Origin of the sequence: Lapidilactobacillus mulanensis, assembly GCF_003946215.1 — a bacterium.
Lineage (GTDB): Bacteria > Bacillota > Bacilli > Lactobacillales > Lactobacillaceae > Lapidilactobacillus > Lapidilactobacillus mulanensis.
Window position 1 is genome coordinate 1 of sequence record NZ_RHOW01000011.1, and the last position, 56,833, is coordinate 56,833.

The following is a 56,833-nucleotide window of genomic DNA, read 5'->3' on the forward strand; positions in this document are numbered from 1 at the left end:
ATGCCGTTCAAGAATGTGCATAAACACTTTAATTATTTGATTGTCCTCTTGACAGGAGCCGAGCCATTGAACCTCTTTTTGTGTGTTTGATTATATGGCTGTTGTTTGAATCGACGAGGTAAAATAGGAATAGCTGATTTTTCTAAAATTTAAAAGTAAAATCCGCAAAAAACGGGTATTTAAAAGGGTGAGCACAAATTCATGTGCTCACCCTTTAAGGCATCTCAAAAGTTATGTTCTTTTTTTGTTGGTCAGTGCTGTCTTACGAAACGGTTGAACTATTCTTTGTTATCTTTGATGATCTTTTCAGTGGTTGTTTGGAGAGCAGTCAATGATTTCTTAACGGGTTCATTCTTCGTTAACATGGCATCGACAGTCTCTAACAACTTAGTCCGATATTCAGAGAAACCAAGGAAGGCGTTTGATTGGAAACCATCATCGAGTGAATCAACCGCAGCCTGGTTGTACGTGTTCTTCTTGAGGTAATTCTTGAAACTAGTTGTGCTCGTTGCAGATTTACGTAAAGGCACGTAACCTGTTGCCTGAGCCCACTTAGCAGTTTCTTTGGTAGACATTAAGTATTTCATGAATGCCCAAGCACCTTTTTTCTGTTCAGAGCTAGCACTCTTGAACATGACAATGTCGTTACCGGCAATTTCAGTGGCTTTTTTGCCATTGTAACTTGGTAGAGGCATTGTTCCCCAGTTAAGGGTCTTAGGAGCTTGTGCGACCATTTGAGTGACACCAGCAGATGAACCAGAGTAGAAGGCTGACTTGCCTTGCGTGAATGCTTGCGTCCAGTAGAAATCTTCACCGGCAGTTTTAGCAGTTTTATCATTGATCATATCCATGATGAAATTAGCAGCTTCCAGTGTGTCAGCAGTATCTAAGTTAGCTTTACCAGAAGTTGTGATCAATGGATTACCCGCTTGACGAGCTAAGCCTTCGAATTCCATATCCCAAGATTTATCGAAGCCCATTGAATAGATACCATGTGCTTTGAGGACTTCGCCATCCTTGGCGATATCTTGCCAGGTCGTTGGTTTTTTCAAGTTATATTTGTCCAAGATATCTTGGTTATAGTATAAAACACGAACCGATTTACTGAATGGGATCGAATAATACTTACCTTGATATTTCGAACTGCTGAGGAATGAAGGATAAATATCTTTTAAATCAGCGCTCGATAATTTGTTGCTGCCTTTGAGCATGTAATTGTCCAAAGGTTCGATCAGATTATTTTTGCTATAGTCGGGAACAGTGGTATAAGTTGTCTGTGCGATTACAGGGAGGCTGTCAGATTTGGCAGCTGCCATGATTTTTTGTTGTAAAGCTGTGTAATCGCCTTGTGCAGTACTGACAACCTTATATTTTGATTGTGAACTGTTGAAATCATTGATAATTTTCTTCAAGGCTTTTTGGTAAGGACCATTCATACCATTCCAAAAACTGATTTTAACAGGTTCGTCTGACTTTGCTTTCGAAGCACTTGAGGAATTTCCACAAGCTGCTAATGTCAGGGCCAAACCTAATGAAACAACTGTTAACAATGCCCGTTGCCAACTTCTTTTTTTCATTATTCTATCTATCCTTTCAATCCTGTTTTTGAGATGCCTGCAATAATGTACTTTTGAAGGAACACGTACAGAACTACCATGGGAATAATAACGAACGTCGATGCTGCCATGAGCAGAGCGTAATTGGTACCGGCATCAGAGGTGAATGCTTGCAGTCCAACTGGCAATGTCCGGAGGTTTTCAGTATTAGTCACGATCAATGGCCACATGAAGGCGTTCCATGAACCGATGACTTGTAATACTGTGACAGCTGTAATGGTTGATTTAGAGATGGGAACTAGGACGTGCCATAAGTAATGCCAGTCACTAGCCCCATCAATTTTAGCCGCATAATAAATTTGGTCGGGGACAGATTGGAAAGTTTGTCGCAGCGTGAAGACTGTGAAGAAACTGGCCAACCAGGGAATGATCAATGCACCGTATGTGTTCACTAAGTGCAGTTGAGATAAGGTCACGAAGTTAGGAATGATCAGCATTTCGCCGGGAACCATCATCGTCCCTAGAAAAATAACAAACAAAATGTTTTTGCCATAGAAATTCAAGCGAGAGAATGCAAAGGCTGCTAAGATACTCGTGAATAATTGGCCGACGGTGGTCAGAGATGTGACCACAACACTGTTGATGAAGTACCGGAAGAAGGGTGCTTCTTTGAGTGCGTCCACATAGTTGCTGAACATTAAGTGCTTAGGAATCCAAATTGGGGGAATCTTAACCGTTTCGGGTTGTGTTTTTAACGAGGTTGAAATCATCCATAGGAAAGGCATCAACATAATGATCGCGCCCAGAATCAAGATGACATAACGTAGGATTATGGCTGTTTTTCGTTTCATTATTTGACACCTCCTAATAATGAACATGACGTTTGCTGTACCAAAGTTGGAACATGGTAACGAGCAAGATCATGAAGAACAGCACGACGCCACTTGCAGCAGCAATGCCGTATTTCCATTCCGTATAGAATTTTTGGTACAAATAGTAAACGATCGTCAACGCCGATTTACTTGGACCAGGCGTCCCATTAAAGAGGGCAAAAATTTCATCGAAGACTTTGAAACTACCAATGACCCCATTAACACTGACTAGAAAAGTGATCGGTGAAAGTAGTGGAACCGTGACATTAGTGAATTGATGCCAAGAATTAGCACCGTCGATTTTTGCCGCTTGATAATAGCGTTCATTAATATTATTGAGGCCAACGAGAAAGAGGACGATGTTAAAACCGAGATTTTTCCAGACACTCATGATGATCAATGCCAACATGGCGTAACGAGGACTTTCTAACCAAGAGATGGCATTAACACCGAAGAAGCCTAAGAAATAGTTTAATAAACCATAATCACTGTTATAGATCCAGTGCCAGACTTGCGCAATCGCGACGGTACTCGTGACGAAAGGCAAGAAGTAAACGGTCCGGAAGAGTCCAGACAACCAAGTGATTCGATTCAATAGTAAGGCAACTGCCAGTGAAATGATGACGGTCAATGGCACTACACCGACAACGAAAATCAAGGTGTTTTTAACGGCGATATGAAAATCTGGATCTGAGAATAGAAACTTGAAGTTATCGAAACCATATTGCGAGACGATATCCCGAAAGAAGTCGTATTTTGTGTAGAAACTCATGATGAACGATTTAATGATCGGATAAATATTGAAGGTGATGGTAATGACCAACATGGGCAATAAGTAGAGTAGGGCTTTACCCGTTGACTTCAGCGTGGGCTTCTCATTAAGCATCTTGATCACCACCGAATATACGCGTGCCATCTTGGTCGAACAAATAAAAACCAGATTTTTGCAAGTACAGTGGTAACTCCTGACCTTCGGCAATTTCGGCTTCGATTTCGGTGGTTAATAATCGTTTGCCGTTGAAGTCAAGCAGGGCATTTTTTTCGCGACCGAATTTTTCAAAGGTTTTGACCTTGGTTGTGATCGTTGCCAGCGTTTCAGCACCAGTATCGTGATCTTGAAGTGCTTCTGGACGGATCCCGACTTTTTGCGTGCGTTTCAGCAATTCGGTATCGATCTGTCCCTTAAGTTCATCGCCAAAGTCGGCGATATCTAAGGTGTTGATCACAGGTTCGCCGATGAATTGAGCGACGAATAAATTGCTAGGGTTATCATAGAGTGTTTCGGCAGAACTGAATTGTTGAATCTGGCCACTGTTTAAAACCATGATATGGTCAGAAATATGCAGGGCTTCATCTTGGTCATGAGTGACAAAAATCGTGGTCACGCCAGTTTCCTGTTGGATCCGGCGAATTTCCTGACGCATTTCAATTCGTAAGCGCGCATCCAAGTTTGATAAAGGTTCATCCAGTAAGAGCAAACTAGGTTCCTTAGCGAGCGCCCGAGCAATGGCGACCCGTTGTTGTTGACCGCCAGATAATGAGCCGGGTTTTTTGTCGAGCTGATCTTCAATGTGAACCAGCTTTGCTAACTCAATTGCCTTTTTCTTGCGCTCAGGTTTAGGCACCTTTGCCATTTTCAACGGGAACATGATGTTGTCCAACACATTTAAGTGCGGATAGAGGGCATAGTTTTGGAAAACCATCCCAACTTTTCTTTGCAGTGCATCTTGTTTAGTGACATCTTCATCGCCGAAGAAAATTTGACCTGAAGTTGGTGCAAGTAAACCAGAAATCATCATCAATGTTGTAGATTTACCACAGCCACTCGGTCCTAAAATTGAAACTAAAGTTCCTTCAGGAATGGTAAAATTCAAATGATGCAAAATCTCACGCGAACCATCGTAGGATAGTGAGACATCTTTGAAAGTAACTTCCAACAGTTTCGCCCCTTTTATCTGTTTTCGACCACAATATAACTGATTAGTCTAGAAATATCATACAACATTTTGTGGTTGTTGTCTTGACTGTTTTTAAACTGAAAGCGATTTTTCAAATAGATATTTTTTCTTATCGTTTAATTAATTTTGAAAATATTAATGTTCAAACTTTAAAAATTCCGAGATAATGCGAGCTTGAATGATTTTTTTATGTGGAAATATATTCAGATCATTTTCGCTGATCATGAAGATTATTTGACGAAATATTTAGTTGCTATTGCGAAAAGACAATCAATAAATTGTCAAATCCAGATAAAGTTCGTATTTAACTGATAAAACTTCAATTAATTGACTGAATGTCTTTTAATATACACCAATTTACATTTATTGGCAAAAGCTGCGAGATGTTTGTTAATATTTACAGATTTTTATCCAAAATCACTCATTTGTCGTAATTTTGCACAAAAGATTAGCTTTGTGGGTTGTGTTTTTCAGAAGCAATCATATGATTAAGATGTCGATGTCTGCGCTTTCAAATGATGGAGATGGGCAGTCTGGGCTGAATTTGACTCAAGCGACTCATCGATGTTGAAAACTAACTTAATTGTTGGGCGATTTTTGACTAAGTTTGCTACAATGGAGTTAAATCTATATTTGGAGGTTGATAGAATGATTCGTCCTGCAAAAAAAGAGGATGCGCAAGATGCTGTCCCAATTTTAATGCAGATTTTAAACGACATGGAATTGAAGGCAATCAAAGATTTAGGTGCGGATCAAATTGAAGATCTGTTAGTTGCTGCATTTGCCAGCAAGACTTATCGCTATGGTTATCCGCAAACTTTAGTCTATGTAGATGATCAAACCAATCGTGCACGGGGCATTTGTGTGGGTTATCCGGCAGTTGCTGAGGCGACAATCGATGATGGGTTGACCCCTTATCTAGTTGCTCAGCATTTGCCTGACCAAACACAATTATTTGGTGATCAAGAAGCTTGGCCTAATGAATGGTATTTGGATTCATTGGCAGTAGCTCCTGATGCTCAAGGACACGGGATCGGTGGTCAGTTGTTAGATTTCCTGCCGAATTATTTGCAACAGAAGGGCGAAACTAAAATTAGTTTAAACGTTGATTTTGGCAATCCCAAGGCCAAACAATTGTATGTGCATCATGGGTTTAAGCATGCTGGTGAGATTATGATCGGCAGTCATCGCTATGAGCACTTGATTCGCCCACTTTAAAACTGGTCGAATTTTACGCCAAAAAGAGCCATGTCCATTCCGACTTTAGGATAAGTCAGGGAATGGACATGGCTCTTTTAGTTTGAGCTGTGGCTGCTAAAACTAATTTGGCACCACGTTAGCAAAAGGATTAAAACGATAAGCTGCTTTTTTCTGGGCGTTGATTGCCCATTGATTCAAAGTTGCCGCTACCAAAATACAGGACAATTTCTCGTCATCATCGCGAATCGATAATTTGAATCCATCTAAATTCTTCTTGACCAACGTCGGTTCAGCACTGAAAACGGTATGCACACCATGAGTGGCTTGATAGGTGTTTGTCGTCAGTGAGCCCATCACCGTCCAGTTTAATGTGGAGACAAAGGCGAACTGATGCCAAACGCCAGAAAGCTTGCGCATTTGACCGATGGCTTGATGGTTCAGTTCTAGCTGAAAAACTTTGCCGAAATTATTTTTAGTTTGGGCAATACTGCCTAAGTAATCGCCATCGATCGTTAATAAGTTCATGCTGCCTTGACCGAATCCGAATTGTCCCGTCAAGAGAAATAGGGGATGGTACTGTTCGTCGAAAATAAATTGGCTATTGATACCACTTTGATTCTGATTCAACAGATAATAGACTGTCATTTGATCCGTTCACCCCAATTAATCAACGTTGGGTGAGTGCCCACTGAATCGCTTGGGCGACACCATCATTTAAATTTGTTGCGGTTGTAAATGTGGCGACTTCTTTGATGGCAGGGATCGCATTGCCCATGGCCACACCAACGCCAGCAGCCGTGATCATCGAGAAGTCATTAAGATTGTCACCGATTGCCATGACTTCTTCTTTAGGAACACCTTTTTGGGCGGCGTAGTCTAAGAGCGCTAACCCTTTTTGGGCGTGAATACTGTTAATCTCAATATTATTAGGTGAAGAAGACGTAATCACGATTTCCTCACTTGACTGATATTTTTCACGGATCGACATAAACGCATCGGGGCCATGTTGTGAGAAGACTAGGATCTTCATGACGCGATAATCGGGATCTTTTAGAATGTTGTCGTAATTATCGATATAATTAATATTCATGATTTCCAACCGTGCAGCTGCAAGTGCCACGGCGATTTTGTAAGTGGTGTCTGGATTCAAGTTGACTAAAAGATCGGCGACGTGTTGGATCCGACGCACCTTGCTCTCGGAAAATACACCTTTATCCGAAACCAATTCGAAATAAAAATCGGCTTCGCGTAATTCGGCGACTAAATGATTGGCTGTTGTTCTTGCCAAAGGCTCATTGACGACTGATTCGCCCGCAAGATTGAAGACCTGCGCGCCATTTAAAGTGATATAAGCAGGATTGAGTCCGGCTTTTTTAAGAATAGGTTGCGCCTCACTGAGCCCACGTCCGGTTGCCACCATAAATTCGATCCCAGCTTCTTGCGCCTTTTGAATCGCGGCGACATTTTTCGGAGAAATCGACATTTTGTCATTCAATAATGTTCCGTCCATATCTGATGCAATAATTGAAATCAAAAAATCACCTTCTTTAATAGTTAATTTTAGTGTAGCATATAGGCAGAGAATATTGTAAAAAAAGGTGTGGAGAATAATGAAAGAACTAATACATAATGATTGGGAAGAAGTGCTGACGCCCATCTTTGCCTCCGAGCAATATGGTCAGTTACATCAATTTCTGCGCAATGAGTATGCTAATCAAACCATTTATCCAGAAATGCACCATATTTTTCAAGCCTTCGAGTGGACTAGCTTTGCCAATACGAAAGTCGTGATCCTGGGTCAGGATCCTTATCATGAGCCACATCAAGCACATGGTTTAAGCTTTTCGGTTTTGCCGGGGAATGTGCTACCACCATCTTTGCGTAATATTTATAAAGAATTGCAAACGGATGTCGGCGCTACACCTGTAAAACACGGTTATCTAAAATCTTGGGCGGATCAGGGCGTCTTGTTGTTGAACTCTGTTTTGACCGTTCGTGCACATCAAGCCTACTCACATCGTGGTAAAGGCTGGGAACAATTGACGGATGCGGCTATTAAGGCACTTGCCGAACGTGGTGGGGTCGTCTTTATTCTGTGGGGTAATGCAGCCAAGGCCAAGCGAGAATTCATCAATGAAACTAAAAATGCAGTGATCACCTCAGTTCATCCCAGTCCACTTTCGGCATCGCGGGGCTTTTTTGGCTCTCGACCATTTTCGCAAGCGAACGAAGCGTTGTTAAAATTTGGCGAGCAGCCGATCAACTGGCAACTGCCAAGTGAACCGGAAAATGCCGAATAGTTTTAGTTTGATTTATTGAGTTGAATTGGATAGAATAAAATCTTCAACGATACAGTCTTACCAAACTGTTATCAAGAAAATATAAATAACACTGGTACAATCTGAGCAAACGCGCTAGAATGATATAAAAAGCGCTTTCGTCTGGAGGAACAGAAATGGATTTATTTGAAAGTTTGAAAGAAAAGATCGATGGTAAAAATATTAAGATTGTTTTCCCTGAAGGGGTGGAGCCCAGAATTATTGGGGCGGCCGTTCGTTTAAAAGCCGATCAAGTTTTAGAACCAGTTTTATTAGGTGCACCTGAAGAGGTTGAAGAAGTCGCGAAGAAGAACGGCTTTCACGTTGAGAGTTTGCAAGTGATCGACCCAGAAACATATGAGACTGCCGCCTTTGATGAAATGGTTGCGGCTTTTGTGGAACGTCGCAAGGGTAAAGCAACCGAAGAACAGGCGCGCCAAATTCTGAAAGATCCAAATTATTTTGGAACGATGCTCGTTTATTTAGGACTCGTTGACGGAATGGTTTCGGGTATCATCCATTCAACTGGCGAGACCGTTCGGCCAGCACTGCAGATCATTAAGACTAAGCCTGGCGTTTCGCGGACCTCTGGTGCTTTTATCATGCAACGTGGTCATGGTAGCGAACGCTATCTGTTTTCAGACTGTGCAATCAACATTGATCCAAGTGCGCAAGAGTTGGCCGAAATCGCGGTTGAATCTGCCAAGACTGCCGAGCTATTCGACATCGAACCAAGAGTGGCAATGTTGAGTTTCTCAACGAAGGGTTCAGCAAAGTCCCCACAAGTTGATAAAGTCGCTGAGGCAACCAAGATTGCCCAAGAGTTGGCGCCAGAATATGCAATTGATGGTGAATTGCAGTTTGACGCGTCCTATGTGCCTTCAGTCGGCGCGCAAAAAGCACCAGATTCTAAAGTTGCCGGTAAAGCAACGGTTTATGTGTTCCCAGAACTTCAATCAGGCAACATTGGTTATAAAATTGCCCAACGTTTCGGTAATTTTGAAGCCATCGGTCCGATTTTGCAAGGTTTAAACAAACCCGTGTCAGATTTATCGCGCGGTGCAAACGAGGAAGATGTTTATAAATTAGCGATGATTACGGCGGCACAATCTTTATTGTAAGCAAGAGGCGATCATTTGGAATTTCAAACGAACAATGCAGAAGCAACTGAATTAGTCGGGCAGCAATTAGCACCTCTATTGCAATCAGGCGACTTGATTTTATTAGAAGGTGACTTAGGCGCCGGCAAAACAACCTTTACCCGTGGATTGGCGCAGGCTTTAGGCGTCAAGCGTGCAATCAAGAGCCCAACGTTTACGATCATTCGTGAATATCGTGACGGTCGCTTACCTTTATTTCACATGGACTTGTATCGGTTAGAAAATAGTCCCGCGGAAGACTTAGGCTTAGAAGAATATTTCGAAGGCAATGGCGTCTGCGTGGTGGAGTGGCCTGAATTTGGTGAGGATGTATTGCCAAAGGATCATTTACAGATCGAGATCAAGCAAATCGATGGGTTCGATGATCAACGTCTGTTTAGAATTGTGGCAGAAGGTGAGCGGCCCGGCGCTTTATTAGCTGCATTTAAGGAGCTTCGTGCTAATGAGTCATAGTGAAGTTGAAGTGACGATCCGTGCCGCGATTACCGAAGATGCAGCTTCACTGTTGGAATTCTGGCGAGCTGAAGTTATTCCCTGCGACTTTTTGGTTTCGGATGAGTTTGATGCTCAGATTTCACCACAGATTTTGGCGGACGAGTTAGCCAATATTTATGAATCTGACAATAACTTGTTATTACTTGCCTTTGAAAATGAAACCCTGATCGGCTACTTAAGAATTGAAGCCGATGAGAGTTATCAACGTGGTCATGTTGGCGAGCTCGGCATTATTGTCTCGCAACAATTTCGGCATCAAGGCTTAGGTTACGCGCTGATGGCTGATAGCTTGGATTGGGTCGCACACGAGTCGCAGTTGCGCCGGATCGAGCTCTATGTTCAAAAACGCAATCAAGTTGCCCAACGACTATATCGCCAGTTTGATTTTGAATTGGAGGGTGAGTCGCCGGCTAGCTTCCGCACTAAGGAAGGCGACTTGATCACGACCTTATTAATGGCGCGTTTATTTTAAAAGTGCGCGATAAAAAAGTTCGAATGAGTAATCATCATTCGAACTTTTTTGCCGTCTGGAAAAATATTGAGTTAAACGAGTGTCACTAGTTTCTTGATCGTGTCTGGACCGAATTGTTGTTCTTGCGTGAGCAAAATATTCGCACAGGCATATGTGTCAGCCAAAGCATTATGATGATTATTCAGCTCAATTTGTAAATATTTTGAAACGGTGTCTAATTTATGATTAGGTAATTGTGGATAAAGTTTGCGACTAGTTTTAACTGTGTCGATCGTTAGAAAATGAGGCGGTTCAATTTGATATCTTTGTAGGGTGCTCTGTAAAACCCTAATATCAAATTTTGCATTATGGGCAGCCACCAGTTGATCGGTCGAAAAAAGGGCTGCAATATGAGGCCAAACTTGTGCAAAGGTCGGCGCAGTCGCCACCATTGTGCTGGTGATGCCGTTAATTCTGGTGTTCCAATAATTGAACTCACTTTGTGGATCAATCAACGTATAAAAGTTGTTCACAATTTTGTCGTTACGCACCGCGACAATTGCCAACGAACAAGCACTATCAGGTTGGCGATTAGCAGTTTCGAAATCCATCGCGATAAAATTCATGTTAAGCTTCAGCTCCTAAATCTGGGATGACTAATTCGACGGGACAATGATCTGATCCGTAAATATCTGTGAGGATGTTGGCAGTGGTGATCCGATTCTTTAGGTCGTTGCTAACAATGAAATAATCGATTCGCCAACCGGCATTGTGATCGCGGGCGTGGAAACGATAACTCCACCAAGAATAAATATCGGTTTGGTCGGGATGCAGATAACGGAATGAGTCGGTAAAGCCGTTATTGAGTAAGGTAGTAAAACTTTGACGTTCTTCATCGGAGAAACCGGCGTTGTGATGATTCGTCTTGGGATTCTTCAAATCGATTTCTTCGTGAGCCACGTTGAGATCGCCACAAAAAATAACGGATTTTTGCGCAGCAAGTTGACTGACATAATCGCGAAAGGCTTGATCCCATTCTAGACGATAAGGTAATCTTTTCAGTTCACCTTGCGAATTGGGCGTGTAACAAGTCACTAAGTAAAATTCGGGATATTCCAGGGTGATGGCGCGGCCCTCGTGATCGTGTTCCGCGACACCAAGGCCATAACTCACGCTTAAAGGTTGGTGTTTAGCAAAAATGGCCGTACCAGAATAGCCTTTGCGTTCCGCGTAATCGAAATATTGGTGGTAACCCGGCAGATCGATTTCGACTTGACCTGCCTGCATTTTAGTTTCCTGAATGCAAAAAAAATCGGCATCGAGTTCCGTAAAAGTGGCTAAAAAATCTTTCTTGAGGATCGCCCGCAATCCATTTACATTCCAAGAAATAAATTTCATTATCTTCGCTCCGTTCTATCTGAATATGCTATTGTCATTGTAACAAATTTTGACAACAATGTATAAGTCACCGGGTCGTCATTAGTTTTATCAGTAAATAAATGGAAAAATTGGACGGTTTGAGTGCGCACATTCTTTAAAGTTATTTGATAGTTATTTACGCGTTTTTTTGGTAGACTAGTTTTAGAAGTTTTGTTACTGAGGTTACTTTGAGAAGGAAGATTACATGTCGATTTTTACGGATTTAAATATTCCCATACTTGAAAATACATCAATGAGTCACTACACCTTTACGCGAACTGGTGGACCGGCCGATTATTTAGCGTTTCCCGAAACCAATGCAGAAGTTGCGCAGTTGATCAAGCGCGCTCACAGTCATCATCTCCCGATTACGGTGATCGGAAATGCCAGCAACATGATTATTCGTGATGGCGGTATTAGTGGCTTAGTGATTTTGCTGACGCGGATCGAAGATATTACCCAAGATGGCCTTCAATTAGTCGTGAGTGCAGGAACACCATTGATGACCGTTTCTGAAGCAGCTTATCAGTTTGGGCTTGCCGGGCTAGAATTTGCAGCCGGAATTCCTGGCAGTGTCGGCGGCGCCGTATTTATGAATGCAGGTGCTTATGGTGGTGAAGTCAGTGACGTGATCACACAAGTTACCGTGTTGGATGAACTCGGTGAACTTCACGAGCTCAAGGGTGAGGAGATCCATTTTCGTTATCGACACAGTGTTGTTCAAGAAGCGCCGTTGACTGTGCTTTCCGCAACGTTTCAGTTACAGCCCGGTGACCCGGAAAAGATCCGTAAGACGATGGATGCCTATAATCAAGCGCGTGCGGCCAAACAGCCGTTGGATCTGCCATCTTGCGGTAGTGTCTTTAAACGTCCGACCGGTTATTATACGGGGCCGCTGATTCAGCAGGCAGGCTTACAAGGGAAGATTCTTGGTGGCGCCCAGGTTTCAACGAAACATGCCGGATTTATCGTAAATATCGATCACGCGACGGCGACAGACTACTTGAACTTGATTGCTTTGATTGAAAAAACCATTCAAGAGAAATTTGGTGTGACCCTAGAACCCGAAGTTAGAATCATCGGTCGCGAGAAAGATGAAACGAAGTAATTTGACAATACTGATAAATAACTTAATCGTACGAAATCAAAAAAGTCTGAATTCATAGAATTCAGACTTTTTTAGTATCCATTTTTATTTAAAGCGCGGGCTGCGACTACGAAACTTTACAATCGTTCGGCCGAGGTGTGCGGAAGTTGGGAAGGCAATTAATGCAGGGATCAATTGGTCGAAACCAATTTCATTTATCGGCAATAATTGATCAGCTGAGGGCCAGAAGTGATCGGCAAATAATTGCCAAATTTCTTCACGATCCGAAAGCGGATAATGAACCGATTCAACACCATGAAGGGTGATTCCACGCAGTATAAAGGGCAGGATCGTGGTAGTTAACTTGAGACCACCGGCATTGCCACTGACGACCAATTGACCGTCTTGCTGAATTTGTGGAATCAAATTTTCGAGCATTTCACCACCTACATTATCGAAAACGACGGCGTATTTTTGCTTGGCGAGTGGTTTGAGTGGGGTCAGTTGAACTTGTTTGGGAGTTAGAATTTCGGTAGCGCCCATTTGCTTAAGCTGTTCACTGACATCGGTTTGGCGCGTGACGACAGAAAGGTTGTGATAGCCTAATTTGGCCAGAATACTCAATTGCCAACCACCGACACCACCAGTCACGCCTGTGATCAAGATCGGTGTGGCTTGATCTGACATGGCGGTGCTGGCCAGCACTTTGGTGATACCGATTGCGGCAGTGAGACCAGCAGTCCCAATCATCATCGTTTCTTTGAGGGTTCGTGGTTCAACTAAATGTTGGAGAAATTTTCCAGGGACATCAATGATTTCTTGGTAGCCACCGTCAATGTTGACGCCAATATCCCAGCCAGTTGCCATCACTTGGTCGCCAGCGTGAAAGTGTGGATCATTTGACGCCAAGACCCAACCGCTGAAATCAACACCGGGAACGCGGGGAAATTGGCGAATGACGCCACTGTTTTTCTTCAATGTCAGCGCGTCTTTATAGTTGATGTCACTATAGGCCACTTGAACCCGAACGCCATCTGGCTGCAAGTCGACGATTTTTTGATTCATGATTTGAGCAACAGGTTGCTCAGCCACTAAAGCAACAACTAACGATTTTTTTTGCATATTTTTCACCTACAGAAATTAGTTTACGCTTTCATTATATCGGTATTGCTTGCTAAAACCAAGCTTTGATTTAAGCGTATGAGGCATGGCGTGATATTTGCAATCTGATTTCACTAAAATGGACTGCAGCCTTTTGTGGAGTCACAAATCTCTGTGTTACAGTTTAAAAATTTTGGTTATTTTCACTTGGCAGTTTCTTGTGGATGAGTTATACTGAAAATCGACTGTAGTAAACAAGAAGTTAACTAACAAAAAGTTTAATGAACTTTGAGGTGCATCAATGGAATTCGGACAAAAATTACGATCGCTACGAATTTTAAAAAATTTAACCCAAGAAGAATTGGGCGAGCGTACTGATTTAACCAAGGGCTATATTTCGCAACTAGAAAACAATCAATCGTCGCCAACAGTGGAAACGCTCGAAGATATTTTGACCGTTCTCGGCGTGTCATTGACCGACTTTTTCTCTGATCATCAACCTGAACACCAAGTTTTATTTAAAGTGGATGATCAAGTTAAATATGATGATCCGGATTTAGGCTATCACTTGAATTGGTTGGTGACTGAATCTAATGAGCACGAAATGGAGCCGGTTTTATTGACTATTGAGCCTAATGGTAAGTTCAAAACTTTTGCGCCGTCACCCTCAGAGAGCTTTATTTATGTCTTGAAGGGCAGTGTGAAGTTATCTTGGGGAGATCAAGAAGAGACGGCACGTATTCACGAGAGTCTTTATTTTCCGGCCACGCAGCCGCATCAATTGAGCAACCCGTTTGCCAAGCCGGTGACATTATTATTAGTTGCGACTGAGTCCTATTTGTAATTTTCGGAGGTTATTATGGAAAAACCAATTATCGAATTAAAGCAGATCACGAAGCGTTATGATGATGGCTTCACCGCCTTAGAAAATATTAATATGACGATCGAACCAGGCAAATTTTACTCGCTGTTGGGGCCTTCTGGATCTGGGAAAACGACGATTCTGAGAATTATCGCCGGATTCACGGATGCGAGTGAAGGCGAAGTGTGGTTTGAAGGCAAAAAGATCAACGCATTGCCAGCCAATCAACGTAAAGTCAATACGGTGTTCCAGAATTACGCCTTGTTTCCTCACATGGATGTGTTCGACAACGTGGCGTTTGGTCTGACCTTGAAAAAAATGCCGAAAAAAGAAATTCGCGAACGCGTCGTGAACGCCTTAAAAGTCGTGCAGTTACCTGGTTACGCTAATCGTGAAATCAGCGAGCTTTCTGGGGGTCAACAACAGCGGGTCGCGATTGCACGCGCCATTGTCAATGAGCCGAAAGTTTTGTTGTTAGATGAACCCTTATCTGCGCTGGACATGAAATTAAGAAAAGACATGCAGTATGAATTGCGAGAATTGCAGCAACGTTTAAAAATCACGTTTATTTTTGTTACCCATGATCAAGAAGAAGCGTTGGCCATGAGCGATGAAATCTTCGTGATGAACGATGGCAAAGTGTTGCAGAGTGGCACACCTGTCGATATTTATGATGAGCCGATCAATCACTTTGTCGCTAATTTCATTGGTGAAAGTAATATTTTGCCTGGGAAAATGGTGCAAGATTTTGAAGTCCAATTCGTGGGCAAATCGTTTGAATGTGCCGATGCCGGAATGCGGCCGAATGAAAAGGTCGAAGTGGTGCTGCGCCCAGAAGACTTGGATATTACCACGCCGGAACAAGGTAAATTAGTCGTGAAAGTCGACACGCAACTTTTCCGTGGCGACCATTTTGAAATCGTTGCCTATGACGATGATGAAAATGAATGGCTGATCCATTCGACGAATCCAGTTAAAGATGGGAAGCAAATCGGATTGACGTTTGAGCCAGAAGACATTCACGTCATGCGTTTCGGCGAGAAGGAAACTGATTTTGATGCGCGTCTCGAACAATATGAGGAGGAGTAAGGATTGAAAAAAACACGATCTTTCTTTATGGTTCCTTATCTGGTTTGGATTGCGCTATTTGTCATCGCACCCTTGATTTTGATTTTATATCAATCACTGACTAATAATCAGGGCCAGTTTACCTTGCAGAATTATGTCACCTATGGCACTAGCTGGACTTACTTAAAAATGACTATCAATTCTTTTTGGTACGCTTTATTGATCACCGCAGTTACCTTGCTGATCAGTTATCCGACTGCTTATTTTTTGAGTAAAACTAAACGCCAACAGTTGTGGTTGTTATTGATTATTTTACCAACTTGGATCAATTTGCTGCTTAAAGCTTATGCATTTATTGGCTTGCTTAGCCGCAGTGGAACCGTCAATCAATTTCTGACTTTTATTGGGGTGGGTCCCAAACAATTATTGTTTACTGATTTTAGCTTTTTATTAGTGGCAAGTTACATCGAAATTCCTTTCATGATCTTGCCCATTTATAATGCCATTGTGCAGTTGGATCCGGCCTTGATCAACGCCAGTCGCGATTTAGGCGCGACGAATCTGCAAACTTTTACCAAGGTCGTCTTTCCGTTAACGATTAGTGGCGTTAAGGCTGGGATTCAGGCCGTCTTCATTCCGTCACTGTCACTCTTCATGATCACCCGTCTGATCGGTGGTAATCGCGTGATCACATTGGGGACTGCCATTGAAGAGCATTTCTTGACGACGATGAATTGGGGCATGGGTTCGACGATCGGCGTTGTCTTGATTGTGATGATGTTTATCATGATGGCATTGACCAATGATCGCAAGAAGAAACGGCAGGAGGTGTTACCTAATGAAAAAAGTGAAGGTTAGTTCAATTTATTTAATTTTGGTGTTTGTCTTGTTATACGCACCCATTTTTTACTTGATTTTTTTCTCGTTTAATCAAGGCGGGGACATGAATCAATTCACGGGTTTCACTTGGGAACACTACGCCACATTGTTTGCGGATCAACGCATGATCCAAATCGTGTTGAACACGTTATTATTGGCACTGTTGTCGTCGTTGGTTGCCACACTTGTTGGGACATTCGGCGCGTTAGGAATTGCGGCTCGCAAGCAAAAGCGACTACGTTCAACTTTCTTAACGCTTAATAATGTACTCATGGTCTCACCCGATGTCATCATTGGTGCCAGTTTCCTAATTTTATTCACGTCATTGGGGATCAGCCTGGGATTTGGTTCGGTTTTGATCAGCCACATTGCTTTTTCAATTCCGATCGTGGTGCTATTGGTGCTTCCAAAAGTTAACGAATTGGACCCAGCGTTGTTAAATGCTGCTCAGGATTTAGGAGCTACGCGTTGGCAAACTTTTTCTCGCGTGATCGTACCGTTCATCACGCCTGGGATTTTTTCGGGATTTTTCATGGCCTTTACCTATTCGTTGGATGATTTTGCGGTAACATTTTTTGTGACCGGGAATGGGTTCGCAACGTTGGCGGTCGAAATTTATTCTCGCGCCCGCCAAGGTATTAGTCTTGAAATCAACGCCTTATCTGCGGTGATGTTTGTCTTTGCACTCGTGTTGGTCGTTGGTTATTATTTCATCGATCAGTATTCACGCACACGGCGGCAGAAACGTAAGAATCATCAGAAAGCAGGGGTCATGATACCATGAAAAAAGTATTCTCCCTTGCACTGGGGATCCTAGCGGTTTGTGGCATTTTGTGGTTTGGCGTCTATCATCTTTCGCAGAGTCAGGGACCCGTGACCACAAAAAACACATTGAATTTATATAATTGGGGAGATTATATCGATCCTCAATTGATCACCAAGTTTGAAAAGCAAACCGGTTATCACGTTCAATATGAAACTTTCGACAGTAACGAAGCCATGTTCACGAAAATCAAACAAGGTGGAACGCCTTACGATCTGGCTGTGCCCAGCGATTATATGATCGAGAAAATGCGTAAAGCAAACTTGCTATTGCCGATCGATCGGAAAAAGTTAACTAACTTCAAATATTTGTCTGCTGATTTTTTAAATAAAAGCTTCGATCCGAAAAATCGTTACTCGATTCCTTATTTCTGGGGAACCTTGGGGATTATTTACAATGATCAGCAGGTCAAGGCTTCTGAAGTGCAACATTGGAATGACTTATGGAATCCGAAGTGGAAGGGGCAATTGATGTTAGTTGACTCGGCTCGCGATATTATGGGGCTGACGTTGATTTCTCAAGGTCATTCGGTCAACACCACGAATTTAGCAGAGATGGAAGCTGCCCAACGCAAATTGGATCAACTTTCTGGTAATGTTAAAGCTATTGTCGCCGATGAAATTAAGTTATACATGATCCAAAATGAAGCACCGATCGCCGTGACTTGGTCAGGTGAAGCTAGCGAAATGTTGGCAGCAAATTCTCACCTGCACTATGTTGTCCCTAGTGAGGGTAGCAATCTTTGGTTTGACAACATGGTGATTCCTAAGACTGCCAAAAATAAAAAGGCGGCTTATGCGTTCATGAATTTTATGTTGGAGCCTGAAAATGCGGCGAAAAACGCTGAATATGTGGGTTATGCAACACCGAATGAAGCGGCAGTTAAACTATTGCCGGCTGCGGTTCGGAATGACAAACAGTTTTATCCAGCAAACAGCACGATCGATAAATTGGAAGTCTATCAGGATCTCGGTCAAACTAAGGTTGAACAATATAATGATTTGTTTTTAAAGTTTAAGATGTTTCGTCAGTAGTTTTGGGCTACTCGTCTTAAAATTGGCTCAAACAAAAAAGGCCGCGATAATTTCGCGGCCTTTTTGAATTGCTTAAAGAACATCATTAAACGGTTAAACTATCGGGATCTGTTGTGCGCCCAGCGACGCCATCCAGTGAATCGATAATTTCGATCTCATCTGGGGTTAGCTTGAAGTCGAAAATATCGGCGTTTTCTCGCATTCTGGCTTCATCTTTGGATTTGGGAATCGGAATGAAGTTATGAACCAACGACCAACGTAAGGCGACTTGAGCGATTGTTTTGCCGTGGTTATCGGCAATTTTTTTGAGTTCTTTAACTTTGAATACTTTTCCGGCACCAAGTGGGCTATAGGCTTCCGGAATAATGTTATGATCGCGGCAATAAGCGACCACATCTTCCTGCAATTCACCTGGAGCTAGGAATAATTGGTTGATCATTGGCGCAACCAGTTGCGTTTTAGCCAACGCCTCTAAATGGGGAATATGAAAGTTGGAGACACCGATCGATTTGATGCGGCCTTGGTGATAGAGATCTTCCAGCGCGCGCCAAGAATCTGCGTTGGCCTTCTCCCAATTGTTACGGAAAGCAACGGGTTTTGGCCAGTGGATGAGATAAAGATCCAGATAATCACATTGCAAGTTTTTAATGCTTTGATCGACCGCTGCGACAGTATCATCATAGCCACGCACGTCGTTACTTAATTTCGAAGTGATAAAAATTTCATCACGAGAAAGTCCAGCGCTAAGAACGCCACGACCAACACCGACTTCATTGTGATAGTCGGCGGCCGTATCGATCAAACGATAGCCAATTTTGATGGCGGTCTCCACGGATTTAGCAGCAATTTCATCGCTCATTCCGGAAGTGCCTAGACCCATGACTGGAATTCTGAGCCCGTTTTCGAGCGTATAAGTATCAAATAAAGTTGACATAAAGTGCTCCTTTCCTGATTAAGGGTACGTTTTTATCTTAGCATGCTCCGAAAACGGATACATGTTTTACGCTTATCGAAATTGCTGACCATACTGAAAATGACATGATTTTGCGATCAAGGTTTCATTTATGTCAATATTTAATATAAAACAACTCAATTTTTGACGGGAAAAGGGCGAATTATTTGGCATAATAAGGTATGATTAAGTAAAAAAAGGGTGAATTGCAGATATGGTCATGAGGGGTTTTGAAGTTGTTTCAAAGTATGAGGGGCAAGATATCGTATTGCCACAACGGCAAACAAAAAATGCCGCCGGTTACGATTTTTCCGCTGCGGCAGATTTTGTGCTACCATCGATTTGGAAATTGAATTTCGTTAAATTGTTTCGTAAAATTAATAATGAACATGAACTCATGAGCCGTGATTTTCTGAAGGCCGAGTCGGCGATCAGACCGTTACTTGTACCGACCGGTATCAAGGCCAAGATGGCGTCTGACGAAGTCTTGATGCTGATGAATCGTTCTAGCAGTCCACTCAAACGTTTCTTGGTTTTGCCTAATGGGGTTGGCGTGGTTGACGCGGATTATTACAACAATGACAGCAACGAGGGCGAGATTTTCTTCCAACTCGTTAATCTGGGACCCAAAGATCAGTTGATCAAAAAAGGCGAACGGATCGGTCAGGGCATCTTCATGAAATATTTGGTCACAGACGCCGATCAACCCGCGGATCAAACGCGTCAAGGTGGTTTCGGTTCATCAGGTAAATAAGAACGTATCGTTTTTTTAAAAGGGAGTTTTTTCGTGGCTAAAGTCAAAACACAGTATGTCTGCCAGAATTGTGGATACAGCTCGCCGACGCATTTCGGGCGTTGTCCCAATTGTGGTGCTTGGAATCAAATGATCGAAGAAATTGTGGCGCAGGAACGGCCGACGAGTAGTAAGGCAACACCAAGTCGACGTCAGGATGGTCAAAAACACGCACCGGAATTGTTGAGTGAAGTCGACCTTAAACCAGAGCCACGTGTAAAAACCAAGCTGGATGAGCTCAATCGTGTCTTGGGTGGTGGAATTGTTCCGGGTTCGTTGATTTTGATCGGTGGGGATCCTGGTATCGGGAAATCAACGCTGCTTTTACAAGTTTCTGGACAGTTGCAAGATACCGATGAAAAAGTCCTATATATTTCTGGTGAAGAAAGCGCCTCACAAATTAAACTGAGAGCGTCGCGTTTAGGCGTGAAAGGTGCTAAGCTATACTTATATCCAGAAACAAACATGGCAACGATCCGTGAAACAATTACCGACTTAGATCCTAAATACATTATTATCGATTCCGTTCAAACGATGAACGAGCCAGAATTGAACTCGGTTGTCGGCAGTGTTTCCCAAATCCGCGAAGTGACCGCCGAACTGATGAAAATTGCCAAAAACGAACAACGGACGATTTTCTTGGTGGGGCATGTGACCAAAGACGGTGCCATCGCCGGGCCCAAAATGCTCGAACACATGGTGGACACGGTGCTTTATTTTGAAGGTGACACAAATCACAGCTATCGTATTTTGCGTTCAGTCAAGAATCGATTCGGTTCCACCAACGAAATTGGGATTTTCGAAATGAAAGTCGACGGTTTACACGAAGTGGCGAATCCTTCGGAAATATTTCTCGAGGAACGTCTAGCTGGTGCCACGGGTTCCGCAGTTGTGGTTTCGATGGAAGGCACGCGTCCGATTTTAGTCGAAATCCAAGCCTTACTGGCACCCAGCATGTTCGGAAATGCTAAGCGAACGTCCACCGGAATCGATCACAACAAAGTGGCCTTATTAATGGCAGTCTTGGAAAAAAGAGCGAATTTAATGTTGCAAAATCAGGACGCTTATCTTAAAGCGACCGGTGGTGTAAAATTAAATGAGCCCGCGATCGATTTAGCAACGGCGTTGGCGATTGCCTCTAGTTATCGCGATCACGAAATTGCACCGGAAGATTGTTTCATCGGTGAAATTGGGTTAACCGGTGAAATCCGCAGAGTGAATCGGATCGAGCAGCGGTTAGGTGAGGCGGCTAAATTAGGCTTTAAACGTGCTTTTATTCCCAAGAATAATATGACCGGCTTGAAAGTACCGAAGGGTTTAACTGTGATCGGTCTCACGACGATCGGCGAAGCAATTCAGCGTGTCTTTAAGAAGACCGAGTAGTTCAATAACCTGTTCTATGCAGAATAATCATTGAAGGGAGGTGAAAAAATGAAACTTAAACGTAAATTAATTGGGCAAATTTTGTTTGTGATCACGGGTCTAGCGGTTGGCTATTCAGTTTTTCCGTATCTTTGGGAACTTTTCCGGCTTGACCAGATCACGTGGCTGAATCAAGGAATTACGAACGCAGTCATTGGCGCATTGATTTTTTATCTGCTCTCATTCATTTTCTTAGATCCAATTCTTGCATTTATTCGAAAAACTGAGAAACAACTCTTGACGATCAACCCCTCCAAAGTGTTATTTGGGTCGTTGTTCCTATTGATTGGTCTCGTTTTAGCCAATGTTATCGCGATTCCACTTTATCGAATCAACTTTTTCTTGATCAGCACTATTTTACCGGTTGTGTTAATGATTGTTCTGGGCTATTTAGGCTTTAGAATTGGGATCACACAAACCGATGATTGGAAGAAGTTATTCAAGAGTCGCCGTGGAAATGACTTAGAAAATCTGATTTATGATCAGAAACCCGATGATAATTTTCATAAGTATAAGATTTTGGATACTAGTGTGATCATCGATGGTCGAATTCACGATATTGTTAAGACTGGATTTGTTGAAGGCGTCTTGTTGGTCCCTGTTTTCGTCGTGCATGAATTGCAATTGATCTCTGATTCTGCTGATAGTTTGAAACGTGCGCGTGGCCGCCGTGGCTTGGATATTCTCAATGAGATGAAGAATGATCCCGAAGTGAATATCGAAAACTATGATGGTGACTTTGATGATCTAACTGAGGTCGATGGGAAATTGATCAAGCTGGCGAAGCTGATCGATGGTATCGTCGTGACCAATGATTATAATTTGAACAAGGTGTCAGAATTTCAGAACGTGCCTGTGCTGAACATTAATGAATTGGCTAACTCAATGAAGCCTGCCGTTTTACCAGGTGAAAACATGGAAGTCACGGTCGTAAAGACTGGTACAGAGCGACAACAAGGCGTTGCTTATTTAGCTGACGGAACCATGGTGGTCGTTGAAGATGGTCAATATTATTTGAACCAGACGATCAAGGTTGTCATCACCAGTGCGTTGCAAACGGCCGCAGGTAGAATGATTTTTGCCAAGGCGCAACATGCACAGCACGGTATCAGTGGTAGTGCGGCCACTAAGTCTAAGAAATAATCAAATGTGCTCAGACAGCAGAATGATTTCTGTTCACTAAATGTTTTCCAAGGGTCGCCCCTTGTTTTATAGCGGTAAAATCGTTACACTAGTATTTGATATTTTTTATAAATAAGGGAGTTTTTGTAACATGGCAAATGAAGAAATTCGTGTTCGTTATGCACCAAGTCCAACAGGTCATCTCCATATTGGTAACGCGCGGACGGCGTTATTTAACTATTTGTTCGCACGTCACAACAAGGGTAAGTTTATTATTCGGATCGAGGATACGGATACTAAGCGTAATATCGAGGGTGGCGAACAAAGTCAGCTCGAAAACCTGAAATGGTTAGGCATGGATTGGGATGAAGGTCCTGATATCGGTGGCGATTATGGTCCCTACCGTCAATCAGAACGGATGTCGATTTATGCACCATTAATTCAACAATTAATTGATGAAGGCAAGGCTTATGAATCTTTCAAAACCGAAGATGAGCTAGAAGCTGAACGCGAGAAACAACGTGCAAACAGCGAAATGCCTCACTATGTTTACGAATATGCTGGTTTGACTGATGCACAGAAGGCTGAGAAGATCGCGGATGCGAAGGCCCAAGGTTTGGAGCCGGTCATTCGTTTCCATGTTCCAGAAAATCACACTTATAAATTCAAAGACTTAGTTAAAGGTCAAATTAGTTTTGATTCGGAAAGTGTCGGTGGCGACTTTGTTATTCGTAAACGCGATGGCATGCCAACCTATAATTTTGCCGTTGTCATTGATGATCACATGATGAAAATCAGCCACGTTTTGCGTGGGGATGATCATATTGCCAACACACCAAAACAATTGATGATCTACGAAGCATTCGGTTGGACACCACCCGTGTTCGGCCATATGACTTTGATCATCAACACAGAAACGGGTAAGAAATTAAGCAAACGTGATGAGAGTGTTCTCCAGTTCATCGAACAATATCGAGAATTAGGATACTTGCCTGATGCCATGTTTAACTTCATTGCCTTATTAGGTTGGTCACCAGTTGGCACCAACGAAATCTTTACTCGCAAAGAATTGATCAAGGAATTCGATGAGAAACGTTTAAGTAAATCACCTGCGTCATTTGATGGCAAGAAGCTGGAATGGGTCAACAACCAGTATGTCAAAAAATCAGACAGTGAATTGATTACTGATTTAAGTCTTTACGAATTGATCAAGGCTGGCAAAATTCCTGAAAACCCAGAGCCCAATCAGGTTGAATGGGCACGTCAGTTGATTGCTTTATATAAAGATCAGATGAGTTTTGCTGCACAAATTGTTGAGCTTTCTGATATTTTCTTCAAAGAGCCAGATCAATTAGACGAAACGGCTATGAAAGAACTAGCCGATGACGATGCTTTGCCAGTGCTTGATGCATTCCGTGCTGGTATTAGTGAGTTACCACAATTCACTTCCGTTCAGATCATGAAGGTTGTTAAACAAGTCCAACACGATACTGGTGTTAAAGGTCGTAAGTTGTATATGCCGATCCGAATTGCGACGACACGTTCAATGCATGGTCCTCAATTAGGGGAGTCCGTCGAATTGCTTGGATTGAAGAAGACGCTCCATCATATTGATGAAACATTAGCACAAATGAAAGCATAATTTATGATACAATAGGCTCAAGAACGGCGAGAAGCTCAGTTCTTGAGCTTTTTTATCGCTGGTAATGGAGGGGAACCAATTGTTACGTGTTTATAACACCATGACTCGACAAAAAGAAACATTCAAATCGTTGACCCCAAACGTGGTTAAGATGTATGTCTGTGGTCCGACCGTTTATAATTACATTCATATCGGTAATGCGCGCAGTGCGGTGGCGTTTGACACGATTAGACGTTACCTAGAATTTCGTGGTTATCGCGTTGATTATATTTCTAATTTTACCGATATTGGTGAGAAATTAGCACGCACCGCCGAAACTGAAAACATCAGTGTGGCAGCAGTTGCGGCTAAATATATTGCCAAATTCAACGAAGATACGAATGCCTTAAATATTGAACCCGCGACTTATCATCCGCGTGCGACTGAAAACATTCAAGAAATCATCGATTTTATTCAGGATCTGATTGCTAAAGACGATGCTTATGAAGTTGAGGGTGACGTTTATTTCCGTGCGCGAAAATTCACCGATTACGGTGAACTCTCACATCAATCATTAGATCGGTTAGAAGTCGGTGCGAGTCAGCGAACCGCTGACGAAGAAACGGCACGCAAGGAAGATCCCGTTGATTTTGCGCTCTGGAAAGCCCAGAAGCCTAATGAAGTGGCATGGGAATCACCTTGGGGTCCTGGATCTCCAGGTTGGCATATTGAATGTTCCGTAATGGCAAGCAAGTATTTAGGCGAAACCATTGATATTCATGGTGGAGGCGAGGATCTTGCATTCCCACATCACGAGAACGAAATTGCCCAGAGTGAAAGCCATACGGGTAAAAAATTCGTCAATTATTGGCTGCATAATGGTTTTGTGACCATCGGTAGTGATGATGAAAAGATGAGTAAGTCACTAGGAAATTTCGTGACCGCACACGAAGTCTTGGCTAAATATGATCATCAATCTGTTCGCTTCTTCATGTCGGCGACCCATTATCGTCGCCCAATTCGTTACACTGAAGATGGCATTGAAGACGCGCTGAGTGAAGTCCAACGGTTTAAAATCGCCCGGGCAAACTTGTTGTATCGCCGTCAAGATGCAACGGCCGGAACGGATGAGGCGATTGCGGCTGCTATTGCCGAATATCGCGCGCAATTTATCGAAGCGATGGATGATGATTTCAACGTTCAAAACGGGTTGGTCGTCATTCATGATTTCCTACGTGAAATGAATAATTATGCTGCCGCGAATACTGTTAAATTGGACAGCATCGTTGATTTAGTCGGCCAACTCGAGCAATTTTTGGCAATTTTTGGCCTAAATTTGGCTCAAGAAGATAATCTTAAGAGCGATATTGCGGCGTTGATCGTTAAACGCAATGCGGCTCGAGCTGCCAAAGACTACGCGACTAGCGACCAAATTCGTGATGAGCTTGCTGAACAGGGGATCATTCTCGAAGACACACCTCAAGGAAGCCGGTGGCGCCAACAATGAGTCAACAATTAGCCAATGAACTTAACGGCATTGCCTTAGCTTACTTAGGTGATGGCGTTTATGAAGTTTTCGTCCGGATTCATTTACTTGAAAAGGGCGTTACCCGGCCTAACCAATTACAAAAGCAAGCGGTCAAATTTGTTTCTGCGAAAGCACAGGCACGCCTGATCGATCAATTACAACAAGAATCGTTGTTGTCAGACGCTGAAATTGGTGTCTATCATCGTGGACGCAATGCAAAAAGTTATACCAAGGCCAAACACACTGATGTGATCACCTATAGAATGTCGACCGGATTTGAAGCACTCTTTGGTTACTTGAAGCTGACCGATCAGGATGAGCGGATCGCGCAACTGGCAACTTGGTGTATCGATCAGGTTGAAAAGGAGTTAGCAAATAATGAGTAATCGTCAATTTCCATCGTCAAAAAAGCCAGTCGATTCGAATCGACGTGGCAAAAGTACCGGTAAGCCCAAAAGAAGTTTCGAGAAACCGACACGACGTGAAGAACCAACAGCTAAAAATCAAGATGAGAACGATGAACCCGAGGCCGATTTTATCTACGGGAAGCATGCAGCCTTAGAATTTATTCACTCGGGTGATCCCAAAACAGTCAATAAAATATTTCTACAAAAAGGATTGCACGGCGATATTGCTACTGAAGCGCAGAAATTTGCCCGCGAGCAAAAACTGGTGTTGCAAGAAGTACCTAAAGCCAAACTCGACGATCTGACCGACCGCGCCAATCATCAAGGGATTTTGTTGACGCTATCACCTTATCAATACCATACCGTTCAAGACATTTTGGCAAAAGCTAAAGCTGCCGATGAACCACCACTGTTATTGATTTTAGATAATCTAAACGACCCGCATAATCTTGGTTCGATTTTACGGACAGCAGATGCGATCGGTGCTCATGGTGTCATCATTCCTAAACGCCGAGCGGTAGGGATCACCGGTGTCGTTGCCAAAACGGCCGCGGGCGCTCTGGAGCACGTCTTGGTTGCGCGGGTGACTAACATCTCGGCAACCATTGATCAGTTGAAAGAACAGGGTGTCTGGACGTTTGGAACTGCAATGGCTGGCGAAGATTATCGTCAATGGAATAGCCAAGGACCGATTGCTTTAGTGATCGGCAATGAAGGCAAGGGAATTTCACCGCTTGTTGCCAAAAAAGTCGATGGCATGGTTACGATTCCAATGATCGGTCATGTTCAGAGTTTGAATGCGAGTGTGGCCACTTCGATTTTGCTTTATCATATTTTTGATCAACGTCATCCGCTTGAAAAGTGATTTTCAAATCTCATTTTGGAAATTTATTGTATAATAAACACTAGTTCTCTTTTAAACAAGCTAACCTTCGGCTAGAATGAAGATGTCAAAAATCGCCCGTAAAAGGGGTGACTTTTATGTGTTCTAATTCCGAAGAGTTAGAATTAATTAGAGCTGTTCAAAATTGTAGTGATTCCGCTGCCCTGGAGTCATTACTGATCAAATATCGGCCAATGATCAATTTGGCGATGTCTAAGTTTTATTTGCGTGATTTTGATCGAGATGATTGGTTGCAAGAGGCGCGGATCGTTTGTTACGAGACCTGCTTGCTTTACGAAACCAATCATAACTGCCAATTCAGTTCGTTTTTCAGGTTACGTTTATATAATCATTTGCGTAACATTTTGCGCCATGAATTGGCGACCAAGCGGCTGTCCAATCAAATGTGTAACTCATTGGATGAAATGTTGATCCAAGAAAGCGAAGCAACATTTCGGCGTCCGTTCGCAGCCGAACCGGTTATTGTTCAGCAACTCAACTTGAATCGTTATTTAACAAGTCTGTCTTATTTGGAGTTGCAGGCTTTTCAAGTTATGGTCAATCAAAAGAAGGCCGCTGAAGTTTGTGAGTTGTTGGATTGTACCGAGAAACAATTAGCTAGAGCGGTCGAACGCTGTCATCAGAAGCTTAAATTACATCTCATTCAGGAGAACCGCGAATGGCCGCATACGCCTTTAGATAAGCGCTACTGAGTTAAATCGTTTGCGTTTTTAAGCCGGATGAGTTCAATTTCCATGCTTCTGCGGACTAAAATTTCGTGCCAATGTGCCTTTATCTATCAATTCGATTGATTTTAAAGCTTATTTATGCTAAATTTAGAAGTATTAATTAAGGTGGTATAACATGTCTGTTAAGAAAGTAGCATTGGCTTGTACGGTCTGTGGATCGCGAAATTATATGATTACTGAGAATAACCAACGAGCAGAGCGTTTGGAAGTTCGCAAGTTCTGTAAGCATTGTGGAAAGCATACCTTGCATAAAGAAACGCGTTAATGATTTGATCGTAGTCCTAGCTTATTGATAAGGAGTTTTGAGAATGAAACGTTTTTTTAAATTTTTCGGTAGCGTTGGTCACGAAATGAAATTGGTCACATGGCCAACTATGAAACAAACGCGTCACGATAACTGGACGGTTGTTTCGACTTCAATCTTATTTGCGTTATTTTTCGCGTTGTGCGACTTCCTGATCAACTCAGGATTAACACAATTTATTTTGAAGTAAACAGCTTTTTCAGTGGTTGTAAGTATGTTTGCGTTGCTTATTTTGGGAAGTCTGTTAAAATATAGCTATTGAGAAAAAACTTCGTGTGAGCGGAGTTTTTTTATTTTGGAAAAAGGATGATAAAAAATGGTCGAATCGATCGCTAAACGCTGGTATGTATTACATACTTATTCAGGCTACGAAAATAAAGTTAAAGCTAACCTGGAATCACGTGCCCAATCAATGGGAATGGAAAACAATATCTTTCGCGTGATCGTCCCAGAACAAGAAGAGCAAGAAATTAAGAACGGTAAAGAAAAAACTGAAATACACAAAACGTTTCCTGGTTATGTTCTAGTTGAACTGGTCATGACTGACCAGGCTTGGTTCATTGTGCGGAATACACCTGGTGTGACTGGATTCGTTGGTAGTCACGGTTCTGGTAGTAAGCCTGCACCATTACTTGATAGTGAAATCGAACATATCTTGCATGATCTTGGAATCAGCAAACGCCACAGTGACATTGAATTTTCTGACGGCGAAACGATCAAGATCGTCGAAGGTGCTTTTGCTAATTTGACTGGTAAAATTACCGAAGTCGATCCTGAAAAACTCAAACTTAAAGTTAACATCGATATGTTTGGTCGGGAAACGAGTACAGAATTAGATTACGATCAAGTCGATAAGTTAGTCTAAACCTATTGCTATTTCGGTCGTGAGTATGCTATATTATTCAAGTGTGTTTTGATACATGTGGGAGGAGAAATTACTATCTCCATCATAACCACAACACGGACTAAGGAGGTTTTGTCTCGTGGCAAAAAAAGTAGCAAACATTGTTAAGTTACAAATTCCTGCAGGGAAAGCAACACCAGCTCCTCCAGTAGGACCAGCATTAGGTCAAGCCGGTATTAATATTATGGGCTTTACTAAAGACTTTAATGCACGGACTGCTGATCAAGCGGGTATGATTATTCCTGTTGTAATTACAGTATATGAGGATCGTTCATTCGACTTCGTTACTAAGACACCACCAGCTGCAACTTTATTGAAGAAAGCTGCCGGTGTAGAGCATGGTTCAGGTGAACCGAATACGAAAAAGGTTGCTAAGGTAACCAAAGATCAAGTTCGCCAAATCGCTGAAACCAAAATGCAAGACCTAAACGCCGCTGATGTAGAAGCAGCAATGCGCATGGTTGAAGGTACTGCAAGAAGCATGGGCTTTGAAGTCACTGACTAATTGACAGTCGGATAAACAGTGAAAGTTGTTTAATCAAGTGGGAGGACCAAACGTCCATTTGACCACATTTGCAAGGAGGAAAAAATATGCCAAAACATGGCAAAAAGTATACTGAAGCATTAAAGCAAGTTGAAAAAAACAAACAATATGATGCTGCCGAGGCAGTTGAATTATTAAAGAAAGTTGATTTTGCAAAGTTTGATGCAACTGTTGAAGTTGCCTACAATCTTTCTGTTGACCCTAAACAAGCAGATCAACAAATTCGTGGTGCCATTGTGCTCCCTAACGGTACTGGTAAGTCACAAAAGGTGATCGTTTTCGCTGAAGGTGACCAAGCTAAGGCTGCAGAGGCAGCTGGTGCCGACGTTGTTGGTTCCGATGATTTAGTTCAACGGATCCAAGAAGGTTGGTTAGACTTTGATGTTGCCGTTGCGACACCACCTATGATGGCCAAAGTTGGTCGTTTAGGCCGTGTCTTAGGACCTAAAGGCTTAATGCCTAACCCTAAGACGGGTACTGTTACAATGGACGTTACTAAGGCTATCAATGATGTTAAAGCAGGTCAGGTTACTTATCGTGTTGATAAGGCTGGCTTGATCCATGCACCTATTGGTAAAATTAGTTTCGACGCTGATAAGTTACTTGAGAACTTCAAGGCTTTCAACGAAGTTATTTTACGTGCTCGTCCAGCTGCTGCTAAAGGTAACTACATCAAGAGCATCACTTTGACTTCAACATTTGGTCCTGGTCTTGCGGTTGAATCTAATTCGCTTTAAGCATAACTTTGTGAGGCTAGGGCGTTACATTTCGTAATGTCCGCGCGTCATTGAATGTGCTTAGACTTGTTTGACAAGCACTTATTAAAGTGATATCTTTAAATAAGAATATTTTTTCTACCTAAGACTCAGGTGACTTTATGTCTCAATATCCTGCCGAGGCCAGATGATAACGTCAGTTAACCTCTGTGTCTTTGGACACAGAGGTTTTAATTTGGTTAAATGGCTAGAAGAAACAATAATAAGTGGAGGTGAAATTAATGAGCGAATCAATTATCGCTACAAAAGCTGTTATCGTTGATGATATCTATGATAAATTTAGTCGTGCTAAGTCTGCAGTTGTTGTCGATTATTTAGGTTTGACTGTTGCCCAAGCGACAGAGTTACGTAAGGAATTACGTGAAGCTGGTGTTGAGTTAAAAGTCGTTAAGAATACCTATTTACGTCGTGCTGCTGACAAAGCCGGTTATGAAGGCTTAGACGATACATTTACTGGTCCTACTGCCGTCGCATTTTCATATGATGACGTCGTTGCACCTGCACGTGTTTTATCTAAGTTTGCTAAGAACGTCGATGCTTTGGAAATCAAGGGTGGTATCATTGAAGGCAAGGTTTCTGACCTTGCAACGATCAACGAATTGGCTTCATTGCCAAGTCGCGAAGGTCTCTTATCAATGTTACTTTCTGTATTACAAGCTCCTGTTCGCAACGTCGCATATGCTGTTAAGGCAGTTGCTGATGCAAAAGATGAACCTGCTGCATAATTTAAACTAAAATAATTTTCTATTTGGAGGAAAATAACATGGCTTTAGACACACAAGCAATCGTTGATCAATTAAAAGATGCAACGATCCTAGAATTAAACGATTTAGTTAAAGCAATCGAAGAAGAATTTGGCGTTTCAGCTGCTGCTCCTGTAGCTGCTGCTGGTGCTGCTGGTCCTGCTGCTGATGCTGAACCTACAGAAGTTAATGTTGAATTAACAGAAGTTGGTCAAGAAAAGGTTAAGGTTATCAAGGCTGTTCGTGAAATCACTGAACTTGGCTTGAAAGATGCTAAAGGCTTAGTTGACAAAGCACCTTCAAACGTCAAGGAAGGCGTTACTCCTGAAGAAGCTGAAGAAATCAAAGCTAAACTTGAAGCAGTTGGCGCAACTGTCACTGTTAAATAATTTCTGATACTTTGTATCGAAATAAAACCCACTCAATCGCTGGTTATAGGCGAGGGAGTGGGTTTTTATTTTGGTTGAGCATGTCAGATGATCGCTGCAAAAAAATAAGATACTGCTCATCCATGAATTGATCAGATGAGTGGTATCTTGTTCTTTTATTTGCTTAACGTACTTTATTTTTCTGAAGCTGCGATTTTCTTACCGAATTCGGTTTGATCGAAATGATCGATGATGTCTTTCAGATCATCGTATTTGAGGCTAGCTCCGAATAAGGGGCTACCAGGTTCGGTCATGATGCCATCAGCGAGGTCATAGTGAACGATTTGGTCGAAGCCCATGGTGTCTACGAAATGGGCGACTTCAGCGACTGCTGTGCGATCATCGCCGGTAACAAACAACGCTTTGCGCTTAGGTGATCCTGCGGGTTGTGCTTCTTCTTGTAAATTATGATAGCCCATATGGTTGAAGGCTTTCACAAGCGCGCTGTCTTTGAAGTAAGCTTGTACTTGTTCGCTTGATGTCAAGCCGGGTGCTAAGACTTCTTCACGAATGCCGTCTGTTTCCCACCAGTAATTCATGGCATCGATCACGAGTTTACCCCTTAAAAGTGCGGGATCGATATTTTTATAACGGCTGAGGGGAATAGCCAGGAGAATGATGTCGCTATTTGCAACGACGTCACTATTTTCTGAAGCAATTGCGCCCGGAACTAAGGTTTTGATGATCAGTGCAATCTTCCCGACAGATCCTGAACCGGAGATTCGAACTTCATAACCAGCTCTTAAAGCAAGATCAGCGAGGACGATTCCGACTTTTCCTGCACCAATAATGCCGACTTTTTTAATTGTCATTATTTAGCCGCCTCTTTCTCCGTTAGGATTTCTTTCACACGAGGGATAACTTTAGTTGCGTAGAGTTCGATCATGCGTTCACGTTGAGCGGCGGTTTGGTTACCAGCACCATAAACAAGATCGAAACGTCCCAGATCAAGCAGGTTAATTGTTCGAGCCATACGTTGAGCAACTGTTTCAGGATCACCAACATAAAATGAACCAACTTTTGTTTCGCTATCAAACTGTTCGCGACTCATTGGTGCCCAGCCTCGGGTCAAACCAATGCGGTCGAAGTTTTCTTTGATGTTTTTGAATGCAACTTCGATAGCGGCATCTTTATCATCTGCGATGAATCCGTGCGAGTGAACTGCAATCGGAAATTCGGGTTTGTTAAGTTGCTTAGCCGCCTCATGATACAATTCGATATATGGCTTGAAACGATCTGCTTGGCCACCGATGATGGCAATGATGACCTTGTAGCCGAAACGAACGGCACGAATGATCGACTCAGGTGAACCACCGATACCGATATAAGTTTCTAATTCGCCGTGTTCTGTTTTCGGATAAACTTCTTGGTCGGTGAGGGACGCACGGAACTTGCCGGACCAGGTAACTGCTTTTTCTTTGCGTAATTCATCGTATAGTCCTAATTTTTCATTGAATAAATCATCATAATCGGTCAATTCGTAACCAAACAGTGGGAAAGATTCTGTGAATGAGCCACGACCGAGCATGACTTGTGCACGTCCATTAGAGAGCCCATCAAGCGTCGCAAAACGTTCATAAACGCGAACGGGATCATCGGAACTTAAGACAGTTACGGCAGTTGCCAACTTGATGTTTTTAGTAACAGATGCAATTGCGGCAAGAACTGTTTCAGGACTGGACACACTGTAATCGGGGCGGTGATGTTCACCAACGCCAATGACATCGATACCATATTTGTCGGCGATTTCGCCTTCATGAATAATTTGGCGGATCGATTCTGCTGCCGATTGCAAGCTGCCGTCTTCATTTGCAACAATGTCACCGAAAGTTTCAATACCGAATTCTAATTTATCTACGTTTACCATGTTTATAGGCCTCCATTCGTTACTTACTTTACGTAAGTCCGTGCCATTAGAATAATCTATTTCTGACAAAAAAGCAACCGTTTTTATTCGGCGGTGTGTATTTATTAAAAAAAAACCCCCAACTCGTGATATCGACGCTCAATTTCGCCGAGCGGTTTTTCAATTCGGTGATAAACATGCTAGAATAGTGGGAATGGTTTATGTCGACAAATTGTACGAAGAATGAGGAAGATAAATGGCACATCAATATTTCGAAAACAACGAAGATCTTGCCCACGAACGACAGGAAATCTCGCTTGAATTACTGAATCAAAAATTAACGCTTATTTCAGACAGCGGGGTTTTCTCGCGAGAACGGGTGGATTATGGCACGATGGTGTTGCTCAAAGCTAGTGCCCCACAAATTCTAGCGGAGGCGACTCAAAAAGTTACCGTTCTAGATGTCGGCTGTGGTTATGGACCGATCGGCCTGTCATTAGCAAAATTGTCGGCCAATATTCTCGTCACGATGGTTGATGTCAACGAACGCGCGTTAGCACTAGCAGCAGAAAATGCCGAAAAAAACGGCGTCAAAGCGCAAGTTGAAATTTTAAAAAGTGATGCCTATACAGAACTTTCACCAGAAAAATTTGATTTTGTCATCACCAATCCACCGATCCGCGCGGGTAAAAAAGTTGTTGATCAAATGCTATCAGGTAGCCACGATTTTCTCAATGAAAACGGTACTTTTTTCGCAGTTCTGCAGAAAAAACAAGGGGCACCTTCAGCTAAAAAATTATTAGCATCCGTGTACCCCAACGTGGAAATTATTAAGCGTGATAAAGGCTATTATATCTTAGCCGCGCGGAAAAACTTTAATGAGATCAATCGTTAAACGAAGTGATCAACAGATAGCACAGCACCAAATCGTCCATATTTTTTAAATTTAAATTAGTCGCTTCGTGGAAACGATCCAGCCGATATTGAAGCGTGTTTCGGTGCAAGAAGAGTTGTTTCGCGGTGGAACTTAAATTGCCCACGTTCTGATAGAGGGCGATGATCACGTCTTTGATATCGTTGTCTTGACTGAGTAGTTGGTTCAGCTGTTTCGCCAAGACGGATTGTTGTAATTGTGGTCTCGCGTAATAATCTAAGGCAAGCGTCGAAAGGCTGCTGACGGATAAAGTTGATTTTGCAAAGACAGCTTGTTCTTCACTGAAGATTAACGCTAATTCTTCGCTAACTGGCCAAAAATTTCCGAGAAAGATTTGAACTTTAACGAAGAAATCACTCTCGATCGTTTGTAAGATGCTTTCTAATTCGGACGTTGAGAGCGAATCTGGACCGTTTGTTTGAACAATGACCAAAGTTGTGGGGTTCAAATAAAAATTGGTCACAACCTGATTAAAGAGGTTAGTCAGCGCTTCTGTGAGCTCAGTGTGGTCCGCCGCGTCATGAAAAGTTAACCGACATTGAATGAAGCGAACACGTTTGCTGGAATCGGTCAAACTTGGCGGTAGTTGAGTTTGATGTGTCAAAAATTGATACCAACGATTGAGTTGATTACTGGTATCATAGTGCTGATCACTCAATGCTTGCAATAATGCCAGACTGTCGGCACTTAGCTGGCTAGTTTTAAATAATAACCAGCTGCCACCAAAAGACCACACTTTTTCTTGTGGCTGTTCGTCTTGCGGACCCTCTAATTGTTTGGCATTGGGGAAGGCATTTTTAATGCGGTTTAATAACTCATTTGTTTGATTGTTCATTAGATTTCACCGTGTCTATTTTAATTATCCTGTTTAACGATCTTCTTTAGTTTAACATTTTTTAACAGAAAGGTCAGTGTTTAATGAATCCACTTACAACTGAACAGCAGGAAGTCTTGATGGGGGCAGCCTTTGAACAAGCTCGCATAGCTGAAACTACCGGCGAAGTTCCGATTGGCGCCATCATTGAATTGGATGGCGAAATTATTGGCCGCGGTCATAATCTTCGTGAAACCAGTCAGGATGCGACCGATCATGCCGAAATTCTCGCAATCAAGCAGGCCTGTCAGGCAGTCGGCAGTTGGCGTTTGGAACGTGCGCGTTTATTTGTGACGCTGGAACCTTGTCCAATGTGTGCGGGGGCAATTATCAATAGCCGAATCGCCGAAGTTTATTTTGGTGCGGCGGATCCGAAAGCCGGTGCCGTTGGGAGTTTGTTAAATTTATTGACGGATACACGATTTAATCATCAACCGGCTGTTTTCCCGCAGGTGATGGAGCCACAAGCAAAAGCATTGCTACAAGATTTCTTCCGGACGATCCGTGCAAAACAGAAACAACTGAAAAAAACTCAGTCCAATGGGTAGCTTTTTATTTCAAAGTTCGCTACAATAGAAATTGCCGAAAGGCTAGGGCAATGATCCGCTCACGAATTGTGTCAGATTCGGAAGAAAGCAGCACTAAGTTTGCTGGATCATGTGCCTTATTTTTTTGCGCAAATTTTCAAATGGCCTAGTGGTAATTAGGCCATTTTTTTGTTAAAGTTAAGTCATGTGTTTCGACGATCTGGTTGTTTCTAGGATCGGCGGAACTGTGTTGGATCAGATGTGAAAAAATAAAAAATGTGTCCACTAAAAAGAAGGAGAACTATGGCTTATCAAGCATTGTATCGCGTTTGGCGTCCACAAAACTTCCATGAAGTTGTCGGTCAAAAAATTGTGACTCAAACGTTAAAAAATTCCATTGTCACGAATCAAATCAGCCATGCCTATCTTTTTTCTGGCCCACGTGGCACGGGGAAAACTTCCTGTGCGAAGATTTTTGCGAAGGCGATCAACTGTTTGAACAGTGATAATGGTGAGCCTTGTAATCATTGCGAAATTTGCAAGGCCATCAACGAGAACCGTTTGACCGATATCATCGAGATCGATGCCGCATCTAATAACGGTGTGGATGAGATCCGTGATATTCGCGATAAGGTAAAATATCCACCCACACAGGCGAAGTACAAAGTTTATATTATCGATGAAGTTCATATGCTTTCGACCGGCGCATTCAACGCCTTGCTTAAAACTTTAGAGGAACCACCCGCACATGTCGTCTTTATTCTGGCGACGACCGAAGTGCAGAAGATTTTACCAACGATTATTTCGCGGACGCAGCATTTTAGTTTCCGCAGAATTTCACCACCGGATATTTCGGAACAGTTGGTGAAAATTCTCGATCAGAAAAAAATCAGTTATGATGAAAAAGCAATCACTGTGATCAGCCGGGCAGCTGACGGCGGCATGCGGGATGCGTTGAGTATTCTCGATCAGGTGCTTTCTTTCGGTAATGACCATGTCTCCCTGGAGAATGCGCTGGAAGTGACTGGTGATGCCAACGACGCCCAATTAGATCAATATTTAACGGCAGTGCTACAGAATCAAGTCACGCCTGCGTTAACACAGATCAATGATTTGTTTACGAACGGCAGCTCTGCGGATCGATTACTCGAAGGGGTCATCGAATTATTGCGGGATTTATTACTGCAAAAAAATGACGCAAGCACGCTAGCAACAATTTCGTTTAGACAACTTTCACCGCAATTGGTCGAAGCTGCTTCAGAGTTGAGTTCGAGTCAGTTATATACGATGATCGATATTGCTAATGAAATTCAGCTGCAACTCAAAAATAGCGCGCACAGTGATTTATTTTTGGAAGTCATGACCGTCAAATTAAGTAATGTCGTTAATCAAAAAGCCCCCGCAGCTGCAAATACTCAGGAAGTCGAACATTTGCAACAAGAAGTCGATCAGCTGAAAGCAACGATTCAGCAACTACAACAAACTGGCGTGAGTCAACCGCAACACAAAGCAACTACCACATCGACACCGCATCGTTCAGCGGAAGTGAAAGTTAATCGCCAACAAGTCTATGCGGTTTTGGCCAGTGCGACGAAAGAAAGTTTGACTGCTGTGCGCGATGTGTGGCCAGATCTGCTTTCGAAATTGACGCCGGCTAAACGGGCGATGATGAAAGTCTCCGAGCCGGTTGCTGCCAGCCCAGAATCGATCGTCGTTGCGTTTACTTATGAATTCACGTTGCGCACTGCGACCACGGATCAAGACTTACAAGATGCGTTAAAGTCTGAATTAAATTCATTGATGAATAATCAGGCTAATATTATTTTAGTTCAGAAAGATCAATGGCCTAAGCTCCGCAAAGATTACATCGCAACGTTGCATCAAGCACAACCTGTGAGCGATGAATCTGAACCACAGGATCCAACTGCTTCTGCAAAACCACAAACACCTAAAATTGTGGATGAAGCCACTAAATTATTTGGTGATCAAATCGTTAAAGTCGAGTCAAATTAAATGAGCGTCTAAAATGAAAGGAAGATAAATAATGAGAGCAAATCCTGGGAATATGGGCAACATGATGCGTAAAATGCAGAAGATGCAAAAAGAAATGCAAAGCGCACAGGCTGAACTAGAGGTCAAAGAATATACCAGCACCTCAGCTGATGACTTGATCAAGGTCACCATGACCGGCAAACACGAAATTAAGGACATTTCGATCGATGCCAAAGTGATCGATCCAGATGATCCAGAAATGTTGCAAGATTTATTGATCGAAACCCTCAATCAAGTGTTGACTGAGGTTGATCAGGACACTGAAAATACCATGGGTAAATATACTCGTGGTTTAATGTAGGATGTGTGAGTAATGCAATATCCAGAAGCAATCGCGAAATTGATCGAAAGTTATATGAAACTACCTGGAATTGGCAGCAAGTCGGCAACCCGTTTGGCTTTTTACACCATTGATATGGATGATGAAGATGTTAAAGACTTTTCCGACAGCCTGATTGCTGCTAAAAAAGATCTTCACTATTGTTCAATTTGTGGCAACATTACCGATGAGGATCCCTGTGAGATTTGCCGAGATAAGAGCCGTGATCAGACCCAAATTTTAGTAGTTGAGCAACCCAAAGATATTATGGCACTCGAAAAAATGAATGATTATCAAGGCCTCTATCACGTGCTACACGGTGTTTTATCCCCAATGGATGGGAAAGGGCCTGAAGATTTAAACATTGCGCCATTGATCAAAAGATTGCAGAAATCTGACGTTAATGAAGTGATCATCGCGACCAACGCCTCGCCAGAAGGGGAATCAACGGCAATGTATTTGGCACGATTGATCAAACCCGCGGGTATCAAAGTGACTCGACTTGCGCATGGTTTATCTGTTGGCTCCGATATCGAATACGCGGATGAAATGACTTTGCAGCGTGCTGTCGAGGGTCGTCAGGAGATATAAGATGTTTAACTTCAAGCCCAAATTACGGTTACGGAAACAAACGGATCAACGCTTACTCGCACAAATTGACGCAGCCAAGAAACATTGGCTTTGGTTGAAACAAACCGAAACACAAGACATTGATGTGGATCCGCTGTTGATCAATCAAGTGAAACTACAACGCGCAAAATATGATTTCTTATTTGTGGAAGCGCGGCATCGTGGCACTCACGCGACCAACTTGCACGAAGGAATTACACGACGACTTTGAAATGGTGAGCATTTTTGTGATTGTTTATGAATAAATTAGGTAAAATGGAGTAGAGGCAAATATGGCAGGATTATTCATCTCATTCGAAGGCCCAGATGGTGCTGGCAAGACGACCGCAATCAAATCGATCGTTTCAAAAATTGAGGCAATTGATTCGCGCAAAGTGGTCGTCACGCGCGAACCCGGTGGCAGTAAAATTGCAGAAGAAATTCGGCAAATCATTCTGGATCCTCAACACACGGAGATGGATGATTGGACGGAAGCCCTGCTTTATGCCGCATCACGGCGTCAACATCTCACCGAGGTCATCAAGCCAGCCTTAGCTGCTGATCAGATCGTACTCTGTGATCGGTATGTCGATAGTTCGGTTGCTTATCAAGGCGGCGGTCGTCAATTAGGCACCCAAGCAGTGGCACAATTGAATGATTTCGCCATTCAAGGCGTGTACCCAGATTTGACACTATACTTTGATTTACCGGTGGCAGTCGGATTACAACGGGTCAGAAAAATTGGCGCCGGATTTGATCGCTTGGAAGGCGAGAAGCTGGCTTTCCATGAGCGAGTACATGCCGCGTATTTACAATTAGTCGCAGCTAATCCTCAACGGATCAAGTCGGTCAACGCGGCCCAGAAACCCGATCAAGTCGCTGCTCAGTGCTTTAGTATTATTCAGCAATACTTAGTTAAATGATCCTGCTCTAATCATTCATGAATTTTCCACTATAGGAGGAGTTATTATGAAGCTGATTCTCGCTATTGTTCAAGATAAAGATGCCAATATTCTGAGTAATGAATTCATTGATTCAAACATTCGGGCAACGAAATTATCTACGACCGGCGGATTTCTCAAGTCCGGCAATACGACTTTTATTGTTGGTATCGAAGACGATCGTGTCGACGAAGTGCTCTCAATTATCAAGCAAACTTCACATGCACGCCAACAATTCATTACACCACCAGCAAACTTGGATCCAATGGGTGATAGTTCAATGCCTTACCCAATTGAAGTCCAAGTCGGTGGCGCGACGGTTTTTGTCATGCCTGTTGATGCTTTCCATCATTTCTAGGATCCCGTCGATATCGTGAAAGAAAGCTTAGCAGAATTAAAACAACATTTTAAATCCGTCATCGATAATCACGAGCTTAGTCATGCTTATTTGTTCAATGGTCCAGCGAACTCTGGTAAGTCTGAACTAGCTCAGTGGTTGACGATGCGGTTATTTTGTGAAAATTTGCAGGACGGTGCACCCTGCGAAAAGTGTGCCGAATGTCAACGAATTCAGGAAGGCAATAATCCTGATTATTTGGTGATCAGTCGTGACACTAAAACAATTGGCATCGATGATATTCGTTATCTGAAACAAGAATTATCGAAGAGTGGTCTTGAGAGTCAACGTCGCGTTTTTGTCATTAAAGATGCGGATAAAATGACGATTCCAGCAGCCAATTCGTTGCTTAAATTTCTAGAAGAGCCTTCTAGTCAAATTTTGATCATCTTAACGACGAGTCGGTTGGGGCGGATCTTACCCACGATCCAATCACGGTTGCAGGTGGTCAACTTTCAGGCGCCTTCTCTAGTTGAACGTCAGCGCGCCATCCAAGAAATGGGTATTTCGACTGAGTTAAGTGAAATTTTGAGTGCCACTCAAATGACTTTAGCAGAAATTAAAACGATGAGCGAAAACATTGATTTCAGCGATTTACAAAAAATTTTCTGGCGTTGGTTGAATCAAGTGTTTACTGGCAAAGAAACCGCAATGCCACTCGTGCAAATGCAATTGTTGCCGAACTTCAAGGATGAGTCTTTGAAACAATTACTGCAGACCATGTTGATTGCGGCCTTTAGTGATTTATTAACGGTCAAGAGTGGGTTAGAGCGGCCTTTAAATTGGCGGCAACATCAGGATAGTTTTGAGAACGCCGCGTCATTTTTGACGACAACACAAGTGGCAACTGACTTAGAGTTTGTGTTACAATTACGGCGAAAACTCGAAGCCAATGTTAGTTTTCAAAGTGTCATAGAACAATTAACGTTACAACTTATAGCGGTTAAAGAGGGAAATTAGAAATGAGTCAGCAAGATCCTTTTACAGATTTTCAGCGTTTAGCGACTGAAGCAGATAGTCTTGCTCGTGATCTGATGGCGTTTCGACAAGAATTAAATCGTGTCTTGGAACAAAACGCTGAGTTGGTCATCGAAAACAAGCATTTGCGTGGTCGCTTAGATCAATTATCTGAACAAACTGGGCAGAGTGATAAACCAGAGATGTTGCCATCTCGTCGTAACCTTGAAAAACTTTACGATGCAGGTTTTCACATCTGCAACATGATGTATGGTGCTCGGCGTGAAAACGATGAGCCCTGTGCGTTTTGTACAAATATAATTTATGGTAATGGTGACCGTCGTAGTCACCAAGCTTAAAGGGGGCCTTTCGTTGCAAATTCAACAGAGCTTTGCAGCTACAGATCAGGGCACTCTTTTTTTGGTGCCAACACCGATCGGCAATTTAGATGATATGACGATGCGTAGCCTTAACACGCTTAAACAGGTCGATTTAATTGCCGCAGAGGACACGCGCAACACGGGTAAGCTTCTGGCCCACTTCGAGATCAAAACACCTCAAATCAGCTTTCATGAGCATAATACGCAACAGCGAATTCCAGAGTTGATTGCAAAATTACAAGCGGGTCAATCCATCGCCCAAGTTTCAGATGCTGGCCTGCCTTCGATTTCTGATCCAGGTCACGAATTGGTTGACACGGCGATTGCGGCAGGTATTTCAGTGGTGCCATTGCCTGGTGCTAGTGCTGGAGTCACGGCTTTAATCGCTTCGGGACTTTCACCACAACCATTTTATTTCTATGGTTTTTTGCCGCGCAAGAACAAAGAATTAAAGTTAGCTTTAGACGATTTCAAATTACATGCAGAGACGATTATCTTGTATGAATCGCCTCATCATTTACAACGAACGCTGACCGATTTAGCCGAAGCATTTGGCGAAGCGCAACAATTAGTCTTGGGACGCGAATTAACCAAGCTCCATGAGTCGTTCGAGCGCGGTACCATTGGTGAATTGCAGGCTTGGTATACAGAACATAGTCCACGTGGGGAGTATGTCGTGCTGTTGGCTGGACCGAAGCAAGTAAGCCAAAATCTCGATCCGATCGATTTAGAGCCTGAGGAAATTATTGCCTTGATCGATTCATTGATCAATGAGGGTAGCAAGCCCAATCCTGCCATCAAGCAAGTTGCGCAACAATTACAGTTGAGTCGTCAAGCTGTTTATCAAATCTATCATCATCTTTCGAGTGCCGATTAGGAAATTGTATCTGCGCTTAAAAAAATAAAATTGGGGTTAAAATAATGGCAATCGAGACATATGCAGAAGATTTTGTAGTTCCTTTTTATGAATGTGATCCGACGGGCACGCTGCATTTGTCGGCAATGATGAATCATTTAGTGCTGGCTTCAGAACGGCAGCTGACGAGTTTAGGTGTTGGTCCCATTTTTATGGGCACTCTTGGCTTGGGTTGGGTAACCACGCAGTATGAAATTAAGATCACCCGTTTGCCGAAACAACATGAGCACGTCACCGCCGAAACGCGTGCTACACAGTACAACAAATTTTTCTGTTATCGTGATTTCTGGTTACATGATGATGCGGGAGCTGAATTGGCGTTTGTGCGGAGTATCTGGGTCGTGATCGATTTAAAAGCGCGTAAAATGATTCGGCTGCCTGCAGAATTGACCGAAAAAATAGCCTCTGGATTTAAACCGGAGGTTATCCGTTTTCCACGTATCGAGAAAGTCGATTGGGAAGCTGAAACTGTTTTAGCTAAGATATTTCGGGTGCGGTACTTCGATATTGATAGCAATCATCACGTTAACAATGCACATTACTTCGACTGGATGCTGGATAGCTTGCCACTAGAGTTCTTGAAGACACATACGATCGATTCGATGTCGATCAAGTATGATAACGAAGTGACTTATGGTAATGAGATCAGTAGCCAGGCCACGCAAAGTGAGTTATTGACGCAGCATCGGATCATGAATGGCGATCAATTAGCAGCAGAAGCAAAAATTAACTGGCGGTGAGTTAAGAGACGGCGTTGTTGACGTACGCTTTCAACTCGGCGCCTTTTTTGCCGGCCGAAAGTGCAACCAAAAGTTTGATCCGCGCCTTTTGTCCATTGAGGCCGCGGCAGAAAATGATGCCCATTTTCTTCAGCTCGACGCCACCGCCTTCATAATCGTAGACATCCTCGGCGACGCCATTAAAGCAGCGAGACACGAGCACAATGGGGATGTTGCGGTCGAGCAATCTTTGAATGCCCGGCAATGTTTGCGGTGGTAGATTTCCTGCACCGAGCGCTTCGATGACGAGGCCGTTGGTTGTCGGTAAATCTAGCGCGTCGAATAATTCACTCGACATGCCGGCATAAGCCTTTAATAAATAAACGTGGTTGGCCAAATGATCGATGTGACAAATTTCTTGATTGATCAATTCTTGATAGAAATGAACGTGTTGCTTCGAAATCAAACCGATCGGGCCAAACGTTGGCGTGCGGAAAGTCGACACATTGGTCGTGTGTGTTTTCGTGACGAAACGAGCGGTGTGAACTTCATCATTCATCGCCACCAGCACGCCTTTGTCGCGCGCCGCATCCGCGTAAGCCGTCCAAACGGCGTTGCGGAAGTTGTATAAGCCATCGCTACCGATTTCGTTGGATGAGCGCATGGCACCCGTGACGACGATAGGGATGTGTGTGGGTAAAGTCAGATCGAGAAAGTAGGCGGTCTCTTCCAACGTATCGGTTCCGTGGGTGACGACAACGCCATCGATGCCTTCTTTTTCGGCCTTCAAAATGCGATTTCCCAGTTCCAGCATCCGTTCAGGAATCATATGTGGCGAGGGTAAGTTGAAGATTTCTTCGGTGATCAATTGTAGCTTACCCGAGAATTCACCTGTTGCATCTAGTAAAGGGTTATGTTCGTTGGGTAAAATATTACCGGTTTGATCGGCGGACATCGCAATCGTGCCACCGGTGTGTAAGACGAGAATCTTTTTCATAGTTGACCTTCTTAATGATTGATTAGCCTGATTTTAACACAAAAAGAGGGGTAATTCGTCAAAAGAAAGACAAATAACTTGTCCTTCGCCATAAATTGCTTTATCATCTGTCTATTCGGAGTAGGCAACTAAGCGTAAAGTGCTGACGGAACGGAATGTGAACGTTGGACGAAGGTTTATCCGCGATTTAGTTGCCGCATTCGCCGCGTTCGGATCATGTGATCGACTTTTAAAACTTGAACATTAGTCAGGCTTTAGTTTGAATCACATGTTGATTTGGGTAGTGGCGCTCCAACAAAGGAGTGGTCTAAAATGAACAAAATTACAACTCATCAATCGGCCTTATTGCGATTGGTTTACTTAGCGTTTCTCATCGCGGTTCGGTTAGTTGTGGGACGCTTTTCTTTTGGCACAACTTTTCTACAGATCAGTGCGACTTTCTTAGTCAGTGCGCTGATCGGTCACTGGTACGGACCTTGGTATGCGGGACTTGCTGGTGGGATCAGCGATGTGATCGGTGCCTCGCTGTTTCCTAATGGCGCGTTTAATCCCGCGTTCACCGTGGTTGCCATTCTGAGTGGTGTTATCTATGGCTGGTTGCTTGATTATCGACGGATGCCGCAGATCAGTCGTTGGCGCATCGCAACCTTGTCAGTCGTCGTCAACTTAGGCATCAATTTAGTGGTGAACACCTTATTACTTTTTTACATGTATAAGACGCCATTCTGGCCGTTATTCTGGACGCGTTTGCCGAAAGAATTGATCATGTTGCCGATCTATTACGTGGGCATTTATTATTTGTTAAAAACGGTCGGTCGATTGAGGCTGACCCAACGAATTGTGCCCGAACAATGGAAAAAAAGTGAGCACCCGTAAATTTCGTGGTGCCACCAGATTCACAGCGACGAGAAATTGCGGTTGCGGTTAACAAGTGCAACTTTTTCCGTCGTGTTTTTTATGGTAGAATGTTCCTATTACTTAAATGAAAGAGGCGTTTATTTTGCGAACGCTCGCAATCGATACCTCGGCGATTCCGCTGAGTGTGGCTGTGATCGAAGACGGTGTGCCAGTGGCTTCCGTTTTGACAGCCCGTAAAAAAAATCATAGTGTTACCTTACTACCCGCCATTCAAGAAGTCTTAGCATTGGCGCAACTGGAGCCCAATGACTTGGACCGGATCGTTGTGGCGGCTGGACCCGGTTCGTATACGGGCGTCCGAATTGCAGTCACAACGGCGAAAACTCTGGCTTGGACACTCAATAAACCAATTTACGCGGTCTCAAGTTTGGCTGCATTGACCGTTTCTTGGTCGCAAATTAATGACACTTTGATCGTGCCCTTGATCGACGCTCGTCGTGATCATTTCTTCAGTGGCTTTTATCAGTGGCAGTCTGAACAATTACAGCAGTTACAAGCGGATGCTTATTTAGCGCGTCAATTGATCGTTGCACAAATCAAACAGTTAGCACCTGAAAAAGTGATCCTGAGTGGTGAGCTGAATACCGAACAACAGGCCTACTTTAAGGAACAGCTCTCAGAATTGAACGTTATTTTTGCTCAGGGCACCCAAAGAATGCCACTTGCGTCCGGCTTTGACTTATTGATCCGAGGTCAAAAACCGGTGGCAGATCTCGATGCATTTGTCCCAGTTTATTTACGCAAGACGGAAGCCGAAGTTAATTGGCAAGCCAAACATCCCAACGAGGAATCTACGCATTATGTTGAACAAGTTTAAAAATCTTTTTCAACCTCAGCGAAATCAAGCCACGACGAGTGATGAATTTGTTGAGGAAGAATTTCAACTTCAGACACAAACTTATTATCTCCGCCGGTTGACAGCTGCGTCATTGGATGACCTGTTGATGATCGAACGCGACGTTTATGCTGGCCAGACTCCTTGGGATCGTCTGGTTTTTTTGAATGAGATCAATAAGCGGTATAAACATTTGTATGTTGGTTTGTACGATGCGAATGCGACATTGATCGGTTTTGTTGGGGCTTGGTTTAGTGAGACCGAATTGCATATCACGAACATTGCCGTTTTAAACGCTTGGCAAAATTTGGGTTTGGGACGACGATTGATGCAATTGATGATCGACCAAGCTAAACAGCGCGGATGCCAACAGGTGACCTTAGAAACGCGGATCACCAATGAGCCGGCCAAACATCTTTATCATCAGTTAGGCTTCGTCGACCGCAAGATCCGCAAGAATTATTATGCACTGGATAATGAAGATGCCATTTCCATGTGCTTGTTATTGGCAGATTGAGTCGCATTTTTCAAATTTAAATCAATTAACGACAGATTTCTAAAAAAGTAGAGTGAACATTTTTGATAAAAAATAATCGTGAATTAATCTTAGCTTTCGAAACAAGTTGTGATGAAACTAGTGTGGCCGTCATCGAGGATGGCCACAAAATACTGAGTAATATTATTGCTACTCAAATTAAGAGTCACCAACGTTTTGGCGGTGTGGTTCCAGAAGTGGCTAGCCGTCATCATGTCGAGCAAATCATTCAATGTACCCAAATGGCGCTGGATGAAGCCGAGGTGACCTATGAAGACTTGACGGCAGTCGCTGTGACTTATGGTCCCGGACTAGTGGGCTCCTTATTGATCGGTATTACCGCTGCCAAAACGATCGCGTTTGCCCACAAGTTGCCGCTGATCCCAGTGAATCATTTAGCTGGGCATATTTATGCGGCGCAACTGGTGACACCGCTCAGCTATCCATTCATGGCGCTGGTGGTCTCTGGTGGCCACACTGAGCTCGTTTATGTGTCTGCGCCTAATGACTATCAGCTGCTTGGCGAAACGCGTGACGACGCAGCAGGTGAGGCCTACGACAAAATTGGCCGGGTGTTAGGAATTAATTATCCAGCGGGTAAGGCTGTCGACCAGTTGGCTCATCAAGGCAATGATACGTTTAAATTTCCGCGAGCAATGATCAAAGAAGATAATTTTGATTTTAGCTTTAGTGGCTTAAAGAGCGCGTTTATCAATACGGTTCATCACGCAGATCAACTGGGCGAGACTTTAGACCGCGCAGATCTAGCCGCGAGTTTCCAAGCCAGTGTCTGCGATGTGCTAGTCGAAAAAACCTTGCATGCACTTGCGGAACATCCAGTTAAACAGTTGGTCGTTGCCGGCGGCGTTGCGGCTAACCAAGGCTTACGCGAACGGTTGACCGCAACGATGGCGACTGCCGATCCACAGACGGAATTGATCGTGCCACCATTGCGCTTATGTGGCGACAACGCTGCCATGATCGGTGCAGCAGCATCGGTTCAATTGGCAACACATCAAGCATTTGCCGGAATGGATCTTAATGCGGTTCCAAGTTTGGACCTGGTTTAAATAACGATATCGGTTTTTAAGTGGCGCAAATCAATTGTGAATCGTCAGATTGTTTGATGATAAATCATTGACAGCAACGATCATTTGAAGTATGATTTTCATATAATGAAAACGGTTAGCAAGTTTTCATGCAAACATAAAGGAGCGTTTCACAATGGCTGAAAAAACAATCATGTTAGTATGTAGCGCAGGTATGTCAACAAGCCTGTTAGTTACAAAAATGCAAAAAGCTGCAGAAAAGAAGGGTATCGAGGCTAAAATCTTCGCAACTGCTGCTGGCGATGCTGACAACGCACTTGCTTCTAACGACGTTGACGTCTTATTGTTAGGACCACAAGTTCGTTTCATGTTATCACAATTCCAACAAAAGCTTGAAGGCAAAGATATTCCTGTTGAAGTTATCGACATGCGTGCTTATGGCATGATGGATGGCGACACAGTTTTGGCACAAGCCGAAAAATTAATGGACTAGATTTAATCTGATCCGACATAAAAAGCTAACCAGTTTCTGGTTAGCTTTTTTGCTTGCTTAATTTTATTTTGTAGGTGGATCTTGATTAACTGAAGTTCTCTAACTTTTCCGAGGCAGCCAACCAGTCGTTTTCGGCGGTTTGTTGCTGGACTTGAATGTTTTCTAATTGAGCCTGCAATTCAGCTAGCTTCTGGAAATCGTTTAAGTTTTCCGGTTGGGTCATTTCGAGTTGGACGGCTTGGTTCTTTTCTTCGAGTTCTGCCATCGTATTTTCGAGACTAGCGACATTGCGCTCTAATCGCCGAACTTCTTTTTGTTGTTCTTTATCGGCTTTAAAGGCGGCCTGATTATCACTGATCACGGTTTCCTTGGTTGCTTGCTCAGGAGTTGCTAATTCTTGACGCTTCTCTAAGTAGAAGTCATAATTACCATGATAAATGTGACTGCCTTGCCCATCGATATCGATGATTGTATCTGCCAGGCTGTTGATGAAATAACGGTCATGCGAAACAAAAATCAAGGTGCCGGCGAAATTTTCCAACGCGGCTTCTAAAACTTCTTTGCTTTGAATGTCTAAATGGTTCGTTGGTTCATCCATCAATAGCACATTACGTTTTTCCATCGCCAGTTTGGTGAGCAGGAGCCGGGCTTTTTCACCACCAGAGAGTTGATGAACAACTTTTTTGACATCGTCACCGCGGAATAGAAAACTACCTAGCACGTTGCGAATTTGTTGTTCGGGCAATAGGGGATGCTCGTCCCAAATCGTATCGAGAACGGTCTTGCTTGAATCGAGCTGGCTTTGATTCTGATCGTAGTAACCAATGGCGACGTTCGCGCCAAATTTAAAGGTGCCGCGTAATGGCGGGATTTCTTCCAGTAAAGTCTTCACTAAAGTTGATTTGCCAATACCGTTAGGACCAATGATGGCGACTTTTTGCTGCTTACGCACGTCAAAATTAATCGGGCTAGACATCACATGATCTTCGTAACCAATGGCCAGATCATGAACCAGCAAGACTTCTTTACCGGTTTCAGCGGTGATCTCAAATTGGAAATGAGCAGACTGTTCGCCAGACTTGGGTTTTTCGAGACGATCCATTTTGTCTAATTGTTTCTGGCGACTTTGGGCGCGTTTAGTCGTTGATTTGCGGGTGATATTTTTTTCGACAAAAGTTTCTAATTTCTTGATTTCAGATTGCTGTTGTTCGTATTCTTTTTCGGCGTGTTCTTGTTCTTCATCCGCACGATGCAGATAGTCGGTATAATTTCCGCGATAGTGTTTGAGTTGATGTTGTGTGAGGGCATAAATTTCCTTGGCGACGTGATCGAGGAAATATTGGTCATGCGACACAACGAGAATCGCGCCAGGATAACCTTGCAAATAAGTCTCGAGCCAATTCAACGTTTCGATGTCCAAATGGTTAGTTGGTTCATCCAAAATCAGCAATTCTGGTTTCTGCAGCAGAATCTTAGCCAGGGCCAGTCGAGAACGCTCACCACCAGATAATTCGGAGATCTGCATCTCATAGGTCGTTTCGGGAAATTGGAATCCATTCAGAACAGTTTTAATTTCGGTTTCGTACGTGTAGCCGTTTTTGGCCTTGTAAGTGTTGAGCAGCTCGTCATAATTTGCCAGCAAGGTTTGATTGGTTGGTTCGGCGATCAATTGCTGCTCCATCTCTTTGAGTTGTTGGGCAATTTGTTGTAATTCACTGAAGACGGTTAACATTTCGGCAAAAATCGTCCGTTGGGAATCCAAACCGCTATTCTGAGCGAGGTAGCCAATGTTAACGCCCTTGTTTTTGATGACTTGTCCTTGGTCGGCGGGATCGATACCGGCGATGATCCGTAACAGCGTGGATTTTCCGGCACCATTCACACCCACAAGACCAATGCGCGCGTGATCTTGCACTTCCAGGTTAACTTTATCGAATAGGGTCTCAGCACCGAAAAAACGGGCGACTTGCTGAGCTTGTAGAATAATCATAATTGCCTCCTGAACAATAGAAATTTGAAATTAAAGAAAATTTAAGCAATGAATTAATGGCCGTTTTAACAAGTATGAATGCCTTGAAACACGAGATAAGCATATTACTTGAAATAAAATCACTAAATAAGCTATGATACTTGGTAAGTTAATTCTTGTTTATTTTCTGAAATTGTGGAATAATTCTTAATGATAATTGACATAGTATCAAATCTAAAAAAAGTTTGAAAGTCTGAGGTGTTTCAGCAATGGCTGAAATAAAGATTCCAAAGGCAACCGCAAGACGGTTACCATTATACTATCGCTATCTTCAATTTTTGCACGATAGCGAAAAAACAAAATTTTCTTCTGCTGATTTATCCGAGGCAGTGAAGGTGGATAGTGCGACGATCCGTCGTGACTTTTCATACTTCGGTGCATTAGGTAAGCGCGGATATGGATATGACGTTGAATCATTACTGTCATTCTTTAAGCGCCTCTTAAATCAGGATCGTTTGACCAGTGTTGCGTTGATCGGGGTCGGTAATTTAGGACATGCTTTACTGAATTACAACTTCCGTCAATCTAATAATATCAGAATTAGTGCCGCTTTTGACGTTGATTCTAAAATTACTGGAACGATTCAAAGTGGTGTTCCAATTTATGGCATGGATGACTTAGAAACGCAATTGGCACAGCAACAAATCGATATTGTGATCCTTTCGGTGCCAATGGATGTTGCCCAAGGGATTACTGATCGCTTAGTTAGCGCAAATGTTCATGGTATTTTGAACTTTACGCCGTTGCGGGTCAGTGTTCCTGACAATGTTCGCGTTCATAATGTTGATTTAGCAAATGAATTGCAAACCTTGATCTATTTCTTGGATAACTTCAAGGATGATGGCACTTTGGTCAACCCAATGGCTGATGAAGTCAACAATGCCAAGGCTGCTAAAGAAAAGAAAGATTCAGAATCAAAGTAAGTTGATCACAATCAAGTTGTTTCGCAATGATCGCTGAGGGTCATTGTGAAGGCTTGATTGTTTTTTTGTGCCTGAGTTCCGCTGTTTAAAACCACGAGTAAGCCCTAATACCTTCGTACACTTGGTATTAGGGCTTTTTCTATTCATTAGTTTGTTTGATCAAATTAGCGGATAAGTAAGGCTAAGGCCATCGTAATGCCATTGAAGAGACCGTGGGCGATGATGTTAACGACGATCGAATTGGTGCGTTTATATAGCCAGCAAAGCGCCAGACCGATACCAGCGTAGACGATTAAAAAGTTATTGTCGTTGTGCGCTAAGCCAAATAATAAAGCCGAAACTAGTGCGGCACCCAGCGGATTGATCAATTTACGTCCAACACCATAAATATTTTTGCGGAAAACAACTTCCTCCATGATCGGAGCTAACACAACGCCATAAATAATAAAGGCGGGGGCAATTTTAACGATTTCCAAAATCTGTTGGGTGTTTTGAGAAGGATTGGGTTGGCCGAAGAGCAAAATAATCAGCACTGAACCAACGATCTCCGTCGCATAGAGTAAGATCATCCCACCAACGCCGTACAAGGTTTTGTCGGCGATGGAAAGTTTTTTATCTGGCGCGATCTCCAACTTCTTATCGCCTTTACGGTCTAACCAAATCAACGCAGCGGCACCGATCGCCGTCAGTAAAACTTGAACATTAATGGCCGTGGCACCTTTTATTTTAAAGAGTTGTAGAATCAGATCCGGTAAGATGAGCACGATCAGGTAACAGACAATGATCGTACCAATTTTTGAGAGTGCGGTTTTTTTATTCATAAGGCGTCCTTTCTGATGGTAATGTGTCTATCATATCAATTTTAACTGTATTTAACAAAACGCGCGACATATTTCAATCGTTTTGCTTTGTTTTAGGCTAATTATTGCGTCATCCGTCAAATTGAAGCGGTTGAATTTTAAAAAAACTAAAGCGCAAATACTTGCATTCAACGCTAGAAATGTTATGATATTTCTTGTGGTTAGCACTTGGGCATGATGAGTGCTAAATAAATAAAATTAACGGAGGGATTTTCTGTGTTAAAACCTTTAGGAGATAGAGTTATCGTCACTGTTGAAGAACAGGAAGAACAAACAGTTGGTGGCATTGTTTTAGCTAGCAACGCAAAAGAAAAACCACAAACAGGCAAGATCGTTGCCGTTGGTGCAGGTACTGTCACTGATTCAGGTAAACAATTACCCGTTTCAGTTAAAGAAGGACAGACCGTGATGTTCGACAAATATGCGGGTTCCGAAGTTAAGTTCGAAGGACAATCATATTTGGTCCTACACGAAAAAGATCTTATGGCAATCGTCGACTAATTAAATAAATAAATTTATCAGAGGTGTATTTTAAATGGCAAAAGAAATAAAGTTTTCTGAAGACGCACGTGCCGCAATGTTGCGTGGTGTTGATCAACTAGCAAATACTGTTAAAACAACTTTAGGACCTAAAGGCCGTAATGTTGTGCTTGAAAAATCATATGGTTCACCAGAAATCACAAACGATGGTGTAACTATTGCCAAAGGGATCGACTTAGAAGATCACTTTGAAAATATGGGTGCTAAATTAGTTTCAGAAGTTGCTTCTAAGACTAACGACATCGCTGGTGATGGGACAACCACTGCCACGGTTTTGGCACAAGCAATTATTCGCGAAGGTATGAAGAACGTGACTGCCGGCGCTAACCCAGTTGGTATCCGTCGTGGTATCGAATTGGCAACTAAAGCTGCCGTAGACGAATTACACAAGATTTCTCATAAAGTTGAAAATAAAGATCAAATCGCCCAAGTTGCTTCTGTTTCATCTTCGAGCGATGAAGTCGGTAAATTGATCGCTGATGCTATGGAAAAAGTTGGTCATGATGGTGTCATCACGATCGAAGAATCAAAAGGGATCGAAACTGATCTCGATGTTGTTGAAGGGATGCAGTTTGATCGTGGTTACTTATCACAATACATGGTCACTGATAACGACAAGATGGAAGCCGATCTCGACAATCCATATATCTTGATCACTGATAAGAAAATCTCAAACATCCAAGAAATTTTACCAATGTTGCAAGAAATCGTTCAACAAGGCAAGGCATTATTGATCATTGCCGACGATGTTGAAGGTGAAGCTTTACCAACACTTGTATTGAACAAGATCCGTGGCACGTTCAACGTTGTTGCAGTTAAGGCACCTGGCTTCGGTGATCGTCGTAAGGCACAATTGGAAGATATTGCTATTTTGACTGGCGCAACCGTTATTACTGGCGACTTAGGCCTCGAATTGAAAGATACGAAGCTCGAGCAATTAGGTCAAGCTGGCAAGGTTACCGTTACTAAAGACAACACAACAATTGTTGAAGGCGCGGGTTCTAAAGACGCCATCAACGAACGAGTTGAATTGATCAAGGGTCAGATTGCCGATACAACTTCAGACTTTGACCGTGAAAAGTTACAAGAACGCTTAGCTAAATTAGCTGGTGGTGTTGCAGTGATCAACGTCGGTGCTGCGACTGAAACAGAATTGAAAGAACGCAAGTATCGCATTGAAGACGCCTTGAACGCAACTCGTGCAGCCGTTGAAGAAGGTTACGTTGCTGGTGGTGGTACTGCCTTAGTTAACGTGATCCCTGCAGTTGCTAAGTTGTCAGAAGAGGGCGACGTTCAAACTGGTATCAACATCGTTCTTCGCGCTTTGGAAGAACCCGTTCGTCAAATCGCTGAAAATGCTGGACTCGAAGGCTCAGTTATTGTTGAGCATTTGAAGAACGAAAAAGTTGAGATCGGTTATAACGCTGCAACTGACAAATGGGAGAACATGGTTGACGTCGGTATCATCGACCCAACTAAAGTGACTCGTTCTGCTTTACAGAACGCTGCCAGTGTTGCTGCTTTGTTGTTAACAACTGAAGCAGTTGTTGCTGACAAGCCAGAGCCAGAGAAGCCTGAAGCACCAGTAGGCCCAGGTGCTGGTATGGGTGGTATGATGTAGTCACTGCTTTAATTAAATTGTTTTTTGTTTGTAGATCCCGATTAATCGTCGGGATCTATTTTTTGTCTTTGAAAATCGTATCTACCTGCGGTCGAAAGTGCTGGGGCAGGCAGGTCTGTGGCTGTGGGACCGCTCTCCGCTTTTCCAAGGGCGGGAAAAGCTCCGAGCTTCGATTTGAGCCTCGGAAAAACGCCGAGTCTCGAATCGATCCACCATGTAAGGCGGGCAAAAACGGCCCGCCTTACATGGTTAGCACTGCCACGACTGCCTGCCCCAGCACTTTCGACCTAAACTTAATTAGCTTAACGTAGGATTTGAATGGTTGGGTTCCTGGAAGTTGATTCTCAAGGTAGCCTTTACTTTGAATAGTTAAAGAAGAAAAGCGATGAATTTCAAATCTGCGCAAAATAACACACGACAAATTTTAAAATAGGTGCAGAATAGCCTGAAAATGCTGATATCATAGCGTTTTAGTCGAAAGATTGCGCCTATTTTTAAATTGGTCGTGTGTCTAGATTGCCGATTTTCATTTTGCACGTTAAAAATTTAGAAAGATAAATTAAATATACAACGTTGAACATGTCGAGCTCTTCCGAATAGAATAGGCGAAATTTGTGGTGGGAACTGGGACTGCAGTGGCAATTTTGTTAATGAGCGGTCCTTGCGAATTTACAAAATGGGGAAATGTGAGATCCGGCGGTTTTCCGGAGCTCACATTTCAGGCGGAAAACTTTTGGCGAACTTCCAAAAGCTTGGAGCCGTCCCCACAGCAGTCACCAGTTCCCACCACAAATTTCGCCGGAACCACACAAAAAATGTCATCTCTTTCAATCAAATTAGGTGCACACAATTTTAGTACATCAGAAAATAGTTACCAAACGTGAAAAAAGGCGGATTTTTAATGAAGTTTCATTTACTTTTTATTCTAAATACGATAAGATTGACAGGTATGTAAAACAGATTGACGTAATTTATATCGGAGGTTAATTATGACGACCACATGGGAAAAGAAGGGCACCAATGACGGTGAACTTACATTTGAAATTAGTATTAACGAAATTAACAAAGGCTTAGACACTGCGTTTGCGCGCGTTAAAAAGAATTTGTCTGTTCCTGGATTCCGTAAAGGCAAAGTTTCTCGCACAGTTTTCAATAAAATGTACGGCGAAGCTTCACTTTATGAAGATGCTTTGAATGCTGTATTACCAGAAGTTTATGATGCAGCAGTTGAAGAAGCAAAGATCGAACCCGTTGATCAACCAGAAATCAGTATTGAAAAGATGGATCCTAACGAACCTTGGCTGATCAAGGCTAAAGTGACAGTTAAACCTGAAGTTGTTTTAGGCGACTATAAGGGCTTGACTGTTCCCAAGCAGAACAGTGAAGTAACGGATGCTGATGTTGACGCTGAATTAGAGAAACGTCGCGAACAACAAGCTGAATTAGTTCTTAAAGAAGACGGTGTTAGCGAAAATGGCGACACGGTTGTGATCGATTATAAAGGAACTGTTGATGGCAAAGAATTCGATGGCGGTTCTGCAGAGAACCATTCATTGGAATTGGGCTCAAACACATTCATTCCCGGCTTTGAAGAACAATTAGTTGGTCACAAATCTGGCGATGATGTTGACGTTGTGGTCACATTCCCAGAAGATTACCAAGCTAAGGATCTCGCCGGCAAAGAAGCTCATTTTGCAACGACTGTTCACGAAGTTAAGACTAAGGAATTACCTGAACTTGACGATGATTTTGCCAAAGATATCGACGAAGAAGTTGATACTTTGATCGAACTCAAAGCTAAGCTCAAGGAACAATTAGAATCAACTAAGAAAGACGAAGCTGAATCAGCTATTCAAGAAGCAGCCATCAACAAAGCTGTTGAGAATTCTGAAATCAAAGACTTGCCTGAAGCAATGCTTGAAACAGAAGTTCATAACCAAATGGATCAATATTTGGGCAACATGCAACGCCAAGGTATCGATCCTAAGATGTACTATCAATTAACTGGTACAAGCGAAGATGATCTTCACAAGCAATTCGAACAAGACGCCGAACAACGCGTTAAGACGAATTTGGTTTTGGAAGCCATCGTTAAAGCTGAAGAAATTGTGCCAAGTCAAGAAGAAATCGACGCTGAAATCGATAACTTAGCAAGTGAGTATAACATGGAAAAAGATGCCGTTCGTAAGGCATTGACAGACGACATGTTAGGTCATGATATTGGTATCAAGAAAGCCATCGATATCATTACTGATTCTGCTGTCCAAGAATAAATCGAATTGCTGATGATGAGCAATGAAGTTGAGGTTGGTCACGAACATGGGCCAGCCTCTTTTCTGTCTAAAAGCTCGATTTTCTGTTATCATTTAGTCAGGTTCTAAACTGTATTTAGATTTGACGATCGTTCTTTTGAGCGGTTGTTGGCGATAAACAGAATGCTTTACAGCAATGCTAAGCTGTGCTATCGTACACTTAATTAGCTCATAAAGGTGGACAAAAAATGTTTGATAATATGCAGACGACTGGAACGGTGAAATGTTCGTTTTGTGGTAAAACACAGGACCAAGTTAAAAAAATCATTGCCGGCCCTGGTGTTTACATCTGTAATGAATGTATTGATTTATGCAAAGATATTTTAGACGATGAATTGCGTGAAGACGCCGTTGAACAAAACGTGAAGGTTCCTAAACCTAAAGAAATTCTCGATTTCCTTGATGAATATGTGATCGGTCAGGATCGTGCGAAACGCGCGCTTTCTGTTGCCGTTTATAATCACTACAAGCGAGTTAACCAAATGGCTGTTGCCGAAGATGGCGATACTGAATTGCAAAAGAGCAATATTGCTTTGATCGGCCCAACTGGTTCAGGTAAGACGTTCTTAGCGCAAAGTTTAGCGCGCGTCTTGAACGTGCCCTTTGCAATCGCTGATGCAACCACTTTAACAGAGGCTGGCTACGTCGGTGAAGATGTCGAGAACATTTTGTTGAAGTTGTTGCAAAACGCCGACTATGATGTTGAACGTGCGCAACGCGGCATTGTTTATATTGATGAAATCGATAAAATCGCTAAAAAGAGCGAGAACGTTTCGATCACACGCGATGTT

Annotated in this window: 64 protein-coding genes, 1 other RNA gene, 1 riboswitch and 1 other annotated feature (1 of these 67 cut by a window edge); of the genes, 49 read left to right on the forward strand and 16 right to left on the reverse strand. The window is 42.9% G+C overall.

The genetic code is table 11. The annotated features are described in order from the left end of the window. Positions 1–278: 278 nt before the first annotated feature. The 4 genes from EKM67_RS04075 to EKM67_RS04090 are packed head-to-tail and all read right to left on the reverse strand — an operon-like array spanning position 279 to position 4,365. Positions 279–1,577: an ABC transporter substrate-binding protein gene (locus EKM67_RS04075; RefSeq protein WP_125577545.1), complete on the reverse strand. Its 1,299-nt coding sequence runs from the start codon at positions 1,575–1,577 to the stop codon at positions 279–281. A gap of 8 nt (positions 1,578–1,585) precedes the next feature. Then, entirely contained in the window at positions 1,586–2,407 is an 822-nt protein-coding gene (locus EKM67_RS04080) for a carbohydrate ABC transporter permease (protein WP_125577547.1), read from the reverse strand. 13 nt (positions 2,408–2,420) lie between these two features. Then, entirely contained in the window at positions 2,421–3,314 is an 894-nt protein-coding gene (locus tag EKM67_RS04085) for a carbohydrate ABC transporter permease (protein ID WP_125577549.1), read from the reverse strand. Further along, entirely contained in the window at positions 3,307–4,365 is a 1,059-nt protein-coding gene (locus tag EKM67_RS04090) for an ABC transporter ATP-binding protein (RefSeq protein ID WP_125577551.1), read from the reverse strand. The genes EKM67_RS04085 and EKM67_RS04090 overlap by 8 nt, the downstream gene beginning before the upstream one ends. Before the next feature lie 669 nt (positions 4,366–5,034). Between EKM67_RS04090 and EKM67_RS04095 the strand changes: the two genes are divergently transcribed. Next, positions 5,035–5,604: a GNAT family N-acetyltransferase gene (locus EKM67_RS04095; protein ID WP_164506556.1), complete on the forward strand. Its 570-nt coding sequence runs from the start codon at positions 5,035–5,037 to the stop codon at positions 5,602–5,604. 102 nt (positions 5,605–5,706) lie between these two features. Here the strand turns inward: EKM67_RS04095 and EKM67_RS04100 are convergent, their stop codons facing one another. Beyond that, positions 5,707–6,231: a hypothetical protein gene (locus EKM67_RS04100; protein WP_125577556.1), complete on the reverse strand. Its 525-nt coding sequence runs from the start codon at positions 6,229–6,231 to the stop codon at positions 5,707–5,709. A gap of 22 nt (positions 6,232–6,253) precedes the next feature. Then, positions 6,254–7,120, reverse strand: coding sequence for a Cof-type HAD-IIB family hydrolase (locus EKM67_RS04105; protein ID WP_125577558.1), 867 nt, complete (start codon positions 7,118–7,120; stop codon positions 6,254–6,256). A 76-nt stretch (positions 7,121–7,196) separates the two neighbouring features. Here EKM67_RS04105 and EKM67_RS04110 point away from each other — a divergent pair, with 76 nt between their 5' ends. The 4 genes from EKM67_RS04110 to EKM67_RS04125 all read left to right on the forward strand — a co-directional run bounded on the left by EKM67_RS04110 (position 7,197) and on the right by EKM67_RS04125 (position 10,031). Next, complete coding sequence (locus tag EKM67_RS04110) at positions 7,197–7,886, forward strand: uracil-DNA glycosylase (RefSeq protein ID WP_125577560.1); 690 nt, start codon at positions 7,197–7,199, stop codon at positions 7,884–7,886. 155 nt (positions 7,887–8,041) lie between these two features. Next, complete coding sequence (gene pta, locus EKM67_RS04115; protein ID WP_125577562.1) at positions 8,042–9,025, forward strand: phosphate acetyltransferase; 984 nt, start codon at positions 8,042–8,044, stop codon at positions 9,023–9,025. A 15-nt stretch (positions 9,026–9,040) separates the two neighbouring features. Further along, positions 9,041–9,517, forward strand: coding sequence for a tRNA (adenosine(37)-N6)-threonylcarbamoyltransferase complex ATPase subunit type 1 TsaE (tsaE, locus tag EKM67_RS04120; protein WP_125577564.1), 477 nt, complete (start codon positions 9,041–9,043; stop codon positions 9,515–9,517). Then, positions 9,507–10,031 (forward strand): GNAT family N-acetyltransferase, encoded by a 525-nt coding sequence (locus tag EKM67_RS04125; RefSeq protein WP_125577566.1) that lies wholly within the window; start codon positions 9,507–9,509, stop codon positions 10,029–10,031. The genes tsaE and EKM67_RS04125 overlap by 11 nt, the downstream gene beginning before the upstream one ends. Before the next feature lie 71 nt (positions 10,032–10,102). Here EKM67_RS04125 and EKM67_RS04130 read toward each other — a convergent pair whose 3' ends face one another. Both EKM67_RS04130 and EKM67_RS04135 read right to left on the reverse strand, forming a co-directional pair. Continuing rightward, a complete protein-coding gene (locus EKM67_RS04130) occupies positions 10,103–10,636 on the reverse strand; it encodes a 3'-5' exonuclease (RefSeq protein WP_125577568.1) in 534 nt (177 codons plus the stop codon). A 1-nt stretch (position 10,637) separates the two neighbouring features. Then, entirely contained in the window at positions 10,638–11,408 is a 771-nt protein-coding gene (locus EKM67_RS04135) for an exodeoxyribonuclease III (RefSeq protein WP_125577570.1), read from the reverse strand. Between the two features lie 226 nt (positions 11,409–11,634). Between EKM67_RS04135 and murB the strand changes: the two genes are divergently transcribed. Next, complete coding sequence (murB, locus tag EKM67_RS04140; protein ID WP_125577572.1) at positions 11,635–12,537, forward strand: UDP-N-acetylmuramate dehydrogenase; 903 nt, start codon at positions 11,635–11,637, stop codon at positions 12,535–12,537. Positions 12,538–12,621: 84 nt separating this feature from the next. Here the strand turns inward: murB and EKM67_RS04145 are convergent, their stop codons facing one another. Further along, positions 12,622–13,638, reverse strand: a complete 1,017-nt coding sequence (locus EKM67_RS04145; RefSeq protein ID WP_125577574.1) for an acrylyl-CoA reductase family protein — start codon at positions 13,636–13,638, stop codon at positions 12,622–12,624. 280 nt (positions 13,639–13,918) lie between these two features. Here EKM67_RS04145 and EKM67_RS04150 point away from each other — a divergent pair, with 280 nt between their 5' ends. Genes EKM67_RS04150 through EKM67_RS04170 form a run of 5 tightly spaced genes read left to right on the forward strand, consistent with a single transcriptional unit; the run spans position 13,919 to position 18,283 of the window. After that, entirely contained in the window at positions 13,919–14,461 is a 543-nt protein-coding gene (locus EKM67_RS04150) for a helix-turn-helix domain-containing protein (protein WP_125577576.1), read from the forward strand. A 15-nt stretch (positions 14,462–14,476) separates the two neighbouring features. Next, entirely contained in the window at positions 14,477–15,568 is a 1,092-nt protein-coding gene (locus tag EKM67_RS04155; protein WP_125577578.1) for an ABC transporter ATP-binding protein, read from the forward strand. Between the two features lie 27 nt (positions 15,569–15,595). After that, positions 15,596–16,405 carry an ABC transporter permease gene (locus EKM67_RS04160; protein ID WP_125577673.1) on the forward strand — a complete coding sequence of 270 codons (810 nt, stop codon included), beginning with the start codon at positions 15,596–15,598 and terminating at the stop codon, positions 16,403–16,405. After that, complete coding sequence (locus tag EKM67_RS04165; RefSeq protein ID WP_125577580.1) at positions 16,386–17,210, forward strand: ABC transporter permease; 825 nt, start codon at positions 16,386–16,388, stop codon at positions 17,208–17,210. Before EKM67_RS04160 ends, EKM67_RS04165 begins: the two co-directional genes overlap by 20 nt. Beyond that, a complete protein-coding gene (locus tag EKM67_RS04170) occupies positions 17,207–18,283 on the forward strand; it encodes an ABC transporter substrate-binding protein (RefSeq protein WP_125577582.1) in 1,077 nt (358 codons plus the stop codon). Before EKM67_RS04165 ends, EKM67_RS04170 begins: the two co-directional genes overlap by 4 nt. 85 nt (positions 18,284–18,368) lie before the next feature. Here the strand turns inward: EKM67_RS04170 and EKM67_RS04175 are convergent, their stop codons facing one another. Beyond that, the gene (locus EKM67_RS04175; protein ID WP_125577584.1) at positions 18,369–19,217 is read right to left on the reverse strand and encodes an aldo/keto reductase; all 849 of its coding nucleotides are present in this window, start codon (positions 19,215–19,217) and stop codon (positions 18,369–18,371) included. Between the two features lie 232 nt (positions 19,218–19,449). On the opposite strand from EKM67_RS04175, the gene EKM67_RS04180 reads away from it, so the two are divergent. From EKM67_RS04180 to rplL, 15 genes are all read left to right on the forward strand, one after another. Further along, positions 19,450–19,989: a dCTP deaminase/dUTPase family protein gene (locus tag EKM67_RS04180; protein WP_125577587.1), complete on the forward strand. Its 540-nt coding sequence runs from the start codon at positions 19,450–19,452 to the stop codon at positions 19,987–19,989. A gap of 33 nt (positions 19,990–20,022) precedes the next feature. Then, a complete protein-coding gene (gene radA / locus EKM67_RS04185) occupies positions 20,023–21,411 on the forward strand; it encodes a DNA repair protein RadA (protein WP_125577589.1) in 1,389 nt (462 codons plus the stop codon). A 48-nt stretch (positions 21,412–21,459) separates the two neighbouring features. Beyond that, on the forward strand, positions 21,460–22,593 hold the full coding sequence (locus EKM67_RS04190) for a PIN/TRAM domain-containing protein (RefSeq protein ID WP_125577591.1): 1,134 nt from the start codon (positions 21,460–21,462) through the stop codon (positions 22,591–22,593). A 130-nt stretch (positions 22,594–22,723) separates the two neighbouring features. Beyond that, on the forward strand, positions 22,724–24,214 hold the full coding sequence (gltX, locus tag EKM67_RS04195) for a glutamate--tRNA ligase (protein ID WP_125577593.1): 1,491 nt from the start codon (positions 22,724–22,726) through the stop codon (positions 24,212–24,214). Between the two features lie 79 nt (positions 24,215–24,293). Further along, positions 24,294–25,700, forward strand: coding sequence for a cysteine--tRNA ligase (gene cysS / locus EKM67_RS04200; RefSeq protein WP_125577594.1), 1,407 nt, complete (start codon positions 24,294–24,296; stop codon positions 25,698–25,700). Then, positions 25,697–26,107 (forward strand): Mini-ribonuclease 3, encoded by a 411-nt coding sequence (locus EKM67_RS04205; protein ID WP_125577596.1) that lies wholly within the window; start codon positions 25,697–25,699, stop codon positions 26,105–26,107. The genes cysS and EKM67_RS04205 overlap by 4 nt, the downstream gene beginning before the upstream one ends. Next, on the forward strand, positions 26,100–26,993 hold the full coding sequence (rlmB, locus tag EKM67_RS04210) for a 23S rRNA (guanosine(2251)-2'-O)-methyltransferase RlmB (protein WP_125577598.1): 894 nt from the start codon (positions 26,100–26,102) through the stop codon (positions 26,991–26,993). Before EKM67_RS04205 ends, rlmB begins: the two co-directional genes overlap by 8 nt. Before the next feature lie 116 nt (positions 26,994–27,109). After that, positions 27,110–27,724, forward strand: a complete 615-nt coding sequence (locus tag EKM67_RS04215; RefSeq protein ID WP_125577600.1) for a sigma-70 family RNA polymerase sigma factor — start codon at positions 27,110–27,112, stop codon at positions 27,722–27,724. Positions 27,725–27,875: 151 nt separating this feature from the next. Further along, positions 27,876–28,025, forward strand: a complete 150-nt coding sequence (rpmG, locus tag EKM67_RS04220) for a 50S ribosomal protein L33 (protein WP_125577602.1) — start codon at positions 27,876–27,878, stop codon at positions 28,023–28,025. A gap of 43 nt (positions 28,026–28,068) precedes the next feature. Continuing rightward, entirely contained in the window at positions 28,069–28,254 is a 186-nt protein-coding gene (gene secE / locus EKM67_RS04225) for a preprotein translocase subunit SecE (protein ID WP_125577604.1), read from the forward strand. 126 nt (positions 28,255–28,380) lie between these two features. Beyond that, positions 28,381–28,929, forward strand: a complete 549-nt coding sequence (gene nusG, locus EKM67_RS04230) for a transcription termination/antitermination protein NusG (protein ID WP_125577606.1) — start codon at positions 28,381–28,383, stop codon at positions 28,927–28,929. A 118-nt stretch (positions 28,930–29,047) separates the two neighbouring features. Further along, positions 29,048–29,473, forward strand: coding sequence for a 50S ribosomal protein L11 (gene rplK, locus EKM67_RS04235; protein ID WP_125577608.1), 426 nt, complete (start codon positions 29,048–29,050; stop codon positions 29,471–29,473). An 86-nt stretch (positions 29,474–29,559) separates the two neighbouring features. After that, complete coding sequence (rplA, locus tag EKM67_RS04240; protein WP_125577610.1) at positions 29,560–30,249, forward strand: 50S ribosomal protein L1; 690 nt, start codon at positions 29,560–29,562, stop codon at positions 30,247–30,249. A gap of 102 nt (positions 30,250–30,351) precedes the next feature. Further along, positions 30,352–30,471: a sequence feature (ribosomal protein L10 leader region), on the forward strand. A gap of 38 nt (positions 30,472–30,509) precedes the next feature. Next, complete coding sequence (gene rplJ / locus EKM67_RS04245; protein WP_125577612.1) at positions 30,510–31,013, forward strand: 50S ribosomal protein L10; 504 nt, start codon at positions 30,510–30,512, stop codon at positions 31,011–31,013. Positions 31,014–31,051: 38 nt separating this feature from the next. Further along, the gene (rplL, locus tag EKM67_RS04250; RefSeq protein WP_125577614.1) at positions 31,052–31,420 is read left to right on the forward strand and encodes a 50S ribosomal protein L7/L12; all 369 of its coding nucleotides are present in this window, start codon (positions 31,052–31,054) and stop codon (positions 31,418–31,420) included. A gap of 173 nt (positions 31,421–31,593) precedes the next feature. On the opposite strand, the gene EKM67_RS04255 is transcribed toward rplL, so the two are convergent. Together EKM67_RS04255 and EKM67_RS04260 are read right to left on the reverse strand one after the other, a co-directional pair. Continuing rightward, entirely contained in the window at positions 31,594–32,274 is a 681-nt protein-coding gene (locus tag EKM67_RS04255) for an NADPH-dependent F420 reductase (protein WP_125577616.1), read from the reverse strand. Continuing rightward, positions 32,271–33,326 carry an LLM class flavin-dependent oxidoreductase gene (locus tag EKM67_RS04260; protein ID WP_125577619.1) on the reverse strand — a complete coding sequence of 352 codons (1,056 nt, stop codon included), beginning with the start codon at positions 33,324–33,326 and terminating at the stop codon, positions 32,271–32,273. The genes EKM67_RS04255 and EKM67_RS04260 overlap by 4 nt, the downstream gene beginning before the upstream one ends. Positions 33,327–33,561: 235 nt before the next feature. Here EKM67_RS04260 and EKM67_RS04265 point away from each other — a divergent pair, with 235 nt between their 5' ends. Next, a complete protein-coding gene (locus EKM67_RS04265; RefSeq protein WP_125577621.1) occupies positions 33,562–34,200 on the forward strand; it encodes a class I SAM-dependent methyltransferase in 639 nt (212 codons plus the stop codon). Here EKM67_RS04265 and EKM67_RS04270 read toward each other — a convergent pair. Continuing rightward, positions 34,190–35,074 carry a helix-turn-helix domain-containing protein gene (locus EKM67_RS04270; protein WP_125577623.1) on the reverse strand — a complete coding sequence of 295 codons (885 nt, stop codon included), beginning with the start codon at positions 35,072–35,074 and terminating at the stop codon, positions 34,190–34,192. The genes EKM67_RS04265 and EKM67_RS04270 overlap by 11 nt on opposite strands. An 83-nt stretch (positions 35,075–35,157) precedes the next feature. On the opposite strand from EKM67_RS04270, the gene tadA reads away from it, so the two are divergent. From tadA to EKM67_RS04330, 12 genes are all read left to right on the forward strand, one after another. Beyond that, positions 35,158–35,661 (forward strand): tRNA adenosine(34) deaminase TadA, encoded by a 504-nt coding sequence (gene tadA / locus EKM67_RS04275; RefSeq protein WP_125577625.1) that lies wholly within the window; start codon positions 35,158–35,160, stop codon positions 35,659–35,661. 34 nt (positions 35,662–35,695) lie between these two features. Beyond that, an RNA gene (gene ffs, locus EKM67_RS04280) (signal recognition particle sRNA small type) lies at positions 35,696–35,793 on the forward strand. 150 nt (positions 35,794–35,943) lie between these two features. Continuing rightward, positions 35,944–37,653: a DNA polymerase III subunit gamma/tau gene (gene dnaX, locus EKM67_RS04285; RefSeq protein ID WP_125577627.1), complete on the forward strand. Its 1,710-nt coding sequence runs from the start codon at positions 35,944–35,946 to the stop codon at positions 37,651–37,653. A gap of 31 nt (positions 37,654–37,684) precedes the next feature. Then, the gene (locus tag EKM67_RS04290) at positions 37,685–37,993 is read left to right on the forward strand and encodes a YbaB/EbfC family nucleoid-associated protein (protein WP_164506558.1); all 309 of its coding nucleotides are present in this window, start codon (positions 37,685–37,687) and stop codon (positions 37,991–37,993) included. A 12-nt stretch (positions 37,994–38,005) separates the two neighbouring features. Further along, complete coding sequence (recR, locus tag EKM67_RS04295; protein WP_125577631.1) at positions 38,006–38,602, forward strand: recombination mediator RecR; 597 nt, start codon at positions 38,006–38,008, stop codon at positions 38,600–38,602. 1 nt (position 38,603) lies between these two features. Then, positions 38,604–38,852 (forward strand): YaaL family protein, encoded by a 249-nt coding sequence (locus EKM67_RS04300; protein WP_125577633.1) that lies wholly within the window; start codon positions 38,604–38,606, stop codon positions 38,850–38,852. 61 nt (positions 38,853–38,913) lie between these two features. Continuing rightward, positions 38,914–39,543 (forward strand): dTMP kinase, encoded by a 630-nt coding sequence (gene tmk / locus EKM67_RS04305; protein ID WP_125577635.1) that lies wholly within the window; start codon positions 38,914–38,916, stop codon positions 39,541–39,543. Between the two features lie 46 nt (positions 39,544–39,589). Further along, positions 39,590–39,919: a cyclic-di-AMP receptor gene (locus tag EKM67_RS04310; RefSeq protein WP_125577637.1), complete on the forward strand. Its 330-nt coding sequence runs from the start codon at positions 39,590–39,592 to the stop codon at positions 39,917–39,919. Positions 39,920–39,934: 15 nt separating this feature from the next. Continuing rightward, entirely contained in the window at positions 39,935–40,918 is a 984-nt protein-coding gene (holB, locus tag EKM67_RS04315; protein ID WP_164506559.1) for a DNA polymerase III subunit delta', read from the forward strand. Positions 40,919–40,920: 2 nt separating this feature from the next. Continuing rightward, positions 40,921–41,274, forward strand: coding sequence for a DNA replication initiation control protein YabA (locus EKM67_RS04320; RefSeq protein WP_125577640.1), 354 nt, complete (start codon positions 40,921–40,923; stop codon positions 41,272–41,274). Between the two features lie 13 nt (positions 41,275–41,287). Then, positions 41,288–42,172 (forward strand): 16S rRNA (cytidine(1402)-2'-O)-methyltransferase, encoded by an 885-nt coding sequence (rsmI, locus tag EKM67_RS04325; RefSeq protein ID WP_125577642.1) that lies wholly within the window; start codon positions 41,288–41,290, stop codon positions 42,170–42,172. Between the two features lie 44 nt (positions 42,173–42,216). Next, entirely contained in the window at positions 42,217–42,951 is a 735-nt protein-coding gene (locus EKM67_RS04330) for an acyl-[acyl-carrier-protein] thioesterase (RefSeq protein ID WP_125577644.1), read from the forward strand. Position 42,952: 1 nt separating this feature from the next. On the opposite strand, the gene EKM67_RS04335 is transcribed toward EKM67_RS04330, so the two are convergent. Beyond that, a complete protein-coding gene (locus EKM67_RS04335) occupies positions 42,953–43,927 on the reverse strand; it encodes an asparaginase (protein WP_125577646.1) in 975 nt (324 codons plus the stop codon). A 114-nt stretch (positions 43,928–44,041) separates the two neighbouring features. After that, positions 44,042–44,135, forward strand: a riboswitch (THF riboswitch). A gap of 104 nt (positions 44,136–44,239) precedes the next feature. On the opposite strand from EKM67_RS04335, the gene EKM67_RS04340 reads away from it, so the two are divergent. The 5 genes from EKM67_RS04340 to EKM67_RS04360 all read left to right on the forward strand — a co-directional run bounded on the left by EKM67_RS04340 (position 44,240) and on the right by EKM67_RS04360 (position 47,757). Further along, positions 44,240–44,803 carry a folate family ECF transporter S component gene (locus EKM67_RS04340; RefSeq protein WP_125577648.1) on the forward strand — a complete coding sequence of 188 codons (564 nt, stop codon included), beginning with the start codon at positions 44,240–44,242 and terminating at the stop codon, positions 44,801–44,803. Positions 44,804–44,927: 124 nt separating this feature from the next. Next, positions 44,928–45,662, forward strand: a complete 735-nt coding sequence (gene tsaB / locus EKM67_RS04345) for a tRNA (adenosine(37)-N6)-threonylcarbamoyltransferase complex dimerization subunit type 1 TsaB (RefSeq protein ID WP_164506560.1) — start codon at positions 44,928–44,930, stop codon at positions 45,660–45,662. Further along, a complete protein-coding gene (rimI, locus tag EKM67_RS04350) occupies positions 45,646–46,197 on the forward strand; it encodes a ribosomal protein S18-alanine N-acetyltransferase (protein ID WP_164506561.1) in 552 nt (183 codons plus the stop codon). Before tsaB ends, rimI begins: the two co-directional genes overlap by 17 nt. 65 nt (positions 46,198–46,262) lie before the next feature. Next, entirely contained in the window at positions 46,263–47,285 is a 1,023-nt protein-coding gene (gene tsaD, locus EKM67_RS04355) for a tRNA (adenosine(37)-N6)-threonylcarbamoyltransferase complex transferase subunit TsaD (protein WP_125577675.1), read from the forward strand. A gap of 154 nt (positions 47,286–47,439) precedes the next feature. Further along, positions 47,440–47,757 (forward strand): PTS sugar transporter subunit IIB, encoded by a 318-nt coding sequence (locus EKM67_RS04360; RefSeq protein ID WP_125577654.1) that lies wholly within the window; start codon positions 47,440–47,442, stop codon positions 47,755–47,757. Between the two features lie 85 nt (positions 47,758–47,842). Here the strand turns inward: EKM67_RS04360 and EKM67_RS04365 are convergent, their stop codons facing one another. Beyond that, positions 47,843–49,747, reverse strand: coding sequence for an ABC-F family ATP-binding cassette domain-containing protein (locus EKM67_RS04365; RefSeq protein ID WP_125577657.1), 1,905 nt, complete (start codon positions 49,745–49,747; stop codon positions 47,843–47,845). 248 nt (positions 49,748–49,995) lie between these two features. On the opposite strand from EKM67_RS04365, the gene EKM67_RS04370 reads away from it, so the two are divergent. Further along, positions 49,996–50,709, forward strand: coding sequence for a redox-sensing transcriptional repressor Rex (locus tag EKM67_RS04370; RefSeq protein WP_125577659.1), 714 nt, complete (start codon positions 49,996–49,998; stop codon positions 50,707–50,709). Between the two features lie 164 nt (positions 50,710–50,873). Here the strand turns inward: EKM67_RS04370 and EKM67_RS04375 are convergent, their stop codons facing one another. Further along, positions 50,874–51,530 carry a CPBP family intramembrane glutamic endopeptidase gene (locus EKM67_RS04375; protein WP_125577661.1) on the reverse strand — a complete coding sequence of 219 codons (657 nt, stop codon included), beginning with the start codon at positions 51,528–51,530 and terminating at the stop codon, positions 50,874–50,876. Between the two features lie 255 nt (positions 51,531–51,785). Here EKM67_RS04375 and groES point away from each other — a divergent pair, with 255 nt between their 5' ends. The 4 genes from groES to clpX all read left to right on the forward strand — a co-directional run. Further along, entirely contained in the window at positions 51,786–52,070 is a 285-nt protein-coding gene (groES, locus tag EKM67_RS04380) for a co-chaperone GroES (protein WP_125577663.1), read from the forward strand. Between the two features lie 34 nt (positions 52,071–52,104). Further along, complete coding sequence (gene groL, locus EKM67_RS04385) at positions 52,105–53,730, forward strand: chaperonin GroEL (protein WP_125577665.1); 1,626 nt, start codon at positions 52,105–52,107, stop codon at positions 53,728–53,730. Positions 53,731–54,719: 989 nt separating this feature from the next. After that, positions 54,720–56,003, forward strand: coding sequence for a trigger factor (tig, locus tag EKM67_RS04390; RefSeq protein ID WP_125577667.1), 1,284 nt, complete (start codon positions 54,720–54,722; stop codon positions 56,001–56,003). A 227-nt stretch (positions 56,004–56,230) separates the two neighbouring features. Next, positions 56,231–56,833 carry the 5' end (the start) of an ATP-dependent Clp protease ATP-binding subunit ClpX gene (gene clpX / locus EKM67_RS04395; protein ID WP_125577669.1) on the forward strand. 651 nt of this gene lie beyond the right edge of the window, so only the first 603 of its 1,254 coding nucleotides appear in the window; the start codon lies at positions 56,231–56,233; its stop codon lies off the right edge, out of view.

Bases quoted from the DNA above. Each gene is read 5' to 3' on its own strand.
- EKM67_RS04075 (WP_125577545.1), bottom strand. From the start codon at position 1,577: ATGAAAAAAAGAAGTTGGCAACGGGCATTGTTAACAGTTGTTTCATTA.
- EKM67_RS04080 (WP_125577547.1), bottom strand. From the start codon at position 2,407: ATGAAACGAAAAACAGCCATAATCCTACGTTATGTCATCTTGATTCTG.
- EKM67_RS04085 (WP_125577549.1), bottom strand. From the start codon at position 3,314: ATGCTTAATGAGAAGCCCACGCTGAAGTCAACGGGTAAAGCCCTACTC.
- EKM67_RS04095 (WP_164506556.1), top strand. From the start codon at position 5,035: ATGATTCGTCCTGCAAAAAAAGAGGATGCGCAAGATGCTGTCCCAATT.
- EKM67_RS04100 (WP_125577556.1), bottom strand. From the start codon at position 6,231: ATGACAGTCTATTATCTGTTGAATCAGAATCAAAGTGGTATCAATAGC.
- EKM67_RS04110 (WP_125577560.1), top strand. From the start codon at position 7,197: ATGAAAGAACTAATACATAATGATTGGGAAGAAGTGCTGACGCCCATC.
- pta (WP_125577562.1), top strand. From the start codon at position 8,042: ATGGATTTATTTGAAAGTTTGAAAGAAAAGATCGATGGTAAAAATATT.
- EKM67_RS04125 (WP_125577566.1), top strand. From the start codon at position 9,507: ATGAGTCATAGTGAAGTTGAAGTGACGATCCGTGCCGCGATTACCGAA.
- EKM67_RS04130 (WP_125577568.1), bottom strand. From the start codon at position 10,636: ATGAATTTTATCGCGATGGATTTCGAAACTGCTAATCGCCAACCTGAT.
- EKM67_RS04135 (WP_125577570.1), bottom strand. From the start codon at position 11,408: ATGAAATTTATTTCTTGGAATGTAAATGGATTGCGGGCGATCCTCAAG.
- murB (WP_125577572.1), top strand. From the start codon at position 11,635: ATGTCGATTTTTACGGATTTAAATATTCCCATACTTGAAAATACATCA.
- EKM67_RS04145 (WP_125577574.1), bottom strand. From the start codon at position 13,638: ATGCAAAAAAAATCGTTAGTTGTTGCTTTAGTGGCTGAGCAACCTGTT.
- EKM67_RS04150 (WP_125577576.1), top strand. From the start codon at position 13,919: ATGGAATTCGGACAAAAATTACGATCGCTACGAATTTTAAAAAATTTA.
- EKM67_RS04155 (WP_125577578.1), top strand. From the start codon at position 14,477: ATGGAAAAACCAATTATCGAATTAAAGCAGATCACGAAGCGTTATGAT.
- EKM67_RS04160 (WP_125577673.1), top strand. From the start codon at position 15,596: ATGGTTCCTTATCTGGTTTGGATTGCGCTATTTGTCATCGCACCCTTG.
- EKM67_RS04165 (WP_125577580.1), top strand. From the start codon at position 16,386: ATGAAAAAAGTGAAGGTTAGTTCAATTTATTTAATTTTGGTGTTTGTC.
- EKM67_RS04170 (WP_125577582.1), top strand. From the start codon at position 17,207: ATGAAAAAAGTATTCTCCCTTGCACTGGGGATCCTAGCGGTTTGTGGC.
- EKM67_RS04175 (WP_125577584.1), bottom strand. From the start codon at position 19,217: ATGTCAACTTTATTTGATACTTATACGCTCGAAAACGGGCTCAGAATT.
- EKM67_RS04180 (WP_125577587.1), top strand. From the start codon at position 19,450: ATGGTCATGAGGGGTTTTGAAGTTGTTTCAAAGTATGAGGGGCAAGAT.
- EKM67_RS04190 (WP_125577591.1), top strand. From the start codon at position 21,460: ATGAAACTTAAACGTAAATTAATTGGGCAAATTTTGTTTGTGATCACG.
- gltX (WP_125577593.1), top strand. From the start codon at position 22,724: ATGGCAAATGAAGAAATTCGTGTTCGTTATGCACCAAGTCCAACAGGT.
- EKM67_RS04205 (WP_125577596.1), top strand. From the start codon at position 25,697: ATGAGTCAACAATTAGCCAATGAACTTAACGGCATTGCCTTAGCTTAC.
- rlmB (WP_125577598.1), top strand. From the start codon at position 26,100: ATGAGTAATCGTCAATTTCCATCGTCAAAAAAGCCAGTCGATTCGAAT.
- EKM67_RS04215 (WP_125577600.1), top strand. From the start codon at position 27,110: ATGTGTTCTAATTCCGAAGAGTTAGAATTAATTAGAGCTGTTCAAAAT.
- rpmG (WP_125577602.1), top strand. From the start codon at position 27,876: ATGTCTGTTAAGAAAGTAGCATTGGCTTGTACGGTCTGTGGATCGCGA.
- secE (WP_125577604.1), top strand. From the start codon at position 28,069: ATGAAACGTTTTTTTAAATTTTTCGGTAGCGTTGGTCACGAAATGAAA.
- nusG (WP_125577606.1), top strand. From the start codon at position 28,381: ATGGTCGAATCGATCGCTAAACGCTGGTATGTATTACATACTTATTCA.
- rplA (WP_125577610.1), top strand. From the start codon at position 29,560: ATGCCAAAACATGGCAAAAAGTATACTGAAGCATTAAAGCAAGTTGAA.
- rplJ (WP_125577612.1), top strand. From the start codon at position 30,510: ATGAGCGAATCAATTATCGCTACAAAAGCTGTTATCGTTGATGATATC.
- rplL (WP_125577614.1), top strand. From the start codon at position 31,052: ATGGCTTTAGACACACAAGCAATCGTTGATCAATTAAAAGATGCAACG.
- EKM67_RS04260 (WP_125577619.1), bottom strand. From the start codon at position 33,326: ATGGTAAACGTAGATAAATTAGAATTCGGTATTGAAACTTTCGGTGAC.
- EKM67_RS04265 (WP_125577621.1), top strand. From the start codon at position 33,562: ATGGCACATCAATATTTCGAAAACAACGAAGATCTTGCCCACGAACGA.
- EKM67_RS04270 (WP_125577623.1), bottom strand. From the start codon at position 35,074: ATGAACAATCAAACAAATGAGTTATTAAACCGCATTAAAAATGCCTTC.
- tadA (WP_125577625.1), top strand. From the start codon at position 35,158: ATGAATCCACTTACAACTGAACAGCAGGAAGTCTTGATGGGGGCAGCC.
- dnaX (WP_125577627.1), top strand. From the start codon at position 35,944: ATGGCTTATCAAGCATTGTATCGCGTTTGGCGTCCACAAAACTTCCAT.
- EKM67_RS04290 (WP_164506558.1), top strand. From the start codon at position 37,685: ATGAGAGCAAATCCTGGGAATATGGGCAACATGATGCGTAAAATGCAG.
- recR (WP_125577631.1), top strand. From the start codon at position 38,006: ATGCAATATCCAGAAGCAATCGCGAAATTGATCGAAAGTTATATGAAA.
- EKM67_RS04300 (WP_125577633.1), top strand. From the start codon at position 38,604: ATGTTTAACTTCAAGCCCAAATTACGGTTACGGAAACAAACGGATCAA.
- tmk (WP_125577635.1), top strand. From the start codon at position 38,914: ATGGCAGGATTATTCATCTCATTCGAAGGCCCAGATGGTGCTGGCAAG.
- EKM67_RS04310 (WP_125577637.1), top strand. From the start codon at position 39,590: ATGAAGCTGATTCTCGCTATTGTTCAAGATAAAGATGCCAATATTCTG.
- EKM67_RS04320 (WP_125577640.1), top strand. From the start codon at position 40,921: ATGAGTCAGCAAGATCCTTTTACAGATTTTCAGCGTTTAGCGACTGAA.
- EKM67_RS04330 (WP_125577644.1), top strand. From the start codon at position 42,217: ATGGCAATCGAGACATATGCAGAAGATTTTGTAGTTCCTTTTTATGAA.
- EKM67_RS04335 (WP_125577646.1), bottom strand. From the start codon at position 43,927: ATGAAAAAGATTCTCGTCTTACACACCGGTGGCACGATTGCGATGTCC.
- EKM67_RS04340 (WP_125577648.1), top strand. From the start codon at position 44,240: ATGAACAAAATTACAACTCATCAATCGGCCTTATTGCGATTGGTTTAC.
- rimI (WP_164506561.1), top strand. From the start codon at position 45,646: ATGTTGAACAAGTTTAAAAATCTTTTTCAACCTCAGCGAAATCAAGCC.
- EKM67_RS04360 (WP_125577654.1), top strand. From the start codon at position 47,440: ATGGCTGAAAAAACAATCATGTTAGTATGTAGCGCAGGTATGTCAACA.
- EKM67_RS04365 (WP_125577657.1), bottom strand. From the start codon at position 49,747: ATGATTATTCTACAAGCTCAGCAAGTCGCCCGTTTTTTCGGTGCTGAG.
- EKM67_RS04370 (WP_125577659.1), top strand. From the start codon at position 49,996: ATGGCTGAAATAAAGATTCCAAAGGCAACCGCAAGACGGTTACCATTA.
- EKM67_RS04375 (WP_125577661.1), bottom strand. From the start codon at position 51,530: ATGAATAAAAAAACCGCACTCTCAAAAATTGGTACGATCATTGTCTGT.
- groL (WP_125577665.1), top strand. From the start codon at position 52,105: ATGGCAAAAGAAATAAAGTTTTCTGAAGACGCACGTGCCGCAATGTTG.
- tig (WP_125577667.1), top strand. From the start codon at position 54,720: ATGACGACCACATGGGAAAAGAAGGGCACCAATGACGGTGAACTTACA.